General features: G+C 72.5%; 30 protein-coding genes, 6 tRNA genes and 1 riboswitch (2 of these 37 only partly in view). Of the genes, 20 read left to right on the forward strand and 16 right to left on the reverse strand.

Annotated elements, in window-relative coordinates; genetic code table 11:
* On the forward strand, positions 1-387 hold the end of the coding sequence (locus tag O7595_RS17545) for a hypothetical protein (protein ID WP_269729598.1). 459 nt of this gene lie to the left of the window's left edge; only the last 387 of its 846 coding nucleotides appear in the window; the start codon falls outside the window, past its left edge; the stop codon is at positions 385-387.
* A gap of 491 nt (positions 388-878) precedes the next feature.
* Positions 879-1085 (forward strand): developmental transcriptional regulator BldC, encoded by a 207-nt coding sequence (bldC, locus tag O7595_RS17550; protein WP_003949541.1) that lies wholly within the window; start codon positions 879-881, stop codon positions 1083-1085.
* 423 nt (positions 1086-1508) lie between these two features.
* Here bldC and O7595_RS33890 read toward each other — a convergent pair whose 3' ends face one another.
* The 3 genes from O7595_RS33890 to hrpA form a co-directional block, all read right to left on the reverse strand.
* Positions 1509-1898 carry a DUF6274 family protein gene (locus O7595_RS33890; RefSeq protein ID WP_269729599.1) on the reverse strand — a complete coding sequence of 130 codons (390 nt, stop codon included), beginning with the start codon at positions 1896-1898 and terminating at the stop codon, positions 1509-1511.
* A 121-nt stretch (positions 1899-2019) separates the two neighbouring features.
* Positions 2020-2094, reverse strand: a tRNA-Asp gene (locus O7595_RS17560).
* Positions 2095-2184: 90 nt separating this feature from the next.
* Positions 2185-6144, reverse strand: coding sequence for an ATP-dependent RNA helicase HrpA (gene hrpA, locus O7595_RS17565; RefSeq protein WP_269729600.1), 3960 nt, complete (start codon positions 6142-6144; stop codon positions 2185-2187).
* A 475-nt stretch (positions 6145-6619) separates the two neighbouring features.
* On the opposite strand from hrpA, the gene O7595_RS17570 reads away from it, so the two are divergent.
* From O7595_RS17570 to O7595_RS17580, 3 genes are read left to right on the forward strand one after another with little or no spacing between them, the layout of a single operon-like run.
* Positions 6620-7099: a hypothetical protein gene (locus tag O7595_RS17570; RefSeq protein WP_269729601.1), complete on the forward strand. Its 480-nt coding sequence runs from the start codon at positions 6620-6622 to the stop codon at positions 7097-7099.
* A 59-nt stretch (positions 7100-7158) separates the two neighbouring features.
* Positions 7159-8004, forward strand: a complete 846-nt coding sequence (locus O7595_RS17575) for a DsbA family protein (protein ID WP_269729602.1) — start codon at positions 7159-7161, stop codon at positions 8002-8004.
* Complete coding sequence (locus O7595_RS17580; protein ID WP_269729603.1) at positions 8001-8828, forward strand: cytochrome c biogenesis CcdA family protein; 828 nt, start codon at positions 8001-8003, stop codon at positions 8826-8828. The genes O7595_RS17575 and O7595_RS17580 overlap by 4 nt, the downstream gene beginning before the upstream one ends.
* A 278-nt stretch (positions 8829-9106) precedes the next feature.
* Here O7595_RS17580 and O7595_RS17585 read toward each other — a convergent pair.
* The 4 genes from O7595_RS17585 to O7595_RS17600 all read right to left on the reverse strand — a co-directional run bounded on the left by O7595_RS17585 (position 9107) and on the right by O7595_RS17600 (position 11032).
* Positions 9107-9180, reverse strand: a tRNA-Phe gene (locus tag O7595_RS17585).
* A 21-nt stretch (positions 9181-9201) separates the two neighbouring features.
* Positions 9202-9276 (reverse strand) — tRNA-Asp (locus O7595_RS17590).
* 46 nt (positions 9277-9322) lie between these two features.
* Positions 9323-9395: transfer RNA gene (locus O7595_RS17595), tRNA-Glu, on the reverse strand.
* An 80-nt stretch (positions 9396-9475) separates the two neighbouring features.
* Entirely contained in the window at positions 9476-11032 is a 1557-nt protein-coding gene (locus O7595_RS17600) for a metallophosphoesterase family protein (RefSeq protein ID WP_269729604.1), read from the reverse strand.
* Positions 11033-11103: 71 nt separating this feature from the next.
* Here O7595_RS17600 and O7595_RS17605 point away from each other — a divergent pair, with 71 nt between their 5' ends.
* The 5 genes from O7595_RS17605 to O7595_RS17625 all read left to right on the forward strand — a co-directional run bounded on the left by O7595_RS17605 (position 11104) and on the right by O7595_RS17625 (position 19377).
* Complete coding sequence (locus O7595_RS17605; protein ID WP_199800681.1) at positions 11104-11454, forward strand: metallopeptidase family protein; 351 nt, start codon at positions 11104-11106, stop codon at positions 11452-11454.
* A gap of 699 nt (positions 11455-12153) precedes the next feature.
* Positions 12154-12741, forward strand: a complete 588-nt coding sequence (locus O7595_RS17610; RefSeq protein WP_269729606.1) for a hypothetical protein — start codon at positions 12154-12156, stop codon at positions 12739-12741.
* Between the two features lie 446 nt (positions 12742-13187).
* The gene (locus O7595_RS17615) at positions 13188-15398 is read left to right on the forward strand and encodes a DEAD/DEAH box helicase (protein WP_269729607.1); all 2211 of its coding nucleotides are present in this window, start codon (positions 13188-13190) and stop codon (positions 15396-15398) included.
* 225 nt (positions 15399-15623) lie between these two features.
* Positions 15624-18875 carry an FG-GAP-like repeat-containing protein gene (locus O7595_RS17620; RefSeq protein ID WP_269729608.1) on the forward strand — a complete coding sequence of 1084 codons (3252 nt, stop codon included), beginning with the start codon at positions 15624-15626 and terminating at the stop codon, positions 18873-18875.
* Between the two features lie 429 nt (positions 18876-19304).
* Positions 19305-19377 (forward strand) — tRNA-Lys (locus tag O7595_RS17625).
* A gap of 307 nt (positions 19378-19684) precedes the next feature.
* On the opposite strand, the gene O7595_RS17630 is transcribed toward O7595_RS17625, so the two are convergent.
* On the reverse strand, positions 19685-20338 hold the full coding sequence (locus O7595_RS17630) for a class I SAM-dependent methyltransferase (protein ID WP_269729609.1): 654 nt from the start codon (positions 20336-20338) through the stop codon (positions 19685-19687).
* 78 nt (positions 20339-20416) lie between these two features.
* Positions 20417-20908: a hypothetical protein gene (locus O7595_RS17635; protein ID WP_269729610.1), complete on the reverse strand. Its 492-nt coding sequence runs from the start codon at positions 20906-20908 to the stop codon at positions 20417-20419.
* Positions 20909-21261: 353 nt separating this feature from the next.
* Here O7595_RS17635 and O7595_RS17640 point away from each other — a divergent pair, with 353 nt between their 5' ends.
* The 6 genes from O7595_RS17640 (at position 21262) to O7595_RS17665 (ending at position 26456) form a co-directional block, all read left to right on the forward strand.
* Positions 21262-21978, forward strand: a complete 717-nt coding sequence (locus O7595_RS17640) for a DUF5919 domain-containing protein (protein WP_269729612.1) — start codon at positions 21262-21264, stop codon at positions 21976-21978.
* Positions 21979-22294: 316 nt separating this feature from the next.
* The gene (locus O7595_RS17645) at positions 22295-22495 is read left to right on the forward strand and encodes a DUF5988 family protein (RefSeq protein WP_138054425.1); all 201 of its coding nucleotides are present in this window, start codon (positions 22295-22297) and stop codon (positions 22493-22495) included.
* Between the two features lie 162 nt (positions 22496-22657).
* Positions 22658-22731: transfer RNA gene (locus tag O7595_RS17650), tRNA-Met, on the forward strand.
* Positions 22732-22868: 137 nt separating this feature from the next.
* A complete protein-coding gene (locus O7595_RS17655) occupies positions 22869-23621 on the forward strand; it encodes a MerR family transcriptional regulator (RefSeq protein ID WP_269729613.1) in 753 nt (250 codons plus the stop codon).
* A gap of 212 nt (positions 23622-23833) precedes the next feature.
* Positions 23834-24973: a PP2C family protein-serine/threonine phosphatase gene (locus tag O7595_RS17660; protein ID WP_269729614.1), complete on the forward strand. Its 1140-nt coding sequence runs from the start codon at positions 23834-23836 to the stop codon at positions 24971-24973.
* Between the two features lie 313 nt (positions 24974-25286).
* Positions 25287-25422: riboswitch (cyclic di-AMP (ydaO/yuaA leader) on the forward strand.
* Positions 25423-25433: 11 nt separating this feature from the next.
* On the forward strand, positions 25434-26456 hold the full coding sequence (locus O7595_RS17665) for a M23 family metallopeptidase (protein WP_269729615.1): 1023 nt from the start codon (positions 25434-25436) through the stop codon (positions 26454-26456).
* Between the two features lie 206 nt (positions 26457-26662).
* Here the strand turns inward: O7595_RS17665 and O7595_RS17670 are convergent, their stop codons facing one another.
* The 4 genes from O7595_RS17670 to O7595_RS17685 form a co-directional block, all read right to left on the reverse strand.
* Positions 26663-27991 carry a PrsW family intramembrane metalloprotease gene (locus O7595_RS17670; protein WP_269729616.1) on the reverse strand — a complete coding sequence of 443 codons (1329 nt, stop codon included), beginning with the start codon at positions 27989-27991 and terminating at the stop codon, positions 26663-26665.
* 74 nt (positions 27992-28065) lie between these two features.
* On the reverse strand, positions 28066-28872 hold the full coding sequence (trmB, locus tag O7595_RS17675) for a tRNA (guanosine(46)-N7)-methyltransferase TrmB (protein WP_443071837.1): 807 nt from the start codon (positions 28870-28872) through the stop codon (positions 28066-28068).
* A 53-nt stretch (positions 28873-28925) separates the two neighbouring features.
* Positions 28926-30143, reverse strand: a complete 1218-nt coding sequence (lhgO, locus tag O7595_RS17680; protein WP_269729618.1) for an L-2-hydroxyglutarate oxidase — start codon at positions 30141-30143, stop codon at positions 28926-28928.
* 115 nt (positions 30144-30258) lie between these two features.
* Complete coding sequence (locus O7595_RS17685; protein WP_269729619.1) at positions 30259-31704, reverse strand: MFS transporter; 1446 nt, start codon at positions 31702-31704, stop codon at positions 30259-30261.
* 725 nt (positions 31705-32429) lie between these two features.
* On the opposite strand from O7595_RS17685, the gene O7595_RS17690 reads away from it, so the two are divergent.
* Positions 32430-34565, forward strand: coding sequence for an asparagine synthase-related protein (locus tag O7595_RS17690; RefSeq protein ID WP_269729620.1), 2136 nt, complete (start codon positions 32430-32432; stop codon positions 34563-34565).
* 230 nt (positions 34566-34795) lie between these two features.
* Here O7595_RS17690 and O7595_RS17695 read toward each other — a convergent pair whose 3' ends face one another.
* Together O7595_RS17695 and O7595_RS17700 are read right to left on the reverse strand one after the other, a co-directional pair.
* On the reverse strand, positions 34796-36700 hold the full coding sequence (locus O7595_RS17695) for a sigma-70 family RNA polymerase sigma factor (RefSeq protein ID WP_269729621.1): 1905 nt from the start codon (positions 36698-36700) through the stop codon (positions 34796-34798).
* 400 nt (positions 36701-37100) lie between these two features.
* The gene (locus O7595_RS17700) at positions 37101-37865 is read right to left on the reverse strand and encodes a TetR/AcrR family transcriptional regulator (RefSeq protein WP_269729622.1); all 765 of its coding nucleotides are present in this window, start codon (positions 37863-37865) and stop codon (positions 37101-37103) included.
* Positions 37866-38203: 338 nt separating this feature from the next.
* Here O7595_RS17700 and O7595_RS17705 point away from each other — a divergent pair, with 338 nt between their 5' ends.
* Together O7595_RS17705 and O7595_RS17710 are read left to right on the forward strand one after the other, a co-directional pair.
* A complete protein-coding gene (locus O7595_RS17705; protein WP_269729623.1) occupies positions 38204-39757 on the forward strand; it encodes an NAD(P)/FAD-dependent oxidoreductase in 1554 nt (517 codons plus the stop codon).
* A 242-nt stretch (positions 39758-39999) separates the two neighbouring features.
* Positions 40000-41703, forward strand: a complete 1704-nt coding sequence (locus O7595_RS17710; protein ID WP_269729624.1) for an ATP-binding SpoIIE family protein phosphatase — start codon at positions 40000-40002, stop codon at positions 41701-41703.
* Positions 41704-41725: 22 nt separating this feature from the next.
* On the opposite strand, the gene O7595_RS17715 is transcribed toward O7595_RS17710, so the two are convergent.
* Complete coding sequence (locus O7595_RS17715) at positions 41726-43015, reverse strand: MFS transporter (protein WP_269732526.1); 1290 nt, start codon at positions 43013-43015, stop codon at positions 41726-41728.
* A gap of 138 nt (positions 43016-43153) precedes the next feature.
* Here O7595_RS17715 and O7595_RS17720 point away from each other — a divergent pair, with 138 nt between their 5' ends.
* Positions 43154-43448 carry the 5' end (the start) of a MarR family winged helix-turn-helix transcriptional regulator gene (locus O7595_RS17720; RefSeq protein WP_269729625.1) on the forward strand. It continues 374 nt past the right edge of the window, so 295 of the gene's 669 nt are visible here — the first part of the coding sequence; its start codon is at positions 43154-43156; its stop codon lies off the right edge, out of view.

Here is a 43448-nt window from a genome sequence, read left to right on the forward strand (position 1 = left end):
GACGACGAGCGCGAGTACGAGCCGGGCGAGGTGCCGGGGGTGCCGCCCCTGCTGCGCTACCGCACGCCGATGGTCCAGGCCAGGCGCAGGCTGGCGCGGGGCCTGAAGACCCTGCGGGACACGACCGAGGAGGGTCCGCTCACGGAGGGGCTGGTGGATGTGGGGCGATGGCTGGAAGAGTTCCACCCGCGCTCCCTGGTCGAGCTCGACTACGGCGGTCTCGTCCACGCCCTGCCGCCGGACCGGCTGGCCGAGGACCGGTCCGCCGCCGACGTGGCCGCGGGCATCGCGGCGCTGCGGGACGGCGACGGCGAGGGCGCGGGTGCGGCCTACGGCCGGCTCACGGACCGCTGGCGGGCGGTCCGGGACCGTCAGTTCGCGAACTGACGAGCGGGGCGTCGCGTACCCTTCCCGGAACCGAACCGGGCATGTAGGGGACGTAGGTACCGATCCGGGCCTTTGGTTCAAGCGTGACGGACAGCACTAAGTCGTCCCTTGCAACCCTCGCCCACCCTCGTGCCAAAATAGGACAAGGAGTCCGGGGAGGGTTCCTTCCGCCTACCTAAGGGCGGAAATCTCAGCATTGCACTCTATGGGGGGTCTGATGACTCCTGATCGCTCTGTGACTGATCGTCACTGTGACGTGACTGTCCGTTATGGCATGAACCATCGGCTTCCGCCGCTGATGAACACCTGAGAGGGCAATTCCATCGGTTTGGCCGACGTGGCTGGACAGATGGTGTAGTTGTAGTGCCGAGGACAAGCCGTTCGTCCTATAACCGACTCGGCCCGCGTCCGCCATTTCGGGCAACGCGGGTCAAGGTGCAGAATTTAGAGGAAAGAACCGAGAAGGTTCGGTTCTCCCGAGGAGGCCGCTCATGACCGCTCGCACCCCTGATGCCGAGCCGCTGCTGACCCCGGCTGAGGTTGCCACGATGTTCCGCGTGGACCCGAAGACGGTCACGCGCTGGGCCAAGGCAGGCAAGCTCACGTCCATCCGTACGCTCGGTGGACACCGCCGGTACCGCGAGGCAGAGGTCCGCGCACTGTTGGCGGGTATCCCGCAGCAGCGCAGCGAGGCCTGACACCCCGATCAAGGGCATCTCCGGACCCCCAATCCGGTAGCCCTGCACAGAGCTCGACACGGCGGGCGCCTGCCCCAACAGGTTTCGTCGTCGATCGCGCTGGACTCCGCCGGGTCCAGCGCGATCTTTTTTGTGCGCCGGCCGTTCGGGCCCTGTGTGCGGGCGGTCGGCGGACGGGGCGGGGCGCATGTGCGGCGTGCGTCCCGTAGGGGGCTCCGGGAGCCCCTGGGGAGTCGTGCGGGGCTGCTCAGGCAGGGGTGCAATTGCACGTATTTGATTTTTTGTTTGTAGGGAGGGCGTAAAGTCGCCTGCCCCGCAAACTCATTCGGTGACTCCCGTCACATGCCGTAGGTCTTGCCGCGTGTGGCCCGTCCTCCCCCTGCGAGCCTGCCACCCGTCCGCGGCGGGGCAAGGTGCCGTCGGTCATGCACGGGTGGGACCTTCGTCCCCGGAGCCGGAGCCGGAGCCGGAGCCGGAGCCGGAGCCGGAGTCGGGCACGGGGCCGGAGCCGTGGCGATGCCCGGCGCGCGCCGGGCCGACTGCTTCCGTCGGGTCCGTCGGGCGCGCGGCGTTCCGCGGCCTCTCCGGGCGCTCCACCACGGCCGGGGCGGGGGCGGGCGCCTGACGGCCCCCCAGAGGCGCGGAAGGTGGCGGAACGGACTCCTCCGGCAGGGCCTCCGACGGGTCCATGGCGAGGCGCAGCAGCCGATGGCAGACCGGACACCGTCGGGTGAGGTGTCGATAGCCGGAGGCGGCCGCCAGATGGGCGCGCAGCAGCGCCCTGGTCTCGTGTCTCGCTGTGGATGCCGCCATCGCGCCACCTCCGCGGATCCGGGGGCCCCGCAACCCCTGTCCTGACTGGGTACCGTCGGCGCAAGCCCCAGTCAATACGCCAGAAGGCCCGCACCACTTGGCGCGGGCCTTCCGTTCACTGCGGTCCTGACGGGATTTGAACCCGCGGCCTCCACCTTGACAGGGTGGCGAGCACTCCAAACTGCTCCACAGGACCAGATTTCGCAGCCGATCGCTCGTTGGCTGCGAGAGAGACTGTACAGCAGGTCAGAGGGTCCGGTCGAACTCACTCAAGGCGACGGCCGCGTCACGGTGCCGCCGCGTCGATCGCCTTGACGATGCGCTTGTCGGAGACGGGGTACGCGGTGCCCAGCGCGTGGGCGAAGTAGCTCACCCGCAGCTCCTCGATCATCCAGCGGATGTCCCGGACCTCCTGCGGCACCGGTCGGCCCTCGGGCAGCTGCTCCAGGAGCCAGGCGTACTCGTCCTGCATCTCGTGGACCTTCTCCATGCGCGTCGTGTCGCGCTGGACGGAGGTCGGCATCTGCTGCAGCCGGCGGTCCACCGCGACCAGATAGCGCATCAGGTCGGGGAGCCTGCGCAGGCCCGTCCGCGTCACGAAGCCGGCCGGCACGAGCCACGCCAGCTGCTCGCGTACGTCCTTGACGTTGCCGGCGAGCGCCGGGCTGGTCGTGCTCTTGAGACGGCGCTCACAGGACTGCCAGGCGGCCAGGATCTGCCCCACCCGGTCGACGGTCCGCACGGTCGCGTCCACGAGGTCGGCGCGGACCTTGTCGTAGAGCTTCCGGAACGATTCCTCGTCCCAGGCCGGCCCGCCGTGGTCCGCGATCAGCTTGTCCGCGGCGGCCGTCGCGCAGTCGTCGAAGAGCGCCTGGACCGAGCCGTGCGGGTTGGCGGACAGGGCAAGCTTCTGCTGGTTGGACATCCGGTCGGAGGCGAACTTCGCGGGGTTCACCGGGATGTTCAGCATGATCAGCCGACGGGTGCCCCGCCACATCGCCTCCGCCTGCTCGGCCTCGGTGTCGAAGAGCCGTACCGAGACCGAATCGCCGTCGTCGACCAGCGCCGGGTAGGCCTTGACCGGCTGGCCCGCACGGCGGGTCTCGAAGACCCGCGTCAGGGTGCCGATCGTCCAGGACTTCAGTCCCGTCCGCTCGACGGAGTCGCCGCCGGACCGCCCGGCCGTGGCCGCGGCGGCCTCCGACAGCGCCTTGCGGGCCTTCGGCCTCAGCCGCAGGCGCAGCGCCTCCAGATCCTTGTCCTCGGCCAGCTTGCGGCGCCGCTCGTCGACGATCCGGAAGGTGACCTTCAGATGGTCCGGGACCCTGGCCAGGTCGAAGTCGTCCGCCGAAACCGGCACCCCGACCATGCGCTGGAGCTCTCGCGCCAGCGTGACCGGCAGCGGCTCCTGCAGCGGGACGGCCCTCTCCAGGAAGGCCTTCGCGAAGTCCGGCGCCGGCACGTAGTTCCGGCGGATCGGCTTCGGCAGGGAGCGGATCAGTTCCGTCACGACCTGGTCGCGCAGACCCGGGATCTGCCAGTCGAAGCCCTCTTCCGTCACCTGGTTGAGCACCTGGAGCGGGATGTGCACGGTCACGCCGTCGGCGTCCGCGCCCGGCTCGAACTGGTACGTGACGCGGAACTTCAGCCGCCCCTGCCGCCACGAGTCCGGGTAGTCGTCCTTGGTGACCGCCCCGGCCTTCTCGTTGATGAGCATCTCGCGCTCGAAGTCGAGCAGCTCGGGCTGCTCACGGCGCTTGTGCTTCCACCACGAGTCGAAGTGGGCCCCGGACACCACGTGCTCCGGCACCCGCTGGTCGTAGAAGTCGAACAGGGTCTCGTCGTCGACGAGGATGTCGCGGCGACGGGCCCGGTGCTCCAGCTCCTCCACCTCGGTGAGGAGCCTGCGGTTGTCCGCGAAGAACTTGTGGTGCGTACGCCAGTCGCCCTCGACCAGGGCGTTGCGGATGAAGAGGTCACGACTGGCCCCGGGGTCGATGCGCCCGTAGTTCACCTTGCGCTGGGCGACGATCGGCACGCCGTACAGGGTGACCTTCTCGTACGCCATCACCGCCGCCTGGTCCTTCTCCCAGTGCGGCTCGCTGTAGGTGCGCTTCACCAGGTGCTCGGCGAGCGGCTCGATCCACTCGGGCTCGATCCTCGCGTTGACCCGCGCCCACAGCCGGGACGTCTCGACCAGCTCGGCGGACATCACGAAGCGCGGCGGCTTCCTGAACAGCGCCGAGCCGGGGAAGATGGCGAACTTGGCGTTGCGGGCGCCCAGGTACTCGTTCTTCGCGCCGTCCTTCACCTCCTTCATCCCGACGTGGGACAGGAGGCCGGCGAGCAGCGAGACGTGCACGGACTGCTCGGGCGCGCCGGCCTCGGCCGCGGGCTCCTCGAAGCGGAGCCCCATCTGCTTGGCCACGGTGCGCAGCTGCGCGTAGATGTCCTGCCACTCGCGGATGCGCAGGAAGTTCAGGTACTCCTGCTTGCACATCCGGCGGAAGCTGGACGAGCCGCGCTCCCTCTGCTGCTCGCGGACGTAGCGCCAGAGGTTGAGGAAGGCGAGGAAGTCGCTCGTCTCGTCCTTGAAGCGGGCGTGCTGCTGGTCCGCCTGGGCCTGCTTGTCGGCGGGGCGCTCCCGCGGGTCCTGGATGGAGAGCGCGGCCGCGATGACCATGACCTCGCGCACGCAGCCGTTCTTCTCCGCCTCGATCACCATCCGGGCGAGGCGCGGGTCGACGGGGAGCTGGGCGAGCTTGCGGCCCATCGGCGTCAGCCGCTGCATCTTCTTCCCGTCCTGGGGGGACTTCTGCACCACGTCGAGCGCGCCCAGCTCCTGGAGGAGCTGCACGCCGTCGCGGATGTTGCGGTGGTCCGGCGGGTCGATGAAGGGGAACCGCTCGATGTCGCCGAGGCCGGCCGCGGTCATCTGGAGGATGACGGACGCCAGGTTCGTACGGAGGATCTCGGCGTCGGTGAACTCCGGCCGGGACAGGAAGTCGTCCTCGCTGTAGAGCCGGATGCAGATGCCGTCCGAGGTACGGCCGCAGCGGCCCTTGCGCTGGTTGGCGCTCGCCTGGCTGATCGCCTCGATGGGCAGGCGCTGGACCTTGGTGCGGTGGCTGTAGCGGGAGATGCGGGCGGTGCCCGGGTCGATGACGTACTTGATGCCCGGCACCGTCAGGGACGTCTCCGCCACGTTCGTCGCGAGGACGATGCGGCGGCCCGAGTGCGGCTGGAAGACGCGGTGCTGCTCGGCGTGCGAGAGCCGGGCGTAGAGGGGGAGTACCTCGGTGTGGCGGAGGTTCTTCTTGTTCAGCGCGTCCGCGGTGTCGCGGATCTCCCGCTCGCCGGAGAGGAAGACCAGGACGTCGCCCGGCCCTTCCTTCTGGAGTTCGTCGACCGCGTCGCAGATCGCGGTGATCTGGTCGCGGTCGGACTCGTCGCTCTCCTCCTCGAGGAGGGGGCGGTAGCGGACCTCGACGGGGTAGGTCCGGCCGGAGACCTCGACGATCGGCGCGTCCCCGAAGTGCCTGGAGAACCGCTCGGGGTCGATGGTCGCGGAGGTGATCACGATCTTGAGGTCGGGACGTCTCGGCAGCAGCTGGGCCAGATAACCGAGCAGGAAGTCGATGTTGAGCGACCGCTCGTGGGCCTCGTCGATGATGATCGTGTCGTAGGCGCGCAGCTCGCGGTCCGTCTGGATCTCCGCGAGCAGGATGCCGTCCGTCATGAGCTTGACGAAGGTCGCGTCCTGGTTCACCTGGTCGGTGAACCGGACCTTCCAGCCCACCGCCTCGCCGAGCGGGGTGCGCAGCTCCTCGGCCACGCGCTCGGCGACCGTCCGCGCGGCGATCCGGCGCGGCTGGGTGTGCCCGATCATGCCGCGTACGCCGCGGCCGAGCTCGAGACAGATCTTGGGGATCTGTGTCGTCTTGCCGGAGCCGGTCTCTCCCGCGACGATCACGACCTGGTGGTCCCGTATCGCCTCGAGGATCTCGTCCTTCTTCTGGCTGACCGGGAGCTGTTCGGGATACGTGACCCCGGGCACCCGTGCCGCGCGCGCGGCGGTCCGAGCGCCGGCCTCGGCGGCCTCGGCCGCGATCTCGTCGAGCACGGCCTGCCGGGCCTCGGGTTTGCGGATGCGGCGGGTGCCCTCGAGGCGCCGCCCGAGCCGGTGCGCGTCGCGCAGCGAGATCTCGGCCAGCTGCTTCTGGAGATCGGCGAAGGAAGTAGACATACGGGATCCAGGATCGCACCCGTGCGAGCGGACTGGCGAACCCATTTCCGGTGTTCCGGGCGCGCGATCACCGGCGGGTGCGGTGACCGGCTCCGGTGGGGGAAGGCGGGCCGGGGAACTGAGCGGTTCCGGCGGGCGGCGTCTGCCGTCGGCGGGTGCCGTCTCCGTACGACGTTCGAGAACGGTGGGCGGTGGTTGCGGGGCGCGGGTGCCGGGCCCGGGGAGCGGCCGGTGCGGTGCCGGGTCCGGCGGAGGGGAGGCGGTGCCCTCGGTGGGTGCCCTGGCCGCGGTGATGGGGGAGCGGGCGGGGCGCGGGCGCCGAGGGCCGGCGCGATCCGCCCTGCCTCGGCCGCCCGTACGGGTTCGGGCTGGTTCGGGCGAGGGCCCGGACGGCCGGTGCGGGGCAGGGCGTACCGGCCCGGGGAGCGGCCGGCCCGTACGATTGCGGGCACGTCGACTCCAGGAGCTCCCGTCCATGCCCAGCCCCAGCAGCCGTTGGCACCGCGCCTTCGCGGTCGTGGCGACGCTCACGGCGGTGCTGGCGGGGGCGCTTCTCTGCGTGGGGACGGGCGCGGCCGCGGACACCGACGGAGCGACCGGGGCCGGCCGACCGCGGTTCGCTGTTCCTGTGTCCGTCGGTGTCGCTGCGCGGGTCGCCGTTACTCCGCCCGCCGCGGTCGCTCCGTCCGTCGCAGTGGCGGCGCCGGACGCGGTCCCGGCCGGCGAGCACCGGGCTCCCGGCTGTGGCGAAGGCTCCGGTGACGGCGGGCCGAGCCCCGCCACGCCGCCGCGCGGATCCGCCGCGCACGAACTTCTGCCCGCCCTGCCGACCGCCGCCCATGGCGGGGCCGGCTGCCCTGCGGCCGACGGTGCCGTCCTGGACCTCGCGCCGGAGCGCGCCCCGCCCGCGCTCGCGGCACCCGGCCCGATAGACCTCTCCGTCCTGCGCGTATAGGCCGCGGCACCGCCCCGCCCTGCCCGTAACCCCGCGCCACCCGGAGAGAGAACACCGCCATGCCCGCGTCCCGCACCCCTGCCCGCAGCGGCACCCGCCCAGCCCGCTCCCTCAAGCCGTTCGCGTACGGCGCCGCCGTCGCCGCCGCCGCGGTGCTGCTCGGCTTCGTCTCGTACACGGCCACCAAGCCCGACGACTCCGCGACCGGTGGGCGCTCCGTCGCCGACGTCTCCGCCGAGCCCGACGCCGGCGTCTACCCGGAGCTGGAGAAGCTCGCCCGGCGCGACGCCGCCGACCCGCTGGCACTGGGCCGGGCCGACGCGCCCGTGGTGATGGTCGAGTACGCCGACTTCAAGTGCGGCTACTGCGGCAAGTTCGCCCGTGACACCGAGCCGGAACTGATCCGGAAGTACGTGGAGAAGGGCGTCCTGCGCATCGAATGGCGCAACTTCCCGATCTTCGGCGAGGAGTCGGAGGCCGCCGCCCGGGCCGCCTGGGCCGCGGGACAACAGGGCCGGTTCTGGCAGTTCCACAAGGCCGCGTACGCCGACGGCGCCAAGGAGAAGGGCTTCGGCGAGCAGCAGCTCAGGGAACTCGCCGCCGCGGCCGGGGTGAAGGACCTGGCGCGTTTCACCCGCGACGCGGACGGCGAGGAGGCACGTCAGGCCGTGGCGAGGGACCAGGAGGAGGGGTACGGGCTGGGCGCCACCTCCACGCCGTCGTTCGTGGTCAACGGCCGTCCGATCGCGGGTGCCCAGCCGGCGGGGACCTTCGTCGACGCCATCGAGGCGGCGCGGAAGGCCGTGACCACGGAGCCGGCGGGACCGAAGTCGGCGCCGACGACCCCGGCTCCCGGCGCGACCGCTCCCGGAACCCCGGTGCCGGGGACGGCGGGCGGGGAGTGAGCGACATCGGATACCTGGCCGCCTTCCTGGGCGGCCTGCTCGCCCTGCTCAGCCCCTGCAGCGCCCTGCTGCTGCCGGCCTTCTTCGCGTACTCGATCGACACCACCTCCCGGCTCCTCGCGCGTACCTGCGTCTTCTACGCGGGCCTGGCGACGACCCTGGTCCCGCTGGGTGCCGCGGGTTCGTTCGCCGGACGCCTCTTCTACGGCCACCGTGACCTGCTGGTCGCGCTGGGCGGCTGGCTGATCATCGTGCTCGGGGTGGCCCAGCTGGCGGGCCTCGGTTTCGCCTCCCGGCGCCTCGCCGAGGCCGGCGGGAGGATCCGCCCCACGACCGCGTTCTCGGTCTACGCCCTCGGCGCGGTCTACGGGCTCGCGGGCTTCTGCGCGGGCCCGATCCTCGGCAGCGTCCTCACCGTGGCGGCCCTGAGCGGGAGCCCCGCGTACGGGGGGCTCCTCCTCGCCGTCTACGCCCTGGGCATGGCGGTGCCACTGTTCGTCCTGGCCCTGCTCTGGGAGCGCTACGACCTGTCCCGCCGCCGATGGCTGCGCGGCCGCACCCTGCGCATCGCCGGCCGTTTCGAGCTGCACTCCACCTCGACCCTGTCCGGGCTGTTCTTCATCGTCCTCGGCACCGTCTTCCTCGTCTTCGACGGCACGACGGCCCTCCCGGGACTGCTGTCGGTCGACGACTCCTTCGCCGTGGAGCAGTGGGCCTCCTCCGCGGGGCGCGCGGTCCCCGACTGGGTACTGCTCGCCCTGGTCGTGGCGGCCGCGGCGATCGTCCTCGCGGTACGCGGGCTGCGGGGGCGGGACCGGGCCTGACGGCGACCCGCCCCGGGAGCGACACAGCGCTGCGATCACCGTCCGCCCCTTTCCCCTGCCCCTGGCCCGTTCCGGTCCTGGTCCTGGTCCTGCCCGGGTCCTGCTCCGCGCACGGGGCAGGGGGCGGGGCGGGTGTGAGGGGCCTCAGGCGACGTCCATGGGGTCCTCATGAGGCAGTGGCCGACCGTTCCGACCCCGGGCGTACCGGTCGGCGCAGCCGACATGAGAAAGCCCCCGTCGATGATCTCGACGGGGGCTTCTGCCCTGATGGGCTGCGGTGGCTGGGGCCGGGGTCGAACCGGCGACCTTCCGCTTTTCAGGCGGACGCTCGTACCAACTGAGCTACCCAGCCATGCGACTCGATGAGTCGCAGCGGTCCTGACGGGATTTGAACCCGCGGCCTCCACCTTGACAGGGTGGCGAGCACTCCAAACTGCTCCACAGGACCAGAGGTGATGCATTGTGCGAGAGCAAGTCTCGCACACGGTGGTGCGTGCCCCCAACGGGATTCGAACCCGTGCTACCGCCTTGAAAGGGCGGCGTCCTGGGCCACTAGACGATGAGGGCTAAGGGCCCGCCTGGGCGCTTCGCAGCGCGTCGGGGACGTGAGAAGCATATGGGATGCGGGGACCTATCGCCAAAACGGTTTACGAGGCAGGGGACGGCAGGCCCGTCGGGGACGGTGTCCGGGTTGCGTCCGGGCCCTGCGGTGGTGGCGCCTTGGCCAGGTGGCGGCTGACCTCGGCCGTCGTGAGACCCAGCCCGCCGAGGGTGATCTCGTCCCAGGCCTGAAGGGTCCGCGTGTCGCGGTCGAGGTAGAGCACGGAGGTGCGGACCTTCTCCGGCTCCTCGCGCTCGACCGCGCGCAGGCCGCCGCCGCCCGTGGAGCCTTCGATCTTGAGGCGGGTGCCGAGCGGGAGGATCTCGGTGTCCCGGCGGTGGACGTGGCCCGCCAGGACCAGCGGCACCTCGCCGTCGGTCTCGCGCGCGGCTACGGGGTTGTGGGCGACCGCGATGTCGACCGGGGTGCCGGCCGCGCTCTGGTCGCGCAGGGCCGAGGCGAGCCGGATGCCGGCCATGCGCTCGGCGGGATCGCCCGCGGGGACCGTCGAGCGGTCCGGGGTGAACTGGGGATCGCCGGTGCCCGCCACCCGTAGGCCGGCCACCGTCACCGCGCGGCCCTCGTCGAGGACGTGGACGTTCTTCAGGCGCTGGAGATAGCGCTGGGTCACGGGCGAGTCGTGGTTGCCGCGCACCCAGACGTAGGGCGCGCCCAGGTCCGGGATCGGGTCGAGGAAGGTGTTCTCCGCCGCCGTGCCGTGGTCCATGGTGTCGCCGGAGTCGATGATCACGTCGATGTCGTACTGCTCCACGAGCGAGCCGATGATGTGCCACGAGGCCGGGTTGAGGTGGATGTCGGAGACGTGCAGCACGCGCATGGTGCCCGGGTCCGGCTGGTAGACCGGCAGCGTGGAGGTCGCCTCGTACAGCTTGGTGACGTTGGTGACGAGGCGTGCCAACTCCTTCTGGTAGACGTCGAATTCGGTGACGATCGAGCGCGCGTTGCCGACGACCGAGGGAGCGCTGCTCAGCAGGCCGGAGAACCTGGGCTCCAGCACGGATTTCGGGTTCCAGGTGGCCCACGCGCTCACCCCGGCGGCGGCCAGCAGCACGAGGGCCAGGCCGCCGGCCGCGAGGGCCCGGCGCGGGCGGCGGTAGACGACGAGGCCCAGGGCCGTGGCGCCGGAGACCACGGCGACGCAGGAGCGCAGGGCGAGCTCGCGTGTGCCGTCCGTGACGTCCTGGCCGATCTCCTCCTGGAGTCCGGCGAGACGCTCGGGGTGCTCCACGAGTGCCTGGGAGCGGATGGGGTCGAGCCGGTCGATGTTGACGTCGAGCCGGATCGGCGCGGTGTGCGAGTCGAGGTCGAGGGCGCCGAGCGGGGAGACGTTGATCTTCGTGCCGCCGGAGAGCGACGGGCGGAGCGCCATGTTCGTGTCCACGGGTCCCACCGGGGTGCGGACGGCTCCCACGACCAGCAGCCCCAGCCATGCCCCCAGCAGGACGACGGCCACGAGCCCGAAGGCGCGGCCGTACGGGTGAGGCCTGTGGACCAGGGTGCTGACGGGGTTGGTGTGGTGGGATCGGTAGTGGCGCTTGAGGCGGACGAGGCCGGCATGGAGGAGTTCGTGGGCGCGGGCCATTGGTCGCGTATGCCCGCGTCCGCGCGGGGCTATGCCCACCGGTGGGGGCGCGTGTGCGTGACAATGGCCGGGTGCTGGAGATGACGCGCGAGGAGTTCGAGGAACTGGTCGCCGAGGCCCTGGACAGGATCCCGCCCGAGCTGACACGTCTGATGGACAACGTCGCCGTGTTCGTCGAGGACGAACCCGACCCGTCCGACCCCGAGCTGCTCGGGCTCTACGAGGGGACTCCGCTCACGGACCGCGGGGAGTGGTACGCGGGCGTGCTGCCGGACCGGATCACGATCTACCGGGGGCCGACGCTCCGGATGTGCGAGTCGCGCGAGGACGTGGTCGAGGAGACCGAGATCACGGTCGTCCACGAGATCGCGCACCATTTCGGGATCGACGACGAGCGGCTGCACGCGCTGGGTTACGGATGAGGCTGGGAACCGTGCCGCTGAGGGGGCCCGGGCGGTGGACCGTGCCACCGGCGGCCCTGGAGCGGAGACCGGTCCCGTAGCCGTGCCGGCGACGGGACCGACGCGGGCAGTCGTGCCGACGGGACCGGGGCCGGGGTGCCGATGAGCGCACACCCGTACCCACCCTTCGCGCGGCCCCCGTTGAGAGGCGATCGACCCGGACGCCGACCTCCCCGTGCCGGCCCAGCGCATCGAGACCGAGGGGCCCCGGGAGTGGAAGTCCTCGCGGTGGTCGCGGCAGGCGGGGCGATCGGGGCGTTTGGCGCGGACGGAGTGTCCCAGCTCTGGCCCTCGGTCTGGCGACGTTCGCCGTCAACGCGTTCGGCTCCCTGCTCATCGGGGTGTTGATGGTGCTGGTGAGCGAGCGCGGGGTGGTCACATGTCCGCTCCTGCGGCCGTTCCTCGGCGTCGGGGTGCTCCACCTCTCGTACGAGACGCTGAGGCCGGCCGAGCGGGGCCGGCCGTTCCTGGCGCCGGCGAATGTGGCCGGGTCGGTGCTGGTGGGGCTGGGGGCGGTGGTTCTCGGGGCCGATCTGGCGGGGGGCTCGGCGCGTTGGGCCCGGTACGGCGGCGGCGCCGGGCGGTCGCGCGGGGCGTGTCCCCAGCGGGGCTCGGGGAGTTGGGCAGGAAAACCGCGTCCTGTGCCCCGGAGGTGCCACCGTGCGCCAGCTGTCCGCCCCCGGCCGTTGTGCCGTCTGGTTCGCCACCGCGCTGGCCGTCGCGGCCTCCGCCGGCTGTGTGAGCGTGAGCGACGACGCCGAGGGGCCGGCGCCAGTGAAGTCGCCGCAGCGGCGCGGCGCCGCCGCCGCCGAACCGGACGGCGGCGGGGGCGCGCCGGGCGGTTCCGGCGGTCGGGACCGCACGGGCATGGGCGGTACGGGGCCCTCCGGCGGCGGGTCCAGGAGTGCGGGTGCGGACGAGTCGGCGAGCCCGGGCGTCTCCGCGGCGCCGCCGGCCTCGCCCCCCAGGGTTGCGGGTGGCGCCAGGCCGCCGTCCCCCCAGCGGCCGACGCCGCCGCCGGGCGAGCCGACGCCGCCCGCCGAGCCGACGCCCCCGGGCGAGCCGACGCCGCCCGCCGAGCCGACGCCGTCGAGCCCCGATCCCGGCCCCACCGGAGAGCCGACCGATCCGCCGACGGAGTCACCGGCCGCGGAGACCCAGATGGGCGCGATGCGGGAGGCCGTCGACACGCAAGGGCAGGGGTTCGGCGCTGAGCCGGAGGCGTCACCGCAGATGGCACCCGTGTGACCGTGGCCGGGCGCGGCGGGGACGCGAACGGAGTTCCCGTTCGTGGGGCACCGGCACGATGCCCGAGTGCGGTCCGCGTCCCGTTCGTGGGGCACCGGCACGATGCCGGAGTGCGGTCCGCGTTCCCGTTCGTGGGCGGGACGCCGACCCGGCGCCCGTCGACGCTCGGCGGACGGCGCGGGACGTCCGGTCGGAGCCGGTGCGATGGTGGCGCCCGGAGGGTGTCCCGGGAGTGTGACGAGCGACGCACCCAAGCGGTTTGCCTTGGGCCGGGGAGGGTGCGTATGGTGGTAGATCGTTTGATCCCATTTGCCCGGCGCCACCACCGAAGCGCGCCGCGTGTGGCGCGTACTCTCCCTTGCCGTGGCTGACCGCATCGAGGCGGTCGAATTGCGAAACACGGAGTTTGGGCGCGTGCCGAGACTCCGGAAGGTTTCGCATTTCGCATGTCCATTTCCAGTTCTGACCGTGCCGTCCTGCCCGAGAACGACGAGATCGTCGAGGCCGGGAACATCGGGAACACCGACGGCACGCACATCGCCGACGAGGCCGCCGACGCCGCCGGGACGTCCGAGGCGCCCGAGGTGACCTTCGGCGACCTCGGCCTCCCCGAGGGCGTCGTCCGCAAGCTCGCCCAGAACGGTGTCACCGTCCCGTTCCCGATCCAGGCCGCGACCATCCCGGACGCCCTGGCCGGCAAGGACATCCTCGGCCGTGGCCGCACCGGCTCCGGAAAGACCCTCTCCTTCGGCCTGCCGCTGCTCGCCACCCTGGCCGGCGGCCACACCGAGAAGAAGAAGCCCCGCGGTGTCATCCTCACCCCGACGCGTGAGCTGGCCATGCAGGTCGCCGATGCGCTCCAGCCGTACGGCGACGTCCTCGGCCTGAAGATGAAGGTCGTCTGCGGCGGTACGTCCATGGGCAACCAGATCTACGCCCTGGAGCGCGGCGTCGACATCCTCGTCGCGACCCCGGGCCGCCTGCGGGACGTCATCAACCGCGGCGCCTGCTCCCTGGAGTCCGTCCGGATCGCGGTCCTCGACGAGGCCGACCAGATGGCCGACCTGGGCTTCCTGCCCGAGGTCACCGAACTGCTCGACCAGATCCCCGAGGGCGGCCAGCGCCTGCTGTTCTCCGCGACGCTGGAGAACGAGATCGACAGCCTCGTCAAGCGCTACCTGGTCGACCCGGTGACGCACGAGGTCGACCCGTCCGCGGGTGCCGTCACGACCATGACCCACCACGTCCTGGTCGTGAAGCCCAAGGACAAGGCGCCGGTCACGGCCGCCATCGCCGCCCGAAAGGGCCGCACCATCATCTTCGTCCGCACCCAGCTGGGCGCGGACCGCGTCGCCGAGCAGCTGCGGGACGCCGGAGTGCGCTCGGACGCGCTGCACGGCGGTATGACGCAGGGCGCCCGTACGCGCACGCTCGCCGACTTCAAGGACGGCTACGTCAACGTGCTGGTCGCGACCGACGTCGCCGCCCGCGGTATCCACGTCGACGGCATCGACCTGGTCCTGAACGTGGACCCGGCCGGTGACCACAAGGACTACCTGCACCGCTCGGGCCGCACCGCGCGCGCCGGCCAGTCCGGCACCGTCGTCTCGCTGGCGCTCCCGCACCAGCGCCGTCAGATCTTCCGGCTGATGGAGGACGCGGGCGTCGACGCCTCGCGCCACATCGTCGGCGGTGCCGGCGTGTTCGACCCGGAGGTCGCCGAGATCACCGGCGCCCGTTCGCTGACCGAGGTCCAGGCGGACTCCGCGAGCAACGCCGCGAAGCAGGCCGAGCGCGAGGTCGACCAGCTCACCAAGCAGCTGGAGCGTCTGCAGCGCCGTGCCGTCGAGCTGCGTGAGGAGGCCGACCGCCTCGTCGCCCGTGCGGCGCGCGAGCGGGGCGAGGACCCGGAGGCCGCGGTCGCCGAGGCCGCGCAGGCGGCGGAGGCCGACGTCCAGGCAGTCGCCGAGGCGTCCGTACCGGAGCAGCCGGTGCGTGAGGCCCGCGAGGAGCGTCCGGTCCGCGAGTTCCGTGAGCGCCGTGACGACCGTCGTGACGAGCGGGGCAACTTCGACCGCCGTGAGCGCCGGGACAACGACCGTGGTGACCGCGGTTTCGAGCGTCGCGACAACGACCGTGGCGGCTTCCGTCGTGACGACCGCCGGGACAACGACCGCGGTGGGCGTTCCTTCGAGCGGCGCGACAACGACCGTCCGTTCAACCGCGACCGTCGCGACAACGACCGCGGTGGCTTCCGTCGGGACAACGACCGCGGTGGCTTCCGCCGGGACAACGACCGCGGTGGGCGTTCCTTCGAGCGGCGTGACAACGACCGTCCGTTCAACCGCGACCGCCGGGACAACGACCGTGGTGACCGCGGTTTCGAGCGTCGCGACAACGACCGTGGCGGCTTCCGTCGTGACGACCGTCGCGACGACCGCGGCGGCCGTTCCTTCGAGCGCCGCGACCACCGCGCCGGAAGCGACCGTCCGTTCAACCGCGACCGCCGCGACGACCGCCCCTCGGGCGGCGGCTTCCGCTCCGGCGGCCACGACCGCCCGTACGGCCGCCGTGACGACCACCGCGGCGGTTCGAACTCCGGTTCCTTCGGGGGCGGTCGCCGTGACGACAAGCCTCGCTGGAAGCGCAACGGCTGACGCCGGGGCCAAGCCCTGACGAACGGGCCCGTACGCACTTCGGTGCCGTACGGGCCCGTTTGCTTTGAACGGGTTCGAATCTCCTTTCACCGCCGGTGAGGCCGGTGTTAAGGTCGGCGCACTCGCACGGGGGTTGGCTGGGGGGTCTCTCTCGCTCGTACGCGCGTCGCCACGCAGGCCGACGCCGTTCGCCCGTGCCCTCATGTCCTGGGGAGGGACCTCACTTTGTCTCGTACGAGCAATGCCCGGGTGCGCGGAAACGGCCGTACCCGGGCCGCTCTCGTCCTGGCGCTGGCGACGGTGACGGCGACGGGATCCGGAATCCTCACGCCGTCGGCGACGGCAGCCCCGCTCTCCGCGGCCGTGGCCGGGGACGTGACCGTCCTGCCGCCGGCCCAGCGCTTCGCCCCGCGTGCCACCTCGATCCTCACCGCCGGCGAGACCGGCTACCTGCTGCTGCAGGAGAACGACGACCGGCTGCTCTGGATCGACTACGCGACCGGCTCGGCGACCCCGCTCGCCACGAGGCTGCCCGAGAAGCCCCGGTACGACCCCGAGACGGGCTACTGGGACCACCTCCAGCGTCTTCCGATAGGCGGGGGTGGCTACTACGGCGACGGCTCCGACACCGTCGCCCTCTACTCCGCCTCACCCGCACCGCATGTGACGCTGCAGAAGGGCGCGGGTGCCGTCTTCGCCGACGTACGACTGCCCGAGGGGCAGTCGTACGTGAGCACCTTCGGCGACACCGTGCTCACCCGCACCGGCGAGGCGGGCGGCGCGCCTACCGGCTACCACCTGCTGCGCCACGAGGGCGGCACCGTCACGGACACGCCCGTCACCGGGTTCCCCGAGGGCGCCGTCCTCCAAGGGGTCGAGGACGGCGACGCCAAGTCGGTGATCATCCGCTACGCGGTGCCCGGCGAGCCGAACCAGCGGTGGCGGATCGTGGACCTGGCGGAGGCGGTGGCGAAGCCGCTGCCGGACCGCCCGGACCCCGACGAGCCGTGGGTGGTGGACGGCTTCCGGCTCGGCGGCGAGTCGGTCCTTCGGCTGCGCACCGGGCGCTCCAAGGCCGATGTCCTCGACCGCACCGCACCGGACAACGTGATCCGCACGGTCGAGACCGGCGTGGTGTCGTACGACGCTACCTTCGCGACGGTCGGCGGCTCCGTCCTCGCGGTCGACCGCCAGAACCCCGGCGACAACGAGTACCGGGGCACGACCCTGTGGCGCATCCCGGACGACGACGGCGACCTCGAGCAGGTGCTGCAGCTGGCGGACGAGCAGGTGGCCGTCGCCCCCGACGGCTCCCTCCTGATCGCGGGGGCGACCACCGCCCCCGCACGGGGCGACGTCGACTGGGCCGTGCACCGCATCCTGCCCAAGGCGGACGGGAGCCTGGAGACGCGACGCCTGGCGACGGTCGAGCCCATGCCCGCGCACGTCTACGGACTCTCTCTCGGCAGCGGCATCCTCACCACTGCCGATGACAGCACGCTGTTTGAGCCGTTCACCAACATCGGTGCGTACCGCAGCACCTGGCTGAACACCACGGGCGAGCCGCAGGCGGTCCGTACCACGGTGGACGGCCTGGTGAGCGGAAGGGACAGCGACTGCGCCGGCGGGAGCACGGCCGAGCGCTGCGTCACGATGTGGGCGAGCGGCGACGGCTTCCACGGCCGTGGGAACGGCACCGAGTCCGGCCTCACCATGCTGTTCGAGAACGGCAGGGCGAACTGGGGCCCGCGCCTCACCACCGGGTTCCACAGCCCCGAACCGACCGACCTGTCGGGCCGGTTCGGTGTGGTCCGCCCGGCCTCCCGCGGCACCCAGGCCGTCGTCGAGTTCAGGAGGCCGGACTCCGGGGCCGTACTGGAGAAGCGGACGGAGGTCGCGGCCGCCGTCTGGGGCTCCATCCTCTGGAGCGGTGGCAAGGACACGGGTGCGGTCACCTCGAAGACCCTCCCGTCGGGCACCGCCGGCGAGTCCTTCACCACGCTCGACAAGTGCGTGCCCAACGAGCTCCAGGCCGTGGGCCGCTGGGTGTACTGGAAGTGCGAGAACGCGTCGGGCGTGTACGACCGGCAGGCCAGGCGAGCCGTCGCCGCGCCGCTCGGGAGCGTCCTGCTGGGCGACGGCTACTTCGTCCACCGGGGCGACGGCACCGGGCTCACCCTCTACGACCTGCACGCCGGGCTCCCCGCTTCCGGCGCGGCGGCCGACGTGCCGCACCGCACCCTGGTGAGCGCCGCGGCCCTCGGCGGGTCCGTCGTGCGGCGCGCCGGCTGGACCGTCGACCGCTTCGGCGGGCACGTCGCGTACGTGGGTGCCGACGAGCGGGTCCGCGTCGTGCGCACCGGCGTTCCCGCCTCCGCGATCACGGCGATCGACTCCGTGGTGTCCGCCGGCACGTTCGACCCGACCGTGGCCGGCGCGCGCTGGGCCGGCTCGTGGTGGGTGTCCAAGCCGGCCGCCGCCTGGCAGCTGACCGTGAAGCGGGCGGACACGGGCGCGGTCGTCCGCACCGTGTCCGGTAGTGAGGGCCGCGGGCTGATCGAGGCGGCCTGGGACGGCAAGGACGGCGCCGGAAAGGCGGTGCCGGGCGGCACCTACCGATGGACGCTCACCGCCCAGCCCTCCGACGGCGTCGGCGCCCCGCTGGTCACATCGGGCGACGTCGACGTCGTGGGCGCGCTCCCGCCGCCGGCGTTCCGCGACCTGGCGGGCGCGGACCGCGTCGGTGACCTGGTCTCCCTGAGCTCGGCGGGTGCGTTCGCGTACCGGCACGGGAACGGGGCGGGCGGTCTGTCGGGTGCGACGACGGGGCACGGCTGGTCGACGTCGGCCGTGGCGGTGCCGTTCGGCGACCTGAACGGTGACCGGTGCAACGACGTGCTGGTGCGGTTGGGCTCCGAGCTGCGGGCGTACCGCCCGGGTTGCGGGAAGGCGTTGACCCCGACGACCCCGTACACGTCGCTGGGGTCGGTGTGGGCGCAGTTCAACGTGCTGACGTCGCCCGGTGATCTGACGGGTGACGGGCGTCCGGACATGGTGGCGCGGCAGGCGTCCACGGGGGACGTGTACCTGTATGCGGACGACGGGGCCGGGAAGCTGAAGGCCCGTGGGAGGATCGGTACGAACTGGAAGCTGTACCGGGCGATCTTCGGTGCGGGGGATCTGAACGGTGACGGTATCGGCGATTTGCTCGCGGTGGACGGCGCCAACTCGCTGTGGCGCTACGACGGGACCGCGACGGGCACGGTGAAGCCGCGGGCCCTTGTGTTCGCCAAGAACTGGGGCACGGGCCGCAACGTCTTCGTCGGCGTGGGTGATCTGAACCGGGACGGCAAGCCCGATCTGATCTCCCGTAACGCGGCCGGCGACCTGCTGCGCAACAACGGCAACGGCGCGGGGTCCTTCGGTTCGACCGTGAGGATCGGGACGGGCTGGCAGGGCTACAAGGGCTTGTTCTGAGCCTTCGGGCGCCCTCCTCCGCGACGGCCCGTGTCCCCTGGGTGGGGCACGGGCCGTCGCGCTGTCCGAACGGGTTCGAAAGGCCTCCGCGGTGGGGGCGGCCGCCGTGACCTCCCGCACCTCTCGTGGGGGCGGCACGGCGAGGGGATCAGGGGCCGGGTCCGCGCGGCGCGCCCGTGCCCCACGGGCGAACTCGGTTCACCCCCTTCGGCCGCAGGACGGCGGCCGGCCGGGGGAGCGGCGTCCCGCCCGGCGCCCACCGGCGTGCGCCGCACCGCACGCCCTCCGGCGCACACCCGCTCGCCGTATCCCGCCGACCAGCGCGCACATGCTCGGCAGGACACGCTTTCCACCCGTGACGGCAGCCGGCGAGGGATACCCGATCGGATACCGGGCGCCGTACGGCTATGCTCGGGGATGACTCGCCGAGGGCCGTTAGCTCAATTGGCAGAGCAGCGGACTTTTAATCCGTTGGTTGTGGGTTCGAGTCCCACACGGCCTACTCGCTCAGCACCTGGTCGGGGATCACCCGGCCGGGTGCTGATCTCGTTGGAGTCGGGCATATCAGGCGCCTGCTGGCCCGCTGCTGGCCCGAGGGGCGGGCGATCATGGAATCCCCGCCGCCGGGCGGCGGGCGAAACGGGAGCGGCCGCACCCGGGGGTGCGGCCGTCAGGTCCGGTCTCTCGCGCAGCAGCCAGAAGCGTGGATAAGGGACTGCCGCCACGCTACGCCGCCCCACTGACAGCGCGCGGCCGGATACGGCGACGCCCCCACCGAAGCAGGGGCGCCGCCGGCACTCGGGGTATCGCTACGCCCGGGCGCGCACAAGGAGGGTGCCGATGTGCCCGGCCTCCGGCGCGTCGAGGATCTGGGCTTCGACGTCGCGGAAGCCGGCTCGCTGCAGCATGGTCGTCCAGCTGCGGGGCGTGTAGCTGTACCGGTAGGTGTACATGGCCTTCCCTGCGAAGCCGCCCTTGTACATGCCCTGCGGGCCGTATGCGCCCGGGATGGCCGGCGGGTGGGAGAAGACCAGGGTGCCGCCGGGGTTGAGTCGCTGGGCGATGAGCGGGAGCAGCTTTGCGGGGTCGGTGAACCAGACTGCGCCGAAGATCGAGTAGATGGCGTCATACGTCCGCTCGTTGCTGCGGAGTTGCTCGAGGACCTCGGCGCGGATGAACTCGACGCCGAGGTGTCCCCACCGCTCGGTGGTCTTCTCGACCATGACGGGCGACAGGTCGACGCCGGTGGTCTTGATGCCGCGCTGGGCGAGGTGGGCGAGCGCTCGGCCGGTGCCGCAGCCGATCTCCAGCACGCTCTCCGGGTCGCCCAGCAGCTCGGGCCCTGGGCCGTGCCCGGCGTACTGCGTCCAGTGGAATACCGGTTCGGCGTCGTCCTTGAAGGCGCTGCCGGCGTAGGTGTCCCAGAGTTCGGTCTCCGCTGCGATGTCGTGTCGTGCGGGCACGGGATCCCCTTCGTGGGCGGGAACGGGTGAGGCCCCTGCCCTCCCCGGGGGAAGAGGGCAGGGGCCAGCCTAGGGCGGTCAGTGACTGTCGGGGACCTTGTTGTCGCAAGGCGAGCAGTTCGCGCCGTCGATGGCCCACAGCTCGTCGTCGACGTCCCAGCCGTCCGCGCGCAGGAAGTCCGCGGTGCGCAGGCACAGGCCGTCGCTGCGGCGCTGGATGAACGGGGCGTGGTGCTTGTACCGGCCGCCGTTGTAGACGTCGCACAGGGCGAAGTACACGGGGGTGTCGAGGATGAGCTGGTGCACGCCGATATCGACGAGCTTGCCCACGCCCAGGTGGACGTCCGGGTGTTCCATGGAGGCGATCGAGTACATCACCGCGTTGGCGAGGATCCGCTCCGCCATGTTGCGGACCATGGTGTTGTCGCGCAGCAGGAGCGCGATCTCCCGCTCCCAGAGGGTGCCGCCGTCCGCGACGTTGATCGTGAGGTGGCGGATGTGCGGCTGAACCGAGTTGAGGATCACCTGCGGGTCGCGGGTCTTCACCTGCGTCGGGATGACTGTGGCCATGTGCAACTCCTCCTACACAGTCGTGGTGCGAGGGACTTGCGCTAGCGGCAGCGGGGGCACTTGCACGGCGGGAACATCATTGAGCCAGGCGGGATGGCCGACCTTTCGGGCAGTTTTAGCCCGTCCACCTCCCGCTCGCCGCGGGCTACGGCCCGCCCGGCAATCAGCTCCCGCAGGGTCTCTCTCGATCTCGATGTGCCGCTTGGCTGCCGCTCCGTCATGGCACCAACTTGCGCCACCCTGGGGGACGTTTCTACGTCCGATATGCAGACGGCCGGGACACCTTGGGGCTATCGTCCGAGAAAGCCGAAACGTCCTCGGGGGACACCTTGAACACAGTGCTCCGCGATGCTATGGCCAACGCGAATATGACCGCCGGACGTCTCGCCCGTACAGTCGGCGTCACGGTTAAGACGGCCGAGCGGTGGTTATCTGATCCGTGTCGGGTTCCGCATCCGCAGACCCGCGTAGAGGTCGAGGCCGTGTTGGGAGTGAGTGCTGACGTGCTGTGGCCGAAGGCCGTCCGGTCGTCCATCGAGACTGGCCCGGACCGCGAAATCGTCGCGGCCTACCCGTACCGAAACGCGTGCCCCACATCCGTGTGGGCCTCGCTCATCGACGGCGCCTCCCATGCCATCACCTTCGCCGGGTACACCAACTACTTCATTTGGCAGGAACACCCTCGTCTCGCCGACAGGTTGAAGCGCAAGGGCGAGGACGGCTGCAAGGTGCGGTTCATCATCGGCGACCCGGAGTCGGACGTGACCCGTCGGCGCGAGGAAGTCGAGGGCGTGCCGCTGACCGTGGGCACCCGCATCCGGATCACGCTCGACGCGCTGGAGAAGATCCGCGAAGCACCCGGGATAGAGGCCAAGTTCAACGACGACCACATCGCACTGTCCGTGTTCGCCTTCGATGACCAGATGCTGGTGACGCCGCACATCTCAAACCTGCTCGGGCATGAGTCACCCATGCTGCACCTACGACGCCTCGGCGATGACGGCCTGTACGACCGATTCGCTTCACACGTCGCGGCGCTCTGGGAGACCGGCCGCCCTGTCTGGTCCTGAACGCACGAATGCGCCCCCTTGCCTGGCCGTGATGGCCGGGCAAGGGGGCGCGTCGTGTTCATGGGTACTGGCGGCGCTGAGGGTCGAGGCTTGCGGAGAGGAGGCTGGGGCGCTCGGTGGGTTCGGGGGCGGGGGCGCCGTCGCGGCGGCAGCCGAGGGCGTCGGGGTGGTCGGGCGGGGCTGGAGGCTGTACCCGTCGAGGCAGGTCTACCGCGCCTCCGTCCGCGCCCGCCGGTGCTGGTCGGCGGGGCCCCCGGACGAGGCGATCGGCGCCGCGGGCGTGCGGGGTGGTCCCGGGAGGGGGAAGACTGGAGGCATGGCTAGCAAGGCGCGCCTCGAGGGCGGGCCGGACGACCTGCGGGGGCAGGTCGTGCCGATCACCCCTCCGGGGCAGGAGCTGAAGATCCCGCACCGCGGCGGCTACGAGCACTTCAAGGCCACGACCCGCCACGAGGACGCCCCCGAGGGGCGGCTGACCGTCTACGAGTGGTGGGAACGCACCGAGGTAGCGGAGTAACCGCAGGTCGGGCGGGCTGGAAAGAGCCGGGGCGGGCGGATCTGCCGCCCCGGAAAGGGGTTCTTTGCGTGGTTGCTGACGATCTCGGGGCGCCTCCGCCGACCGTGCCGGGCGGAAATGGAATTGATCTTGCTCCGCATGGCGTAAGGTGGTGTTCACCGACGCGGGGTGGAGCAGCTCGGTAGCTCGCTGGGCTCATAACCCAGAGGTCGCAGGTTCAAATCCTGTCCCCGCTACTGAAGGCCGAGGGCCCGGAACCACATGGTTCCGGGCCCTCGGTGCGTTTCCCGTCAGAGGGCGCCGATGCCCGTTCCCCGGTCCGGTCCCCTTGCCCCTTGACCTTTACGCAACGTCAAGATCTAGCGTTCTGGGCATGGAGTGGTCCATCCAGGAAATCGCCAGGAAGGCCGGCACGACGAGCCGCACGCTTCGTCACTACGGGGAGCTCGGCCTCCTCGCACCGAGCCGGATCGGCGGCAACGGCTACCGCTACTACGACCAGGAAGCCCTGGTCCGGCTGCAGCGCATCCTGCTGCTGCGGGAGCTGGGCCTCGGCCTGCCCGCCATCGCGCAGGTCCTGGAAGGCCAGCGGGACACGGCCACCGCACTGCGCACGCACCTTCGGCTGCTGGAGCAGGAGCGGGAACGCATCGGGCGGCAGATCGCCTCGGTGCGGACCACTCTCGACCGGACGGAGCAAGGGGAGGAACTGATGGCGGAAGAGGTCTTCGACGGCTTCGACCACACCCGGTACAAGGAGGAGGTTACCGAGCGCTGGGGCAGCGAGGCGTACGAGAAGGGCGACCGCTGGTGGCGCTCGCTGAGCGAGCAGGAGAAGCGGGACTTCCAGGACCGCCAGGTCGCGATCGCACGTGACTTCGGGCAGGCTCTGAGGGACGGGCTCGCGCCGGACAGCGACCAGGTCCAGGACATCGCCCGGCGGCACTGCGAGTGGCTGTCGGTGACGGCCACCCCCACCAGGTCGTATGTGATCGGTCTGGGCGAGATGTACGTCGCCGACCCGCGCTTCACGGCCACCTACGACCGGCACGGTGAAGGCACCGCGGTCTTCGTCCGGGATGCGCTGAGGGTCTACGCGGAGCGCCGTCTCGGCGACGGCCGGTAACGGCGCCGGCGGTCACCCCACCGGGCGACCGGTCGCCCGGTGCGGCGCTGTCACCAGGAGGGCCCCCTGGTGACCGTCACGTCGGCGCGGCGACGCCGCGGGGCTCGGCCGGTTGGCCGATGGCGACTCGTGGGGCGGCGCGGCGGCCGCCAGCCTGGATGGGGCGCGGCACCGTCCGCGACCCTGGGACGGACCCCGGCAGGAGACCACTGGTGCGGCATCGACAACGCGGCGAGGGACAGGGGCAGAACGGTGGCCGTCGTGTCGTCGCGGTACTCCCGTGGCTGCTGATCGTGGGCGGGGTCTTCTACGACCTCGGAACACCGGACACGTTCACCGCGGCCCCCCTCTTCACGGCGGCGCCGCTGATCGCCGCCCCCTTCTTCTCGATGCTCTACACACTGGCCACCGGGGTGGCGGCCTGCGCGGCGGTGACCGGCATGCACGTCTACAGCGACAGGCTCCAGAGGATCCCGGCCGTCACCGAGTTGCTGACCGTGTTCACGGTCTCCGTACTGGCCCTCTTCATCAACCGGATCGTGCGCCGCAGCGGTGAGCGCCTGGCGTCGGCCCGCGTCGTCGCCGAGGCCGCGCAACGGGCCGTGCTGCCCAGGCCGGACGAGCGGATCGACGGCCTGCAGGTCGCCGCCCGGTACGAGGCGGCCGAGCGGGGCGCGTTCATCGGCGGGGACCTGTACGCGGCGCAGAAGACTCCGTACGGGGTGCGACTGATCGTGGGGGACGTGCAGGGGAAGGGCGTGGGCGTGGTCGGGACGGTCGCCGTGGTGCTGGGGGCCTTCCGGGAGGCCGCCGAGCAGGAGGACTCGCTGGCGGGGGTGGCGCAGCGGCTGGAGCGGGCGCTCGCCCGGGAGGGCGCGTGGGAATCCGGCTTCGGCGCCGTCGAGGGCTTCATCACCGCCGTGCTCGCCGAGATCCCGCGTGACGGCGGGCGGATCAGGATCGTCAACCGGGGGCACCCGCCGCCGCTGCTGCTCGGGGCGGACGGCGCACTGCTCGTGCTGGATCCGCCCGAGCGGGCGCTGCCTCTGGGGACGGGCCTCGGAGCCTCGCCGGACCGGACCTCCGAGACGTCCTATCCGCCCGGTGGCACGCTCCTCCTCTACACCGACGGCCTGTCCGAGGCACGGGACGCGCACGGCGTCATGTACGACCCGCGCCGGCGCCTGGGCGGCCGGGTCTTCTCCGGCCCGGAGGAACTGCTGGACGTGGTCGTCGCCGATGTGCGACGGCACACGGGAGGGGCGGCGACGGACGACATGGCGCTGCTCGCGGTCACCCGGGAGGAGGAGCGGCAGCCGCCGCGGCGCGGGACGACTCCGGTCCCGCCGTGACGGGCGGGGCGCCTCCCCGAAGGGCGCTTCGGTGCCGATGCGGCATGTGGCATGTGGGGCGTGAGGGCTGGCTGAGAAGCGCGATGCCACGGAGCGTAATCGAAGGAAAGCCCTCCGCATAACAAGTGACGAACTATCAGAACCTCCGGCCCGAATGAAGGCCCATCAACTTGTCCGTTTCAGGGCTGTTGTTGCAGGTAAGTCCTGGCCAACGTCCTTAACGATCAGTCGGAACGGCTTGGAATCCGAGCTCGGTCTCTATTAACGTTCGATAACGCAGCGCGGTCGTCCCAGCCGTCGTCGGAGACGGCACCGTGCGCACGCGCCGAATCCCGCAAGGGAACCGGGGAACCAACCATTGGGGTGAATCGGGCACTTCGCGGTGCCCGTAGGAGACCTTCCTGCTCCGAACCCGTCAGCTAACCCGGTAGGCGAGAAGGAAGGAAAGGAGAACGCCTCCGTGGCGTCCAACGAGCCTGCCCTCCAGGAGCCCCCCACTGCGCAGTGGGTCCCCAGCGACCAGTGGGCTCCCGCCCCCGAGGCGGAGGAGTGGAACCCGACCGAGGAATCGGTCCGTCCCGTCCGTGGCAGGCACCGCGTCGTCAAGCAGCGCAACGCGCTCGCGCGGAGCTCCACCGTCCTCGGTGTCGGCGTCATCGCCGCGGTCGGCGCGGGCGGCATGGCCACCGCCCAGGACAAGCCCGCGGTCTCCATCTCCCTTCCCGACGTCATCGCGGACAAACTCCCCGACGCCGAATCCCTGCCCGGTGTGGGCTCCTTGATGTCGGACGACTCCGACGACGAAGCCGTCGCGGACGGGCCGCTCACCACGGCCGAAACCGCGGTCCAGGGCGGTGACGCGGGCGAGGCCCTGCGCGCCCGGATCCTCCAGCAGGCCGAGCAGCAGCAGCTCAAGGCCGAGGCCGAGGCGCGGGCCGCTGCCGAGCAGGCCGCCGCGGAGCAGGCCGCCGCCGAGGCGAAGCAGCAGGCGACCCAGGCGGCCGAGGCGGCCGAGGCCGAGCGCAAGGCCGCGGAGGAGGCCGCCCGCAAGGCGGAGGCCGAGCGCCTGGCCAAGCTCGCCGCGAGCTACTCGCTGCCGACCTCGTCGTACACACTGACCTCCACCTACGGGCAGGCCGGATCCATGTGGTCCTCCGGCTACCACACGGGTCTCGACTTCGCCGCACCGACGGGCACCCCCGTCAAGGCCGTGCACGGCGGCACCATCAAGTCGGCCGGCTGGTCCGGTTCGTACGGCTACCGCATCGTGCTGGAGCTCGAGGACGGCACCGAGGTCTGGTACTGCCACCTTTCGTCGATGACCGTCGGCGTGGGGCAGAAGGTCTCCACCTCCGAGACCATCGGCCGCGTCGGCGCCACCGGCAATGTCACCGGCCCGCACCTCCACCTGGAGGTGCACACCCCGGGCGGCGACGGGATCGACCCGGCCGCGTGGCTGCGCGACAAGGGCCTCTCCGTCTGACCCATCGGCTCGGAGCCGTGCGCTCCGGCGGCCGTTCGCACGGAGCCTCGTGCTCCGGCCGCCGGCGCCCCGGTGGACGTCCCACCGACGCCCACCGGGGCGCCGGCTGTCATGCCCGGACGCGCCGCTCGTCGGCGTCCACGCGCCGCCCGGTCCATGCGCCGCCCGGTCCACGCCCCGCCCCGCATGCGCCCGCCGGGGGTGCGTCAGCCGCGATACGGGTTGAAGCCGCTGTAGTCCAGATGCGGAGGGGGCTGCCAGGCGCGGCCCGTGGCGCGGGCGGCGTACGTCAGGGCCGGGCCCGCGAGATCCCGGCGCTGCCACAGATGGTGCAGCAGCTCCTGCTCCCGGGCGGCGAAGTCCGGCCCGGCCGTGCCCCGCTCGGCCCGGTGGCGGAGGAAGGCCAGGGAGGTGGCGAACACCTCGTACTCGGAGACGGCGCGCGCGGCGGCGGCGCCGTGGATGCGGGCCGCCAGATCGCGGGCCATCGTGCGGGCCTTCATGGAGGACAGGGCGAGCGGCTCGGCGGGCGCCAGCCAGCCGGCCGCGGCATAGGCCGGCAGTTCGGCCGCGACCGTGCGCAGCTCACGCTGCCGGGTCCACACCGCCAGCCAGGTCAGCAGACCGAAGGCGGGCACCATGAACGCCGCGTACACCGCGTAGAAGCCCAGAGGTCCGAAGACCCCCGAGCCGTTCCACAGGGCGTGCATGCCCATGGAGAGGAGCAGGCCGAGTACGGGCAGCACGACCCTGCGGACCCTCCGGTGCCGCGCGGTGGCCGCCGCCAGCCCGAAACCGATGCCCGTGAGCACCGTGAACAGCGGGTGCGCGAACGGAGACATCACGATCCGTACGAAGAACGTCGCGGCCGTGACGGAGGCGAAGCCGGAGGTGCCGAACTCCTGGTCCTCGCCGAAGGCGTTGCCGAGGTAGAGGATGTTCTCGGTGAACGCGAAGCCCGTCGCCGTGAAACCGGCGACCACGACACCGTCGACGAGGCCGGTGAAGTCCCGTCTCCGGAAGAGGAACAACAGCAGTACCGCGGCCGCCTTGGCGGTCTCCTCGACCACGGGGGCGACGACGGTCGCACCGATCGTGTCCGCGTGCGTCGGGTCGGCCGTGGCCGTGGCTATCCACTGGGTCGCGAACGAGTTGGCGATGATCGCGACGAGGGCGGCCGCGCAGGCCCCCCAGGCGAAGGCGAAGACGAGGTTCCGCCAGGGCCCCGGCTCCACCCGGTCCAGCCAGCGGAACGCCCCCATCAGCAGGGGCACCGGCAGCACGGCGAGACCGAGCCCGACGAGGAAGCCCTCGGTGCCGGTCTGCTCGCGCACCAGGGCGAGGATCACCAGACCCGAGAGCGCCAGCAGGGTGATCAGTGCCCAGGCGCGCACGGCTTTGCTGCGCCAGAAGTCGCGGCGCGGCTTGTAGCGCCAGCGGGCGCGCTCCGGCACGGCGTCGAACAGCGGCCGCTCGTCGCACGCCGGGACGGCGGGGCGGACGGCCGGATGCGGCTGCGGGGACCAGTCGGACACCAGACGACCCTAACGAGCGGCACGGACAACGCGCGACGGCGTTGGTGCCGTCGGGTGCACCGCACCCACCGGAGTCAGGCGTCCCGGCGCCGGAAGAGGAGGTCGTGGACCACATGCCCCTTGTCGAGGCCATGTCCCTCGAAGCGGGTCAGCGGGCGGAAGGCGGGGCGGGGCGCGTAGCCGCCGGCTGCCTCGGTGTTCTCGAAGTCCGGATGGGCGCCGAGCACCTCGAGCATCTGCTCGGCGTACGGCTCCCAGTCCGTCGCGCAGTGCAGGACGGCGCCCGGCTTCATCCGGCCCGCCGCCAGGGTGAGGAACTCCGGCTGGATCAGCCGGCGCTTGTGGTGGCGCTTCTTGGGCCAGGGGTCCGGGAAGTACACCCGCAGGCCGTCGAGCGAGGCCGGGGGCAGCATCTCGCGGAGCAGGATGATCGCGTCGCCGTTGGCCACCCGCACGTTGTCCAGGCCCGCCCGCTCCGCCAGCCCGAGCAGATTGCCCTGGCCGGGGGTGTGGACGTCCACGGCGAGGATGCCCGTGGCCGGGTCGGCCGCGGCCATCCGCGCGGTCGCCTCGCCCATGCCGAAGCCGATCTCCAGGACGACCGGCAGTCCGCCGAACATCTCGCCCGGGTCGAGCACGCGGAGCCCGTCGATGTCCAGCCCCCACAGCGGCCAGAGGCGCCGCAGAGCGTCGGCCTGGCCGGCCGTCACCCGGCTCCGGCGCGGCTGGAAGCTGCGGATCCGCCGCTCGTGGTGCGAACCCGCGGGGTCGGCCGCCGGGCCGCCCGGGAACCGGGGCTCACCCTTCGGCCGTGCGGTGGTGGCGGTACGGGGGGCGTCCCCGTCCGGACCACCGGTGGCGACGTTCTCGAACTCAGACACAGACACAATGACCCGATTGTACGGTGGCGGACACCGGCCGAGGGCGGCCCGCGTCACACTTCGGCGAGATGGGCGAGCGCCCGCCTGGCCACCTCCCGGCCGATCGGCAGTGAGGCGGTCGCGGCCGGGGACGGTGCGTTCAGGACGTGGACCGCCCGGGGCGACTCCTTGATCATGAAGTCGTCCACCAGGGTGCCGTCCCGGAGCACCGCCTGGGCCCGGACGCCCGCGGCCACCGGCCGCAGATCGTCCTCCGTGACGGCCGGCAGCAGCCGCCGCACGGCCGCGGCGAAGGCGCGCTTCGAGAGCGAGCGGTGCAGCTCGCCCGCGCCGTAACGCCAGTGGCGCCGGGCGATCCGCCAGGAACCGGGCCAGGCCAGTGTGGCCGCGAGCTCGCCCGGTCGGACCGTTGACCAGCCGTATCCCTCGCGGGCCAGCGCCGGGACGGCGTTCGGTCCCACGTGGACGCCTCCCTCGATGCCGCGTGTGAGGTGGACCCCGAGGAAGGGGAAGGCGGGGTCGGGCACCGGGTACACCAGGCCGCGCACCAGCTCGGGGCGGGCCAGCTCGTAGTATTCCCCGCGGAAGGGCACGATCCGCATGCCGGGCCGCTCCCCGGCGAGCTCGGCCACCCGGTCGCAGTGCAGTCCCGCACAGTTCACCAGGGTGCGGGCGCGGACGATCCGGCCGGTGGACGTAAGGACCGCGACACCCCGCGGGCGCCGGTCGACGAGCCGCACCTCCTCGCCGTAGCGGACCTCCGCACCCGAGGCGGCCGAGACCTCCGCCAGCTGGGCGGCGACGGCCCCGAAGTCGCACACCCCGGTCGTGCCGACGTGGATCGCGGCGACGCCGCCGACCTCCGGCTCGTACTCCGCGATCTGGGCGGGGCCCAGCTCGCGCACGGGGATGCCGTTCTCCCGGCCGCGCTGGACGAGCGCGTGCAGCCGGGGCAGCTCCTCGCGCGCGGTGGCGACGATGAGCTTGCCGGTGACCTCGTGGGGGAGGCCGTACTCGGCGCAGAACTTCACCGTCTCCGCCGCGCCGCGCACGGCGAAACGTGCCTTCAGTGAACCCGGGCGGTAGTAGATCCCGCTGTGGATCACTCCGCTGTTCCGCCCCGTCTGGTGACGGGCCGGGCCCGGCTCCTTCTCCAGCACCACCACCGAGGTGCCCGGCGCGGCACGCGTCAGGGCATGGGCCGTCGACAGCCCGATGATCCCGCCGCCGATCACCAGCACGTCGCAGTCGAATGCGGCCGCCTTCACCACACACCTTCCAGCCCGGCAGCGTCCTCCCTGGAAACCGTCCCGCCCCCGATGATGCACTGGCCCACCGACAAGCGCGTTAAACCGGGTGGGACACGCGTCATGGGACGCGTACGGCTCACGCCGGTGCCATCAGCAGCGGTCTGGCCCGCTCCCTCAGCTCCGCCACCCTCGGTTCGTCCCCGTACGGCTCCAGCCGGTGCAGCAGGTCCCGTACGTACTCCGTCGTACGCGCGGAGGAGATCCGGCCCGCGACCTCCACCGCGCGGGTGCCCGCCGCACAGGCGGCGTCCAGGTTGCCGGACTCCAGCTCGGCCACGGCGCTCACCACGAGACGCAGTCCGTGCGAGCGCACGTACTCCTCCGTGGGCCGGGACAGCGCCTGCTCGGTGAAGCGGCGCACCTGGCGGGGCGCCTTGAGGTCCCGGTAGCACTCGGCTGCGTCCGCCGCGAACCGGTCGTACGAGTAGAACCCCAGCCAGGACGGGTCCGCGTCGCCCTCCCGCGAGCGCTCCAGCCAGCTCTCCGCGGCCTTCAGCGCCGCCCCGGCGGCGAGCGCGTCGCTCGCCTTCGCATGGGCCCGTGCCTCCACCAGCCGGAAGAAGCTCATCGTGCGGGCCGTCGCCAGGCCGCGGTTGCGCTCCACGGCCGCCTGCGCGAGGTCCACGCCCTCGTCGGCGAAGCCACGATAGGTCGCCTGCAGCGACATCGACGCCAGGACGTAGCCCCCCAGCGGAACATCGGCCGCCGCGCGTGCCAGCCGCAGCGCCTGGATGTAGTAGCGCTGGGCCGCCTCCTGCTGGCCGGTGTCGAAGGCCATCCAGCCCGCCAGCCGGGTCAGCTCGGCCGTCGCCCCGAACAGGGCCCGGCCCACCTCGTCCGAGTACGAACCGAGCAGCAGCGGCGCCGCGTCGACCCGTAAGCACTCCGGGACCATCGACGAACGCCAGTCCCCGCCGCCGTACTTGGAATCCCAGCGCCGGGCGTCCTCGGCCGCCTCGCGCAGCTTGGTCACATCGCTGTGGCCCACCCGCACCTGGCCGTCCTCGGAGCCCTCCTGGCTCTCGCCGCCCCCGGTTCCCCGGAGGGGGCGTTCCACGGACGAGTCGGCCGGGTTGATCAGCCAGCGGGAGGCGGGGGTGGCGTAAGCGCTCACCGAGAAGGAACCGGCCAGTGACTGCCAGATCCCGCCGCCGCCCGCGCGTCGGCCGGCGAGATCCAGCCGGTACAGCTCAGTGGCGGCCTTCACCGCCTCGCCCACGTCCCGGGGGAAGGCCAGCCCGACCTCGGGCGCCGGGTCCGCGTCCGCGAGCCCGATCTCGTGCAGCGGCACCGGGCGGCCCAGCTTCTGCCCGATGGCCGCCGCGATGAGATGCGGCGCGGCGCCCTGCGGCACCATGCCCTTCGACACCCACCGCGCCACCGACGTCTTGTCGTAGCGGAGGGTCAGACCGCGCTGCGCCCCGAGGTCGTTGACCCGCCGGGCCAGGCCGGCGTTGCTGATTCCCGCGAGGGCGAGAACGGTGCCGAGCTTTTCGTTCGGCCCGCGTTGCTCCCTGGACATGCGCCACCCCTCGACACACAGACGGCCGCCGGGCATCCGCTTCCGGCGTTCGCTCCGCCCTCCCCACGGGGGGACAACTCCCCGGAAGCCGGACGCAAGAGCAGGTGTCCGAGCCCCCGGGAATATTCACCCCCCGAGGAGAACAGCAGTGACACACAGGGTAGTTCGCCGCATCCCGACCGTTAAGAGGCGGTGTTCCGTATGGCGAGATTGTTGTGTGTTCGGGCGGGAGCCCCTTCCCGACCGTGCTCCGGGCATGTGGCCGTGCGCCCGTCCGTGCGCTCTCGTCCCGCCGCCGGGGGAGCGCTTCCATGAGTGCTGCGTGGGTCGGCCCATCGGCGAGGGATCCGATGGGCTGGGGGACACCGCCGCCTCAATCCCCGCGGGCGGCGGACCGGTCCGGGAGGCGAGTGCCGCCTCCCGGACCGTGCGCCTGTGTCCGTTCCTTTCGGTATGTCCCGCTCCTCGTGCTCTTCAAGTTGGCCGAATGTCGCTCCTTCGGCCGCGTTTCGCGCGCCGCGCCGGTGCCGCCCCGTTCCGGGCCGTCGCCCGCGCCCGGTCCCCGAGCGGCCGGGTGGTCCCATGTGGCCCTTGCCAGGGGCGCGTTCACTTTCCGCGCCCGCGACCCGGAGCCCCTCCCGTGCGCCCTTGTCGTGGCAGCATGTCCTCATCGGGGTGTACCGAATCGGGTGTGCCGAAAGTTGTCCACAGGCTGTGGAGGCGCGATGCGGTGGTTGGTGGGGTGGAGCAGTGTCGCCGCAAGCTTCGGTACGGCGGGAGCCGTGGGTTCCCGCCCCTCCGCCTCCGGCGACGACCACCGCACCGTCCACCCCGTCGGAGCCCAGCTCCTGTGGGGCGACCCCGATCCGCTGTGGGCCGTCGGCGACTGGCGGCCGGACGAGGTCCGCGTCGTCACCGCCGGCCCTCCCCCCGGCTCCACCGGAGGGACGCCCACCATCCGCCTGGCAGTGCTGGGCTGTTGCGCCGCCGGCGACGAGGAGCTGCGCGTCGGCCTCTTCGCGGCGCGCGGGGGCGCACTGCGCCATCTCACCGCCTGGGCCGGCAGCTACACGGCCGTCGTCCAGGTCGGCCGCCGCATCACCGTCACCGGCGACCTGGCCGGAGCACGCCCCGTCTTCTACACCCCCTGGGCCAACGGCACGGCCTACGCGACCGCCGCACTGCCCCTGGCCGACCTCATCGAGGCCCAGCTCGACATCGGGCACCTCGCCGCGCTCCTCGCCTGCCCCGAATCCCCGGAGGCGCTGCGCGACTCCACCCCGTACGCCGGGGTCAAACGGATCCCGCCCGGTCACGCCCTGATCCTGCGCGAAGGCTCCCGCGAGATCACCGGCTACGAACCCGTCGCCTCCCTCGCCGTCGCCGCGCCCCAACTCGACCCGGACCGGGCCATGGAGGCCATGCGGGACGCGCTCGTCGACTCCGTACGCGCACGGCTCACGGCTCCCCGGCACGCACCCGAGACCCTGCCGCCCGACCCGGGGCCGGTGCCCGGCATGGGGCCTGCGGAACGGCGCGCCGCCCGCGGCGCACCCGCGCCCGGCATCGGCGCCGACCTGTCCGGAGGCAGCGCCTCGGGCACCCTCGCACTGCTCGCCGCCGGTCTGCCCGGCGTCCCGGGCACGATCCTCGGCCACGGCACCGGTGCCGGGGAGCGGCTGCTGGCCGTCACCTTCAACGACCTCGCCACCCCGCAGGGCCGCGAGGCCGAGATGGAACGGGCCGGGACCATCGCCGGGAATCCACGGCTGCACCACGTCGTCGTCGCCGCGGGGGCGGAGGCCCTGCCCTACGCCGATCTGGACGGCCCCCTCACCGACGAGCCGGGCCCCTCCCTCGTCGAGGCCGAACGCAACCGGCGGCGCCTCGCGTCCGGCAGCGCCGACCACTTCACCGGGCACGGCGCCCGGCAGGTCCTGGACGCCCACCCGGCGCGCCTGGCCGACCTGCTGATGGACCGCCGGAGAAAGCCCCTGCTCCGTCCCGTCTCCGCGCTCGCCCGTGCCTCCGGCCCCACCGCCGGCTCGCTGCTCGTGCCGCTCACCGTCTACCGGGCCGCGCGGCGCCTCGCCCGGACCCCCTACCGCACCGGCCTCGAGACGGCGGCCGCACGGCTGCCCGAGGCCAACCGACGGGTGACGGCCTTCGACGGGCCGCTCGGCGCGTCCCTCGCGGCGCTCGCCTGGTCCCGTCCCGGGCCCGCGGCACGCTGGCTCACGGGCGAGGCACTCGCCGAAGTATCGGTTCGCCTCCAGGAGGCGGCGACCCGGCCGACATCGGTGCAACGGCCCGGTGAGGCCCGCGCCCGCGCGGCACTCGCGCGCTACGCCGCGGACCACCGCGTCATGGAACAGGCTTCGGAGGTACGCAGCCAGCGGCTGCACGCCCCCTTCCTCGACAACCAGGTCGTACGGGCCGCACGCGACCTCCCCGAGGCGCTGCGGGTCCAGCCCGGCGCACGCACCGCCGTCCTGCGCACGGTCCTCGCCGGAGCCGGTGTCCACGACCTGCCGCCCGGCTGGGGCGCGCCTTCGCAGACCGCTTCGACCACGGCGACGCGGGCGGGAATGCGGCTGTCGCTGCCGCACCTGCTGGAGCTGTTCGACACTCCGCTGCTCGCCGACGCGGGCATCGTCGAGGCGCGGGTCGTCCGCAAGGCGCTGCGCGCGGCGTCCGAGGGCGAACCGGTGCCGTTGGACGGACTCGCGGACCTGGTCTCGACCGAGCTCTGGCTACGACGGCTGCTGGCACGGCGCGGTACGTGTTGGACGGGGACGGAGGCACCCCGCCGCCGCGCGGTCGCCTCGGGCGTACCCCGCCGCCCGACGCTCCAGGCATAGAGGTGCCTGAGCGCGGCGCTCGCAGTGGTGCCGGCGTGTGCGGACGCGGGGCTCGGGGGCGCGGAGGGGCGGTGTGCGGGACGCCCGGGGTGCCGGCACCCGGACCTGCCGCGCCCGCGCCAGGGCGCGCCGTCATCCATGCCGCCCGGGCTGGGAGCCCCGTGCACGCACGTGTCGCGCGGGTGCTCCGGGCCGACCTCGGCAGGCGACCCGTGCCTCCGCTCGCGGCGCTACACGCAAGTGATCCGAGACCGTGCCCAGTCGGCGATCGCCGTCGCGGCGAGTGGCCGTACGCCGTCGGGTTCGACGACCAGGCGGAGCGTCCTGCGGCCGGAGAGGCCGACGGAGACGGGCACCGCCCGGTCACCGCCGCGCAGCATCGGCGACCGCCACCGCCGCACCCCGTCCGCGTACACGGAGAAGCGCACCGCTCCCAGCCCCAGCGTCATGTCGTCGACGCCGGCGAGCGCGTCGTACGAAGTGCACTCGCGGTTCAGGTCGATCGTCACGGACGATCTGGCGTGGACGGAGACGCCGTGTTCGTACCGGGTGCCGCCGATGGACATGCCGTGGCGCTTCCAGACCCAGCTGTCGGGGCCGAGCCGTACTTCGGGCCGGGTGCGGTCGCCGGCCACCCCGTACTGGAGCCGGTTGAGCCGGTGGACGGTCGTGGGCGAAGGAGGCGCCGGCGAGGGCGTCTCCCCGGGCGGTGGGGACGGCACGGGCACCGGTGCCGGTGGCTGCGGGGGCGCGGGTGCCGGACGTGCCCGGGCCGGCGAGGCACCCGGTGCCGCCGGCGCCACGGTGGGCACCGGCTCACGGGGTGCCGCCCCGGGCGGGGCGACGGGCACGGCGGGCGCGGCCGGCGCCGGCGAGGGCGCCGCGGCGGCCGGGGGCGCCGGAACGACGGGCTGCGCCGCCGGCGGACGCGCATGGGGCCTCGGCACGGGTTCACCCGCGAGCGCCACTATCAAGCCCGCGCCCACCGCGGCAGCCACCGCGGCGGCGATTGCGGCCTTCACGGGAGCAGCGAGCCCCTCCGCCGCGGCCGCTCCGCCCACGCCACCGGACCCGCCGGAGGCCGAACCGGCGCCGGCCGCCGCGCCCGCCGAACCGGAGCCCACCCCGGCCCCGGCCGCCGCGGCACCCGCTCCCGCGGCGCCGACCGCCACGATCCCGGCGGCCTTCAACGAGTACCCCGCGGCGAACCAGCCGATGACGGCGACCGGCAGCAGCGCCGGGATCCCGGAGTTCACCTGCTCCAGCTCGCCCGCGGCCAGCCGACATCTGACGCACGTCTCCAGGTGCTTGCGGAGGCCGCGCTCGGCCCGCATCCGAAGCCCGCCCCGGGCGTAGGCGCCGAGGCGGTCGGCGTACCGGGCGCAGTCGCCGCCCGAGGTGAGCGCGGAGCTCACATGGGCCTGCAGATAGGCCTGCTTGAGCCCTTCCCGGGCGCGGCCCGCCAGGACCGCCGTGGCGTTGGCGGTGAGGCCGAACAGCGGCGCCACCGCGCTCGGTGGTTCCTCCTCCACGGCGGTGTGCCACAGCACCGCCTGCCAGCGCTCGGGCAGCGAGCGGAAGGCCTGCAGGGCCATCGACCGCTCGGCCTCGTGCATGGCGCGCACATCGGCACCGAGCTCGAGCGTGTCCTCGCGCGGCACTCCGGTGGCGCGTGCCGCCTGGTCGGCGAAGACCGCGAAGTCCTCCACCAGTTGCTCCCGGCGGGCGGACCTCGTCCAGGCGGCGGCGACGCGGCGCACGGTGGTCAGCAGATACGCCCGCACCGCCTGTTCGGGTCCCGCGCCTCCCCGCACCGCCTGCAGCGTCCTGGCGAACACCTCGGCCGTCAGGTCGTCCGCCGTGTGGGCGTCACGGCAGCAGGTGCGGGCGTAGCGGCGTACGGCGGCGGCATGCCTGCGGAAGAGCTCTTCGTACGCGCTGTCGTCGCCGCCGCGCATCCGCAGGACCAGATCGGCGTCCGACGGTGCCGGTGGGGAGGGCGAGGCATCGACACCGGGCCCCGACGAACCGCCCTCGCGTTGCGACGGGACCCGCCCGCCGGTCTCCCCACCGAGCCCTCCGGCCTCGTCGCCGGTGCCTCCGGCGTGCGGCTCGCTGCGATCCTCACCGCTCATCGCGGAAGCCCCCGTACCCACCCAGTGACCCGAACACCGGCCAAGAGTGCCACAGGGATTGGGCTGTCAAGCCTCCCCTTCACAGCAACCACTCGTCCGGGAGACCATCCGAATCCCAGGACGACACCCGACCGGCACAGAGTCCGTTCCCGAGGGCCCGCTGCCGAGCACGCGTACGCGGGACGCGCGCACAACGGGCCGTCCCCGGGCCCCGCGTACGGGAGCAGTCCTCTCCGAGGACCCGCGTACCGGGACCGACTCAGGCCGCGTAAGGAGCCGTCCCCGGAGGGCCGCGCACCGGACCGACTCAGGAGAGCCCGCGTCCAGCCGGCGGGCGGACGCGGCCGCTCGGCCGCGTCACGGGCTCCGGGCGGCCGTCCGGAGCCCGTGACGCCCGCGGTCACACGGGCCGCGAGCGCAGCCCCTCCAGCAGGATGTCCAGCAGTCGTGCCGAGGCAGCCGCCTGCTGCGCGGCGTCCGGCAGGGACGGCGCGGCGGTGGCTATCACCAGCAGTACGTCCGCCACGGTGACGTCGGCGCGCAGTTCACCGGCCGCCCGCGCCCGGTCGACCAGCTGCCCCACGACGTCGAGCAGCTCGCCCGCTCCCGCGTCGTCCTGCTCGGCGGCGGGCACCGGACGCGGTGCGACCACCCGCAGTTCGGGCTGCCCGGCGAGGCCCAGACGCTGCTGCGGCACCCGCGTCTCCTCCCGGACCGCGTCGTCGACGACCGTCGAGTCGTCGGCCACACCGACCCGCAGAACGTGCGGCGGCAGCAGCCGGCCCGCACCCGAGGCCACCGACGTGCGCAGGAAGCGGGAGAGCGCCGACCAGGGCTCCTCCTCCTGGCCGAGGGCGGTACGCGCCTGCTCCGTGAGCCGGGAGGTCTCCTCCTCGGCTATCCGCCGTACCAGCACGTCCTTGCTCGGGAAGCGGCGGTAGACCGTGCCCACGCCCACCCGCGCCCGACGTGCCACGTCCTCCATCGGAGCGCCGTAGCCGAGCTCCCCGAACACCTCGCGAGCGGCCCTGAGCACGTGCTCCAGATTGCGCTGCGCGTCCACCCGCAGCGGTGCCGAGCGGCTGTTAGCGGCCGCGCTCACGCGCCCGCTTCCACCGACCTCCGTGGCGACAGCGCCCGACCAATGCGAATCCTGAATGTGCATGAATGTTCCCCCGGAAATGATGTCGTCTCCCCCCGGAGACTCCCCGCCGTGACGCCGGGGTGAATCAGACGAGTCACCGGCCAGAACACCCCGACGAGGTACGAACATAGTTGAGTCGGGGTCAATTCAGAAGGGGCAGTTCCGTCCGCTGCGCCCCCCGATCGGAGCAAGGGCCGGAACCTTCCTGATTCCACCCCCGCCCCGAACCCCCTTTCTCCGCTCTGACCTGCGTACCTTCCCCCGGCGGCGGCGACCGCCCCGCCGGAGCGTGGCCAAAACATCCGGTCACACAATCGGCCGGGGCTGTGGACAAACTCCGAGGAGCGTTGCGTCATGGGATGGTGAAGGCTGCATACTCCCGGGACACGACCCCAGGCACCCCGTCGCGCACGCGCATTCTCGTCGCCGGCGGGGGGTACGTGGGGATGTACACCGCGATCCGTCTCCAGCAGAAGCTGAAGAGCGAGCTGGAGCGCGGCGAGGTCGAGATCGTGGTCGTGTCGACCGAGCCCTACATGACCTACCAGCCCTTCCTCCCCGAGGCGGCCGCGGGCTCCATCTCGCCCCGACACGTGGTCGTACCGCTCCGCCGGGTCCTGCACAGATGCAAGATCGTCAGCGGCGAGGTCCGGTCCGTGGACCACGCCAAGCGCACCGCCACCTTCACCACCCTCGCCACCGAGGAGGAGGGCGCCGGCGCGAACCAGATCGGGTACGACGAGCTGGTGCTCGCCCCCGGCTCCGTCTCGCGCACACTGCCCGTGCCGGGACTCGCCGAGTACGCCATCGGCTTCAAGACCGTGGAGGAGGCCATCGGCCTGCGCAACCACGTCATCGAACAGATGGACATCGCCTCCTCCACCCGTGAGCCCGCCCTGCGCGACGCGGCGCTCACCTTCGTCGTCGTGGGCGGCGGCTACGCGGGCGTCGAAGCCCTCGCCGAGCTCGAGGACATGGCCCGTTACGCCACCCGCTACTACCACAACATCAAGCCCGAGGACCTGAAGTGGGTACTCGTCGAGGCGAGCGACCGGATCCTGCCGGAGGTCGGCGCGGAGATGGGGAAGTACGCCATCCGGGAGTTGCGGGCCCGCAACATCGACGTGCGGCTCGACACACGCCTCGACTCCTGCGAGAACCGGGTCGCCGTTCTCAGCGACGGGTCCCGGCTGCCGACCCGCACGGTCGTGTGGACCGCGGGTGTCCGGCCCGCCCCCGTCCTCGTGGCCACCGACCTGCCGCTCAACGAGCGCGGCCGCCTCAAGTGCACCGCCGAACTCACCGTCGAGGGCGCCGAGCACGCATGGTCGGCGGGCGACGCCGCCGCCGTGCCCGACGTCACCGCGAAGGAACCCGGCACGGAGTGCGCGCCGAACGCCCAGCACGCGGTCCGCCAGACGAAGGTGCTCGCCGAGAACATCGTCGCCTCGCTGCGGGGACAGCCCTTGCAGACCTACGCCCACAAGTACGTCGGATCCGTGGCGTCGCTGGGGCTGCACAAGGGCGTGGCGCATGTGTACGGCCGCAAGCTGAAGGGCTATCCGGCCTGGCTGATGCACCGCGCGTACCATCTCAGCCGCATGCCCACCTTCAACCGGAAGGCCCGCATCCTCGCCGAGTGGACACTGTCCGGGCTGTTCAAGCGTGAGATCGTCTCCCTCGGGTCGCTGGAGCACCCGCGTGCCGAGTTCGAACTCGCCGCGGGCGGCGTCCCGTCCAGGCCGCTCGCGCGCCGCCACGAGGACCCGCCCATCAGTGCCCGGGAGAGGAGGCGGGGCCGGGCGCCCGGTACCCGTCCCGGCGCGTCCGGGGCGCCGCCCGACCCCGTGTCGGGCGACGAACGGGGGAGGAAGGGCCAGGACGCTCCTGAACCGGGAACCGAGGAGGACTGACCCCGCTGTCGGTGCGGTGGGCCACACTGGACGTGTGACGATAGGTGGACGTGCGGCCAGCGCAGAGTGACGTGTCGGGGCGCGCCGTCCCCTCCACGCCGATCGGCCACCAGACCAGCAGACTCGGCCGCTCCGATGAGGAGCGGCCCCGGAACCGGAACCGAACCCCCACCGGCCACGGTCACACACACGGGCGCAACCGCGCACGACAACAGCAACGACACCACGAGGCTTGAAAATCCGTGAACTTCACGCGTTGGAGCGCCCGGCTCCCCGGTACGCAGCGTCGCGCCGCAGCGCGGACGGACCGCGGGTCCGTCCCCGCGGCCCGCGGTGAGTACGACCGGCGCCCGGACCGGCAGCCCGACGCCACCGACGTCGTCACCGATCCGCACGGCGCACCGGACCCGTCGGCGGAATCCTCCGTTCCGGCGCTCGAGCACTTCCCCGTCCGCGGGCTGCTCGACGGTCTGCCCGCGCTGGTCGCCCTCGTCCACGGCCCCGAGCACCGCGTCTCGTACGTCAACGAGGCGTACGAGACGGCGTTCGGCCCCCGCACCACCGGTGCCGCGGCCGCGGCGGCATGCCCCGAACTGACCGAACTGGGACTGCTCCCACTGCTCGACCAGGTGCTGCGCAGCGGCAGGCCCCGCACGGTGAAGTCCCGCCGGGTCCGGGGCGGTGGTTCGTACACGGTCACGTGCCTGCCCGCCGAGGCCCCCGATCCGCACCGGGAGGGCGAGTTCGTCAAGGGCGTCCTCGTCTTCGCCGCCGACGTCACGGCCCACGCCGAGGCCGCCGAACGCCTGCGCGCCAGCGAGAGCCGTCACCGCGAGGCAGCCGTCACCCTGCAGCGCTCACTGCTTCCTCAGGAGCTCGAACAGCCGGACGACCTGCGCATCGCCGCCGACTACCGGCCGGGCGGCACGGACGCCGCGGTCGGCGGCGACTGGTACGACGTGATCACGCTCGGCGCCGGCCGCACCGCGCTCGTCATCGGGGACGTCATGGGCCGCGGCGTGCGAGCGGCCGCCGTCATGGGCCAGCTGCGCACCGCCGTACGCGCGTACGCCCGCCTCGACCTGCCCCCGCACGAGGTGCTCCAGCTCCTCGACGGACTGGCCTCCGAGATCGACCCCAGCCAGATCGCCACCTGCGTGTACGCGGTGCACGACCCGAACGAGGGCCGGCTGGTGTACGCGTCCGCGGGCCATCTGCCGATCCTCGTGCGCGACGCCGACGGCACGGTCCACCGTGCCGAGGAGCCGACCGGCCCGCCGCTCGGCACCGGAGGCTGGCTGCACTCCTCGGCCACCATCCCGCTGCAGCCGGGCTCCACCGCCGTGCTCTACACGGACGGACTGGTCGAACGGCGCGGTGAGGACATCGACGACGGTGTCGCCGCGCTGGAGCGGGCGCTCGCCGGAGCGACCGGCACGCCCCAGGTCGTGTGCGACCGGTTGATCCGCTCTCTGGGGGTCACCGCGGACCATGACGACGACGTCGCGGTCCTCGTCCTGCAGCACCCGACCCGCTCGGGCGGGGACGCGGAGCTCTTCCACAACGCCGCGCTCGAACTGCTCGGCGGTGTGGAGGCCGCGCCCCGCGCACGGGCGTTCGCATCGGGCGTGCTGGCGTCGTGGCGGTTCCCCGTGGAACTGCGCGACCTCGGTGTGCTCGCGGCGAGCGAGCTGGTCGCGAACTCGCTCCAGCACGGCACGCCGCCCATGCGGCTGCGACTGCGGCGCACCGACCGCAGGCTGATCATCGAGGTCACGGACGGTGACGATCACCTTCCGCGCCGCCGCCGCGCCGAAACGGAGGACGAGGCGGGCCGCGGGATCTCCATCGTCGCGACGATCGCCTCGTCCTGGGGGAGCCGCCGCACTCCCGGCGGCGGCAAAGCGGTGTGGTGCGAGTTCGCCCTTCCCGATCCGCCCGGTTAGCGCCGACGCCGTCCGCCGCCCGTCAGGCGGCGGACGCCACCCTGTCCCGTTCGGGCCGGTGCCGGGCGACCACCCGCGACGCGGACGCGAGCGAGGGCCGGTCCTGTACGGCCGTGAGGTTCCGCCCCAGCTTCAGGGCCAACAGGCTGATGCCCAGGGAGAAGAGGACGAACGTCACGATGTACGGACCGTGCAACGTGGCCCCCACAGGACCGCCCACCGCCGGGCCGACCGCCAGCGCCAGCTGCTTGACCAGAGCGAACGCTGAGTTGTACTGACCGACCATCGACTCCGGTGCGAGATCCGCGACGAGCGGGGCCACCGTCGGCGAGAGCATCGCCTCGCCGAGCCCGAACAGCGCGTACGTCGAGACGAAGGCGGCCGTCGCCATCGCCTGCCCGCCGTGCCCGAGCCCCGCGTAGCCGGCCACGAGCCAGGCCACGGCCCAGATCAGCCCGACCGCGGCGATCACACGCGACCGACGGCGCCGCTCGACGAACCGCAGCACGAGGAACTGCGCGAGCACGATCACCGCGGTATTGGCGGCCAGGGCGTAACCGAGCGTCGCCGGGTCGATCCCCGCGGCCTCGGTGCCGTAGGCCGCGAGGCCCGACTCGAACTGGCCGTAGCAGGCGAAGAAGAGCACGAAGCCGAGGACGCACAGCTGCACCATGGCGCGGTGCCCGAGCAGCGCCCGCATTCCGCCCTTGGCCTTGGCCTCGGTGTTCTCCGGCATCGCGTCGGGGATCGACGGCGACTTCGGCATCCGCACGGTCGCGGCGATCACGGCCAGGACGACGAACATCGCGGCCTCGATCGAGAACAGCAGCGTGAAACTGCCGGGCCGGCTCCTGTCGACGATCTGCCCGCCGAACAGACCACCGATACCCAGGCCCAGGTTCTGCAGGAAGAACTGCATGGCGAAGGCCCGCGTGCGGGTGGACGGGCTCGAGCACCAGACGATCATCGTCGCCAGCGCCGGCTGCATCACGGCCGTACCAGCGCCCAGCAGCGCCGCGGACAGCACGGTGGCGTAGACACCGTGGGCCAGGCCCATGGCCAGAGCCCCGCCCGAGGCCAGCAGCGCGGCCACGACGAGCACGGGCAGCGGCCCGCGGCGGTCGATGGTCCGCCCGGTGAAGGGAAGCACCACGAGCGCGGCCATGGCGAAGACGGCGAGCACGACGCCCGCCGTACTCGCCCCCAGGTCCCGCACCTGCGCCACATACACATAGAGGTACGGAACGGTGAACCCGAGCCCGAACGCGCTCAGCACGTTCCCCGCCTGGATCCGGCGCATCGCAGCGCCCATCGCCTTGGTCACACTCACCTGCCTCGGTCGGTCAGTCCGGAGGACTGAAAGTTGAAGACTTAGAAACTAAAGTTCGAACCTCAACAGTACACATCGAAGGACTTAAAGCCAAACCAGCGGCATGGGATAGTGAGGCGCATGTCCGACACCCCCGAGCAGAGGCCCGGCCGTCCGACGCGGGCCGAGCAGGCACCCGAGACAGCACCGGCCGACCCGTCACCGGAAGAGGCCGGCGAACCGGCGCAGGGGTCCCCGGCCGGTGCGGCCCCCGGGACATCGCAGGAGCCGAGCCTCGACGAGCAGATCGCGGCCTACCAGCGTGAGTTCGGCGACCTGGACCCCCAGGTGGAGAAGGTCGTCTCGGCCCTGGGCCGGCTCAACCGCCGGATGAACGTGGCGTACGGCCGCCAGGTCGCCGCACTGGGCATCAGCA

This window comes from Streptomyces sp. WMMC940 (assembly GCF_027460265.1).
GTDB lineage: Bacteria > Actinomycetota > Actinomycetes > Streptomycetales > Streptomycetaceae > Streptomyces.

Excerpts from the sequence above, each read along its gene's own strand:
- bldC (WP_003949541.1), top strand. The coding sequence starts at position 879 with ATGACCGCTCGCACCCCTGATGCCGAGCCGCTGCTGACCCCGGCTGAG.
- O7595_RS33890 (WP_269729599.1), bottom strand. The coding sequence starts at position 1,898 with ATGGCGGCATCCACAGCGAGACACGAGACCAGGGCGCTGCTGCGCGCC.
- hrpA (WP_269729600.1), bottom strand. The coding sequence starts at position 6,144 with ATGTCTACTTCCTTCGCCGATCTCCAGAAGCAGCTGGCCGAGATCTCG.
- O7595_RS17570 (WP_269729601.1), top strand. The coding sequence starts at position 6,620 with ATGCCCAGCCCCAGCAGCCGTTGGCACCGCGCCTTCGCGGTCGTGGCG.
- O7595_RS17575 (WP_269729602.1), top strand. The coding sequence starts at position 7,159 with ATGCCCGCGTCCCGCACCCCTGCCCGCAGCGGCACCCGCCCAGCCCGC.
- O7595_RS17600 (WP_269729604.1), bottom strand. The coding sequence starts at position 11,032 with ATGGCCCGCGCCCACGAACTCCTCCATGCCGGCCTCGTCCGCCTCAAG.
- O7595_RS17615 (WP_269729607.1), top strand. The coding sequence starts at position 13,188 with ATGTCCATTTCCAGTTCTGACCGTGCCGTCCTGCCCGAGAACGACGAG.
- O7595_RS17635 (WP_269729610.1), bottom strand. The coding sequence starts at position 20,908 with ATGGCCACAGTCATCCCGACGCAGGTGAAGACCCGCGACCCGCAGGTG.
- O7595_RS17640 (WP_269729612.1), top strand. The coding sequence starts at position 21,262 with ATGGCCAACGCGAATATGACCGCCGGACGTCTCGCCCGTACAGTCGGC.
- O7595_RS17645 (WP_138054425.1), top strand. The coding sequence starts at position 22,295 with ATGGCTAGCAAGGCGCGCCTCGAGGGCGGGCCGGACGACCTGCGGGGG.
- O7595_RS17655 (WP_269729613.1), top strand. The coding sequence starts at position 22,869 with ATGGAGTGGTCCATCCAGGAAATCGCCAGGAAGGCCGGCACGACGAGC.
- O7595_RS17685 (WP_269729619.1), bottom strand. The coding sequence starts at position 31,704 with ATGTCCAGGGAGCAACGCGGGCCGAACGAAAAGCTCGGCACCGTTCTC.
- O7595_RS17690 (WP_269729620.1), top strand. The coding sequence starts at position 32,430 with ATGCGGTGGTTGGTGGGGTGGAGCAGTGTCGCCGCAAGCTTCGGTACG.
- O7595_RS17695 (WP_269729621.1), bottom strand. The coding sequence starts at position 36,700 with ATGAGCGGTGAGGATCGCAGCGAGCCGCACGCCGGAGGCACCGGCGAC.
- O7595_RS17700 (WP_269729622.1), bottom strand. The coding sequence starts at position 37,865 with ATGCACATTCAGGATTCGCATTGGTCGGGCGCTGTCGCCACGGAGGTC.
- O7595_RS17705 (WP_269729623.1), top strand. The coding sequence starts at position 38,204 with ATGGTGAAGGCTGCATACTCCCGGGACACGACCCCAGGCACCCCGTCG.
- O7595_RS17715 (WP_269732526.1), bottom strand. The coding sequence starts at position 43,015 with ATGGGCGCTGCGATGCGCCGGATCCAGGCGGGGAACGTGCTGAGCGCG.